The sequence below is a fragment of the Streptococcus sp. SM5 genome (genome assembly GCF_027497975.1).
The window spans coordinates 1-57,671 of the sequence record NZ_JAJNSC010000005.1; the positions used below are offsets into that span (position 1 = coordinate 1).

The 57,671-nt window shown below is 38.0% G+C and carries 45 protein-coding genes and 1 tRNA gene (1 of these 46 running past the window's edge); 14 read left to right on the plus strand and 32 right to left on the minus strand.

The window, feature by feature from the left end:
- From PAN07_RS04950 to PAN07_RS04990, 9 genes are all read right to left on the minus strand, one after another.
- On the minus strand, positions 1-3,365 hold a 3,365-nt coding region (locus tag PAN07_RS04950; RefSeq protein ID WP_269797327.1), incomplete at its 3' end, for an FctA domain-containing protein.
- 312 nt (positions 3,366-3,677) lie between these two features.
- Entirely contained in the window at positions 3,678-4,385 is a 708-nt protein-coding gene (locus PAN07_RS04955) for a glucosamine-6-phosphate deaminase (protein ID WP_269797328.1), read from the minus strand.
- 195 nt (positions 4,386-4,580) lie between these two features.
- A complete protein-coding gene (locus PAN07_RS04960) occupies positions 4,581-12,428 on the minus strand; it encodes an SspB-related isopeptide-forming adhesin (protein ID WP_269797329.1) in 7,848 nt (2,615 codons plus the stop codon).
- A 399-nt stretch (positions 12,429-12,827) separates the two neighbouring features.
- On the minus strand, positions 12,828-16,004 hold the full coding sequence (gene carB, locus PAN07_RS04965; protein ID WP_269797330.1) for a carbamoyl-phosphate synthase large subunit: 3,177 nt from the start codon (positions 16,002-16,004) through the stop codon (positions 12,828-12,830).
- Positions 16,005-16,315: 311 nt separating this feature from the next.
- Positions 16,316-17,395: a carbamoyl phosphate synthase small subunit gene (locus PAN07_RS04970; protein WP_269797331.1), complete on the minus strand. Its 1,080-nt coding sequence runs from the start codon at positions 17,393-17,395 to the stop codon at positions 16,316-16,318.
- 46 nt (positions 17,396-17,441) lie between these two features.
- A complete protein-coding gene (locus PAN07_RS04975) occupies positions 17,442-18,365 on the minus strand; it encodes an aspartate carbamoyltransferase catalytic subunit (protein WP_269797332.1) in 924 nt (307 codons plus the stop codon).
- 18 nt (positions 18,366-18,383) lie between these two features.
- Positions 18,384-18,905: a bifunctional pyr operon transcriptional regulator/uracil phosphoribosyltransferase PyrR gene (pyrR, locus tag PAN07_RS04980; protein WP_142557742.1), complete on the minus strand. Its 522-nt coding sequence runs from the start codon at positions 18,903-18,905 to the stop codon at positions 18,384-18,386.
- Positions 18,906-19,114: 209 nt separating this feature from the next.
- Positions 19,115-19,744, minus strand: coding sequence for an endonuclease III (gene nth / locus PAN07_RS04985; RefSeq protein ID WP_269797333.1), 630 nt, complete (start codon positions 19,742-19,744; stop codon positions 19,115-19,117).
- Positions 19,745-20,287 (minus strand): DUF177 domain-containing protein, encoded by a 543-nt coding sequence (locus PAN07_RS04990; protein WP_269797334.1) that lies wholly within the window; start codon positions 20,285-20,287, stop codon positions 19,745-19,747. It lies immediately after the preceding gene.
- Positions 20,288-20,454: 167 nt separating this feature from the next.
- Here PAN07_RS04990 and PAN07_RS04995 point away from each other — a divergent pair, with 167 nt between their 5' ends.
- Both PAN07_RS04995 and PAN07_RS05000 read left to right on the plus strand, forming a co-directional pair.
- On the plus strand, positions 20,455-20,784 hold the full coding sequence (locus tag PAN07_RS04995; RefSeq protein WP_269797335.1) for a helicase BlpT: 330 nt from the start codon (positions 20,455-20,457) through the stop codon (positions 20,782-20,784).
- A gap of 243 nt (positions 20,785-21,027) precedes the next feature.
- Positions 21,028-22,587 carry an ATP-binding cassette domain-containing protein gene (locus tag PAN07_RS05000; protein WP_269797336.1) on the plus strand — a complete coding sequence of 520 codons (1,560 nt, stop codon included), beginning with the start codon at positions 21,028-21,030 and terminating at the stop codon, positions 22,585-22,587.
- Positions 22,588-22,630: 43 nt separating this feature from the next.
- On the opposite strand, the gene htpX is transcribed toward PAN07_RS05000, so the two are convergent.
- Both htpX and PAN07_RS05010 read right to left on the minus strand, forming a co-directional pair.
- A complete protein-coding gene (gene htpX / locus PAN07_RS05005; protein ID WP_269797337.1) occupies positions 22,631-23,530 on the minus strand; it encodes a zinc metalloprotease HtpX in 900 nt (299 codons plus the stop codon).
- Between the two features lies 1 nt (position 23,531).
- A complete protein-coding gene (locus PAN07_RS05010) occupies positions 23,532-24,092 on the minus strand; it encodes a LemA family protein (RefSeq protein ID WP_269797338.1) in 561 nt (186 codons plus the stop codon).
- Between the two features lie 94 nt (positions 24,093-24,186).
- Between PAN07_RS05010 and rsmG the strand changes: the two genes are divergently transcribed.
- Together rsmG and PAN07_RS05020 are read left to right on the plus strand one after the other, a co-directional pair.
- Entirely contained in the window at positions 24,187-24,900 is a 714-nt protein-coding gene (gene rsmG / locus PAN07_RS05015) for a 16S rRNA (guanine(527)-N(7))-methyltransferase RsmG (RefSeq protein ID WP_269797339.1), read from the plus strand.
- Positions 24,901-25,161: 261 nt separating this feature from the next.
- Positions 25,162-26,445, plus strand: a complete 1,284-nt coding sequence (locus PAN07_RS05020; RefSeq protein WP_269797340.1) for a solute carrier family 23 protein — start codon at positions 25,162-25,164, stop codon at positions 26,443-26,445.
- A 77-nt stretch (positions 26,446-26,522) separates the two neighbouring features.
- Here the strand turns inward: PAN07_RS05020 and PAN07_RS05025 are convergent, their stop codons facing one another.
- The 5 genes from PAN07_RS05025 to PAN07_RS05045 all read right to left on the minus strand — a co-directional run bounded on the left by PAN07_RS05025 (position 26,523) and on the right by PAN07_RS05045 (position 32,305).
- Entirely contained in the window at positions 26,523-27,434 is a 912-nt protein-coding gene (locus tag PAN07_RS05025) for a DMT family transporter (protein ID WP_269797341.1), read from the minus strand.
- 9 nt (positions 27,435-27,443) lie between these two features.
- Complete coding sequence (locus PAN07_RS05030) at positions 27,444-28,376, minus strand: serine hydrolase domain-containing protein (protein WP_269797342.1); 933 nt, start codon at positions 28,374-28,376, stop codon at positions 27,444-27,446.
- Complete coding sequence (locus tag PAN07_RS05035; protein WP_269797343.1) at positions 28,373-29,098, minus strand: CppA N-terminal domain-containing protein; 726 nt, start codon at positions 29,096-29,098, stop codon at positions 28,373-28,375. The genes PAN07_RS05030 and PAN07_RS05035 overlap by 4 nt, the downstream gene beginning before the upstream one ends.
- A gap of 149 nt (positions 29,099-29,247) precedes the next feature.
- On the minus strand, positions 29,248-30,066 hold the full coding sequence (locus tag PAN07_RS05040; RefSeq protein WP_269797344.1) for an endonuclease/exonuclease/phosphatase family protein: 819 nt from the start codon (positions 30,064-30,066) through the stop codon (positions 29,248-29,250).
- A gap of 52 nt (positions 30,067-30,118) precedes the next feature.
- Positions 30,119-32,305, minus strand: coding sequence for a PTS transporter subunit IIBC (locus PAN07_RS05045; protein WP_269797345.1), 2,187 nt, complete (start codon positions 32,303-32,305; stop codon positions 30,119-30,121).
- A gap of 194 nt (positions 32,306-32,499) precedes the next feature.
- On the opposite strand from PAN07_RS05045, the gene PAN07_RS05050 reads away from it, so the two are divergent.
- The 8 genes from PAN07_RS05050 to PAN07_RS05085 all read left to right on the plus strand — a co-directional run bounded on the left by PAN07_RS05050 (position 32,500) and on the right by PAN07_RS05085 (position 40,438).
- On the plus strand, positions 32,500-33,456 hold the full coding sequence (locus PAN07_RS05050; protein WP_269797478.1) for a TIGR01212 family radical SAM protein: 957 nt from the start codon (positions 32,500-32,502) through the stop codon (positions 33,454-33,456).
- Positions 33,440-33,997 (plus strand): class I SAM-dependent methyltransferase, encoded by a 558-nt coding sequence (locus tag PAN07_RS05055; protein ID WP_269797346.1) that lies wholly within the window; start codon positions 33,440-33,442, stop codon positions 33,995-33,997. Before PAN07_RS05050 ends, PAN07_RS05055 begins: the two co-directional genes overlap by 17 nt.
- A complete protein-coding gene (locus PAN07_RS05060) occupies positions 33,990-34,244 on the plus strand; it encodes a hypothetical protein (RefSeq protein ID WP_269797347.1) in 255 nt (84 codons plus the stop codon). The genes PAN07_RS05055 and PAN07_RS05060 overlap by 8 nt, the downstream gene beginning before the upstream one ends.
- A gap of 11 nt (positions 34,245-34,255) precedes the next feature.
- Positions 34,256-36,310, plus strand: a complete 2,055-nt coding sequence (locus PAN07_RS05065) for a sodium:proton antiporter (RefSeq protein ID WP_269797348.1) — start codon at positions 34,256-34,258, stop codon at positions 36,308-36,310.
- A gap of 39 nt (positions 36,311-36,349) precedes the next feature.
- On the plus strand, positions 36,350-37,210 hold the full coding sequence (locus tag PAN07_RS05070; RefSeq protein WP_269797349.1) for a YihY/virulence factor BrkB family protein: 861 nt from the start codon (positions 36,350-36,352) through the stop codon (positions 37,208-37,210).
- Positions 37,211-37,324: 114 nt separating this feature from the next.
- Positions 37,325-37,678, plus strand: coding sequence for a DUF3397 domain-containing protein (locus PAN07_RS05075; protein ID WP_269797350.1), 354 nt, complete (start codon positions 37,325-37,327; stop codon positions 37,676-37,678).
- Between the two features lie 122 nt (positions 37,679-37,800).
- Positions 37,801-39,615, plus strand: a complete 1,815-nt coding sequence (locus tag PAN07_RS05080; protein ID WP_269797351.1) for an N-acetylmuramoyl-L-alanine amidase — start codon at positions 37,801-37,803, stop codon at positions 39,613-39,615.
- A 184-nt stretch (positions 39,616-39,799) separates the two neighbouring features.
- On the plus strand, positions 39,800-40,438 hold the full coding sequence (locus PAN07_RS05085) for a hypothetical protein (RefSeq protein ID WP_269797352.1): 639 nt from the start codon (positions 39,800-39,802) through the stop codon (positions 40,436-40,438).
- 135 nt (positions 40,439-40,573) lie between these two features.
- Here PAN07_RS05085 and PAN07_RS05090 read toward each other — a convergent pair whose 3' ends face one another.
- The 16 genes from PAN07_RS05090 to PAN07_RS05165 all read right to left on the minus strand — a co-directional run bounded on the left by PAN07_RS05090 (position 40,574) and on the right by PAN07_RS05165 (position 55,870).
- Positions 40,574-40,888 carry a hypothetical protein gene (locus tag PAN07_RS05090; protein WP_269797353.1) on the minus strand — a complete coding sequence of 105 codons (315 nt, stop codon included), beginning with the start codon at positions 40,886-40,888 and terminating at the stop codon, positions 40,574-40,576.
- A 177-nt stretch (positions 40,889-41,065) separates the two neighbouring features.
- The gene (locus PAN07_RS05095) at positions 41,066-41,851 is read right to left on the minus strand and encodes an ABC transporter permease (RefSeq protein WP_269797354.1); all 786 of its coding nucleotides are present in this window, start codon (positions 41,849-41,851) and stop codon (positions 41,066-41,068) included.
- A 1-nt stretch (position 41,852) separates the two neighbouring features.
- On the minus strand, positions 41,853-42,671 hold the full coding sequence (locus tag PAN07_RS05100) for an ABC-2 family transporter protein (RefSeq protein WP_269797355.1): 819 nt from the start codon (positions 42,669-42,671) through the stop codon (positions 41,853-41,855).
- 1 nt (position 42,672) lies between these two features.
- Positions 42,673-43,665, minus strand: coding sequence for an ATP-binding cassette domain-containing protein (locus tag PAN07_RS05105; RefSeq protein WP_269797356.1), 993 nt, complete (start codon positions 43,663-43,665; stop codon positions 42,673-42,675).
- A gap of 315 nt (positions 43,666-43,980) precedes the next feature.
- Entirely contained in the window at positions 43,981-44,913 is a 933-nt protein-coding gene (locus PAN07_RS05110) for an alpha/beta hydrolase (protein ID WP_269797357.1), read from the minus strand.
- A gap of 129 nt (positions 44,914-45,042) precedes the next feature.
- The gene (locus PAN07_RS05115; RefSeq protein WP_075566991.1) at positions 45,043-45,924 is read right to left on the minus strand and encodes a class II fructose-bisphosphate aldolase; all 882 of its coding nucleotides are present in this window, start codon (positions 45,922-45,924) and stop codon (positions 45,043-45,045) included.
- 141 nt (positions 45,925-46,065) lie between these two features.
- The gene (gene vncS / locus PAN07_RS05120) at positions 46,066-47,388 is read right to left on the minus strand and encodes a sensor histidine kinase VncS (RefSeq protein WP_269797358.1); all 1,323 of its coding nucleotides are present in this window, start codon (positions 47,386-47,388) and stop codon (positions 46,066-46,068) included.
- A complete protein-coding gene (locus tag PAN07_RS05125) occupies positions 47,385-48,041 on the minus strand; it encodes a response regulator transcription factor (protein ID WP_269797359.1) in 657 nt (218 codons plus the stop codon). The genes vncS and PAN07_RS05125 overlap by 4 nt, the downstream gene beginning before the upstream one ends.
- A gap of 71 nt (positions 48,042-48,112) precedes the next feature.
- A complete protein-coding gene (gene vex3 / locus PAN07_RS05130) occupies positions 48,113-49,492 on the minus strand; it encodes an ABC transporter permease subunit Vex3 (RefSeq protein ID WP_269797360.1) in 1,380 nt (459 codons plus the stop codon).
- 47 nt (positions 49,493-49,539) lie between these two features.
- Entirely contained in the window at positions 49,540-50,187 is a 648-nt protein-coding gene (gene vex2, locus PAN07_RS05135; protein ID WP_004252438.1) for an ABC transporter ATP-binding subunit Vex2, read from the minus strand.
- A gap of 13 nt (positions 50,188-50,200) precedes the next feature.
- Entirely contained in the window at positions 50,201-51,478 is a 1,278-nt protein-coding gene (locus tag PAN07_RS05140) for an ABC transporter permease (RefSeq protein WP_269797361.1), read from the minus strand.
- A 125-nt stretch (positions 51,479-51,603) separates the two neighbouring features.
- Positions 51,604-52,215, minus strand: coding sequence for a CPBP family intramembrane glutamic endopeptidase (locus tag PAN07_RS05145; protein WP_269797362.1), 612 nt, complete (start codon positions 52,213-52,215; stop codon positions 51,604-51,606).
- Between the two features lie 282 nt (positions 52,216-52,497).
- A tRNA-Leu gene (locus PAN07_RS05150) sits at positions 52,498-52,583 on the minus strand.
- A 77-nt stretch (positions 52,584-52,660) separates the two neighbouring features.
- Positions 52,661-53,236: an isochorismatase family cysteine hydrolase gene (locus PAN07_RS05155; protein WP_269797363.1), complete on the minus strand. Its 576-nt coding sequence runs from the start codon at positions 53,234-53,236 to the stop codon at positions 52,661-52,663.
- Positions 53,236-54,024, minus strand: coding sequence for a GTP-sensing pleiotropic transcriptional regulator CodY (gene codY / locus PAN07_RS05160; protein WP_269797364.1), 789 nt, complete (start codon positions 54,022-54,024; stop codon positions 53,236-53,238). The genes PAN07_RS05155 and codY overlap by 1 nt, the downstream gene beginning before the upstream one ends.
- A gap of 271 nt (positions 54,025-54,295) precedes the next feature.
- The gene (locus PAN07_RS05165) at positions 54,296-55,870 is read right to left on the minus strand and encodes a DEAD/DEAH box helicase (RefSeq protein WP_269797365.1); all 1,575 of its coding nucleotides are present in this window, start codon (positions 55,868-55,870) and stop codon (positions 54,296-54,298) included.
- 365 nt (positions 55,871-56,235) lie between these two features.
- On the opposite strand from PAN07_RS05165, the gene PAN07_RS05170 reads away from it, so the two are divergent.
- Positions 56,236-57,552: an FAD-containing oxidoreductase gene (locus PAN07_RS05170; RefSeq protein ID WP_269797366.1), complete on the plus strand. Its 1,317-nt coding sequence runs from the start codon at positions 56,236-56,238 to the stop codon at positions 57,550-57,552.
- Positions 57,553-57,640: 88 nt separating this feature from the next.
- Positions 57,641-57,671, plus strand: partial view of a lipid II isoglutaminyl synthase subunit MurT gene (gene murT, locus PAN07_RS05175; protein ID WP_269797367.1) — the beginning only. The gene runs 1,313 nt beyond the window's last position; the window shows 31 of its 1,344 coding nt (coding positions 1-31); the start codon lies at positions 57,641-57,643; its stop codon lies beyond the right edge, outside the window.

Here is a 57,671-nt window from a genome sequence, read left to right on the forward strand (position 1 = left end):
TCAGTTGTTGGAGCTTCAGTTGTTGGAGCTTCAGTTGTTGGAGCCTCAGTTGTTGGAGCTTCAGTTGTTGGAGCTTCAGTTGTTGGAGCTTCAGTTGTTGGAGCTTCAGTTGTTGGAGCTTCAGTTGTTGGAGCCTCAGTTGTTGGAGCTTCAGTTGTTGGAGCTTCAGTTGTTGGAGTGTAAGTATTTGTAAACTTACGAGCTTCATCTGCTTCTGTAACAGTAGCTACGAGTTTACCTTCACCGTTATCTACAACTTTAACATGAACTGTATAGCTTTCTTTAGAGTATGTAACTCCTTCTGCTGTACCAGCTTTTTCTGTAATTGTATATTCGTGGTCTCCAGCTTCAGTGTATGAAAGTTTGAAGGCTACTTCGTTTGTTGCAACTTCAACACCCTCAACTTCTTTACCGTTTGATGATGTTGCGATGACGTTTCCGCCTTCGCTCAATTCAAACTCAAATTGTTCTTTAGCAAGTTCTTTACCAACTAATTCTTTAGTTGCTTTGATGACTGCTTCAGCTGGTGTTGCTTTATATTTGTTTGTAAACTTACGAGTTGAATCTTCTTCTTTAACAGTAGCAACTAGTTTGCCTTCGCCATTATCTACTACTGAGACATGGATTGTGTGGCTTTCAGTTGAGTACTCAACTCCTGCTACTGATCCAGCTTTTTCTGTCAACACGTATTCGTGCTCGCCTGCTTCAGTGTATGAAAGTTTGAAGGCTACTTCGTTTGTTGCAACTTCAACACCCTCAATTTCTTTACCATTTGATGATGTTGCGATGACGTTTCCGCCTTCACTCAATTCAAACTCAAATTGTTCTTTAGCAAGTTCTTTACCAACTAATTCTTTAGTTGCTTTGATAACTGCTTCTGTTGGTGATACTTTATAAGTATTTGTGAATTTACGAGTTGAATCTGCTTCTTTAACAGTTGCAACTAGTTTGCCTTCGCCGTTATCTGTTACTGAGACGTGGATTGTGTAGCTTTCTTTAGAGTACTCAACTCCTGCTGCTGAACCAGCTTTTTCTGTCAATACGTATTCGTGATCGCCTGCTTCAGTGTATGAAAGTTTGAAGGCTACTTCGTTTGTTGCAACTTCAACACCTTCAACTTCTTTACCGTTTGATGATGTAGCGATTACATTTCCGCCTTCGCTCAATTCAAACTCAAATTGTTCTTTAGTAAGTTCTTTACCTACTAATTCTTTAGTTGCTTTGATAATAGCTTCTGCTGGAGTTGCTTTATAGGTGTTTGTAAACTTACGAGCTTCATCTGCTTCTGTAACAGTAGCTACGAGTTTACCTTCACCGTTATCTACAACTTTAACATGAACTGTGTAGCTTTCTTTAGAGTATGTAACTCCTTCTGCTGTACCAGCTTTTTCTGTAATTGTATATTCGTGGTCTCCAGCTTCAGTGTAGAGAACTGAGAAGACCACTTCATCTGTTGCTGCTTCAACACCATTAACTGTCTTACCGTTTGATGATGTTGCAATAACTTTTCCACCTTCGCTCAATTCAAATTCAAATTGTTCGTTAGCAAGTTCTTTACCAACTAATTCTTTAGTTGCTTTGAATGTAGCACGAGCTGGTGATGGCTCATATGTGTTTGTTAAAGTTGGTGCTTGAGTTGTAACCTCAGCTTTAAGTGTTCCACCTTCAGCTTTAACAACGACTGTTACTTCGTATGAGTTTTCATCAAATGTGATACCAGGAACTTTTGTTTCAGTATTTTCTTTGATAACATAGTTGTAGGTACCAGGACCTTTAGCTTTCAAACCTTCAAATGTGATGCTTCCATCTGCTTTGTTTGTTGTTGAAGCAATTGGAGTAGTCAAGTTGTTTGCATTGTACAAATCAAACTTGAACTCACCTTCTTTCAAGGCTACTGGACGATTTCCAGCAATTACTTTCTTAGCAGTGATTGAGAAATCTGCTGCGATTGGTTCGTCTTGAAGGTTAATCTTAGAACCTTCAGCTCCAAGAACTACCTTATATTCATTTTCATCAAGAGTATATCCAGCAGGTGCTGTTTTTTCTTTGATGATGAATGTCTTACCGACATATTTTTGATCAAACTCATCAGAGATTGCCACACCTTTTTCATTTGTAGTCAATTCTGTAGAGATAGTTCCATCTTCTGACTTAACTGTATAAACAGCGCCTGCAACTGGAACCAATGTGAAAGCATTTGTCTTGTTAATTTTAATCTTGAAGGCTGTAGAAGCTTCGATTTGTCCTTTTACAAGAGATCTACGTTCAGCTTTAAAATCTAAGTTTGTACGATTGCTACGTTGAGTAAGTGGAGTTCCATCTGCTTTAGTCAACTGGATAACGTTTTGAACATTTCGTCCATCACCAGGCGTAGTTGTATGGTACTCAACCCAGTATGCTTTAGATCCATCTGCAAAGATAAGATTGAACTGAGTATAGTTCTCATTCCAAGCTACAGTATAGTCAGTACCTTCTACCATCTTCTTAGCATCAGACGGAACTTGAGAAGTACCGTCGTTCATTGTAGCAGAAGAATAAACTACCAATGACTCTGGGATATACTGGATAGGAGCAAACTCAGCTGTGTTTGGAAGGAAGTCATTCAACACTAGGTTTTTACCATAGTCCTGTTTTCCTGTATTGACACGGATTCTCCATGGAGAGTATACATCACCTTTACCTACTGAACCGATAGCTGCTAACTTTGCTGAAGTCCATTCTTTACTTACTACATCGTTACCAACCTTAGCATAGTTTTCGAAACCTTCTTGCTTGCTGTCAACTGTCTTAGATGTAAAGGTATGTGTGATTGTTTTACCAACACCCTTGTTTTCAAAAGTAAGCGGCGTTGCTGTTTGGTCACTCTTGAACAAGAAAGTAATTGCATAATTTCCTTTCACGCCTTTAACGGTATCCCCGCCTGTTTTAGCTTGGAACTCATCAAGGTTCTTCAAAGTAACACGTGCCTTACCACCTTGGTTATCACCATTAGCAGTAACAACTACTGTACCGATATTTACTTTTGTTTCCTTATCGAACAATTCAGTCGTGCCGTTATACACGGTTACTGGTGTAGGAATATCTACATCAAAGTAATCGCCATTGGCCAATTTACCATCATATTGCTTGAGGTCAAATTGAACAAAGAACTGATTTGAACGATTGGTAATAATCTGATACGTACCATCTGCATTCGGTTCCAATTTGGAATCCGACATGTTGAGGACATTTATATCAGTTACTACACCCGTTAATTCTTTCCCATCCGCATAAGCGACATTGGTCGATAAGAACAATGCACTCAGGAAGGTCAGAACTGATACAAAAAATATTAAAAACGGCTTTTTCTTTAACTTTTTCACCATTAAATATTTCCTTCTTTCCCTATTTTTTTAAATATATTGAATTATTAAATAATCCAAGATAATAGTACTATATTTCAATTTAAAAGTCAATGAAATCGAAAACAAAAAGCCGATAATTTAATATATTTTTGCTATAATTTTATATCTTTTAAGTTTTTAGAATTTTTCCTTTTATAGCGTACATTTTTTATAAAAATATGATATATGAAAAACTTTGATAAATCAAATTTATGATATTCTGAATTTAAAAAGCTATTCAAAAAATTTTGAATAGCTTCCTATTATATAGTCAATAATTATAGTCAATAATTTTTACTTCTTCAATAAACTAAGCGCTTCAGCGTCTGCAATAATAATAACATCATTATGATTCTGAAGGCTACTTGCCGGAAGGCTTTCAGTCACAGGACCTTCAACAGTTCCAGTGATAGCTTCTGCTTTTGACTTACCGTAGGCAAAAAGAATAATAGACTTGGCATCCAAGATGTTTTTGATTCCCATTGAAATAGCTTGGGTAGGTACATCTTCGATTTTATCAAAGAAACGAGCATTAGCCTCAATTGTAGACTGATCTAAATCAACCAAGTGCGTTTGGCTGTCAAATGGTGTACCAGGTTCATTAAATCCAATATGCCCATTACGACCAATTCCCAATATCTGCAAATCTACAGGATGGTCTGCAAGAATTTGATTGTAACGTTCTACCTCTTCTTCTGCGTGGTCTTTATCACCACGAGGTAAGAAGCTTTCTTTAAATGGTTTTTTGTTGAAAAGATTTTCTTGCATGAAATAACGGTAAGACTGAGGATTATCTCCATCAAGTCCTACATATTCATCTAAGTTCACACTTGTTAGGCTTGAAAAATCAAGATCACTTTCAACGATTTGTTGATAAAACTCAAGAGGGCTGCTTCCTGTCGCAAGACCCAGTGTTTTAGCACCGTTTTCTAATTTTTCTTTCAAAATATCAAAGGCAACTTTCCCACCTTCGATTGGATTATCCACTTGAATAACTTTCATAATCAATTCCTCCGTTTTTCTTTCATTATATGGTATAGACCAATTTTTGTCAAGTGAAAACGGTTTATTTTTTTCACAAAACAATTCTTATTTACTTTTATTCATAATGAAGATGAAAAAAAGAGAGAGCAATTAAGCCCTCTCCATTTTCATGAATAAGAATTAGAAACTTATCCAATCTTAGAAGATATTTATTTAAACTTCATCTTCTTTACGCTTGGTAACCAATCCAAGACCAAATAATCCAAGTACTGCACTAATAGCCGCTACAACTGTAGTTGATTCTTCACCTGTATTTGGTAATTCACCTTCCTTAGGTGTTTCTGGTGTTTCTGGTGTTGGTGGTGTTACCGGCGGGGTCGGTGGTGTCACCGGTGGAGTTGGTGGTGTCACCGGTGGAGTTGGTGGTGTCACCGGTGGGGTCGGTGGTGTTACCGGCGGGGTCGGTGGTGTTACCGGCGGGGTCGGTGGTGTTACCGGCGGGGTCGGTGGTGTTACTGGTGGGGTCGGTGGTGTTACCGGCGGGGTCGGTGGTGTTACTGGTGGGGTCGGTGGTGTTACCGGCGGGGTCGGTGGTGTTACTGGTGGGGTCGGTGGTGTTACCTTGTTATTGAACTCGGTATCTTCTGGCATTTGTGTTGTTAGGGTCAACACTTTTCCATCCTTGGTTACCGTAACATTTACAGTAGCAACCATACCATCGTATTCCATACCAGTCTCAGTACCTTTTACTTCTTCTACGTGATAGAGGTGTGTACCTTCTTCACCACGTTTGAATTCAAGGGAGGAGAACTTGATTTTACCTTCAGCATCATTGCTTACAGTTTCAATCACTTTTCCATCCTTATCTTTCAGTACAAAAGTAAATTCACCAGCCTTCAATTCACGGCCTTCTAATTTCTTAGTGAAACTGAACTCAACTTTAACTGGAATATTAACAACACGTTTTTCAGTTGGTTTTTCTGGTTTTTCAACTGATTTCTTAGTTGGATCGTATTGATGAACGATTTGTGAAGCTGTATTTTCAATATCTACACCTTCTTTAGCCGTTTCCTTGATACGAGCAGGAATATCAAACTTGTAATAACGTCCAAATGCTAGCTTAGCAGTGTCAATCACTTGAGTAGCTTCTTCATCACCAAGTGATTTCGTTAAATCAGCTTTAGATGTCGCAGTAATAACACCATTTACGATTGCAATATCAAATTTAGTTGTTACGTCTTCACCTGTTACTGAATCGTATGCTTTAATATCGGCTACATTAACATCCAAGTTTTCGCTGTCATATTTATCTGTAATTCCTACAGATTGAATATTGTGACCTTCTGTGAATTTAGTTGTATCCAACCATACTTGGTAAACAACCTTATCACCTTTATGGAGTGTTTGAGTATTGATATTTTGCTTTTCATTATTATCAACATTGTCCACATATGGATCTTTGTTGGTATCAACTACTTTATCAGTCAACTCTTTATCATCATCAAGGAGTTTATTACCAGTGATATCGAATTTCTCTTCATTAAGAATATATTTCTCTGGATTGAACTCAGGAGTTTCTGGAGGAGTTACACGATTGTTAAATTCTTTATCCGCAATGTCGCCTACAGTCGCGATCAGAATTTTAGCTGTTCCATCGTGTTTCACTGTGACTGTTACATTCGCTTTCATTGTGTCGTATGTAACGGTTGCGTCGCTTCCTTTAACCTCTTCTACTGTGTAGTTGTGTACACCTTCTTGGTCTTTCTTGAACTCAAGTTTAGAGAACTTAACATTACCTGATGCATCGTTGCTTACAGTTTCAAGAGTCTTACCTTCTGAATCTTTAAGAACGAAGCTGAATTCGTTAGCTTTAAGCTCACGGCCTTCCAAACGTTTCGTGAAGTTGAATTCTACTTCAACTGGAACGTTGTTGACACGTTTTTCAGTTGGTTTTTCTGGTTTCACAACTTTCTTAGTAGTTGGGTTGTAGTAGTTGACTACTTGAGCCGCAGTATTTTCGATATCTACACCACCAGGTACATTAGCTTTCACTGTTGTTGGGATGTCGAACTTGTAGTAACGTCCAAATTCGAATTTAGTTGTGTCAATCACTTGTGTGTTTTCTGCATCGCCAAGTGACTTCGTGAAGCCATCTTTAAGGGTTGCAGTAATCACACCGTTGTTCACAGTAATATCGAATTTATCTGTTACTTCTGCGCCTGTTACTGAATCGTAAGCTTTAATCTTAGTAGCGTCAAGATTCAACTTAGTTTCATCGTAGTCATCTGAGATTCCTACTGATTGGATGTTGTCCTTGTTGTTTGCGTCAAATTTAGTTGTATCCAACCATACTTGGTAAATCAACTTGTCGCCACGTTTCACAGTCTTGGTGTTCAAGTTTTGAGCTTCGTTGTTTGATGCATCATCCGCATATGGGTTCGCATTGGTATCTGCGTACTTGTCTGCCAACTCTTTATCATCATCAACGAGCTTGTCGCCTGTGATATCGTATTTCTCTTCAGAAACAACATATTTCTCTGGTTGGAACTTAGGTTCAGTTGGTGGAGTTACGGTATTGTTGAATTCTTTATCAACAGCATCTGTTATATTCGCTACGATTGCTTTAGCTGTACCATCATGAGATACAACAACTTTCACAGTAGCAACCATTGTGTCGTATTTGACAGATGCATCTGTACCAGGAGTTTCTTCAACTGTGTAGTTGTATGTCTTACCAAGATCATCTCGACCGAACTCAAGAGCCTTGAAGACAATCTTACCAGTAGCATCATTCTTCACGCGCTCAACTTCAACGCCGTTTTTCTTCAAGACGAATTCGAATTCATTTGCTTGAAGTTCACGACCTTCCAAACGTTTAGTGAAGTTCATTTCCACTGGAACTGGAACACTATTGACACGTTTTTGAGTTGGTTTTTCTGGTTTCTCAACTTTCTTAGTAGTAGGATTATAGTAGTTCACTACTTGGGCTGCAGTATTTTCGATATCTGCACCTGCAGCTACATCATCCTTAACTGTTGTTGGAATGTCAAATTTGTAGTAACGCCCAAATTCGAATTTAGTTGTGTCAATAATTTGAGTATTTTCTGCATCCCCCAATGACTTAGTGTTACCAGCTTTGAGAGTTGCTGTAATAACTCCATTATTAACCGCAATATCAAATTTATCTGTTACTTCAGCTCCTGTTACAGAATCGTAGGCCTTAATATCAGCTTCATTCAGAGTTAATTTAGCTTCATCGTAGTTATCAGAAATTCCTACTGATTGAATATTATCTCTGTTATTAGCATCAAATTGAGTTGTATCTAACCATACTTGGTAAACCAATTTAGAACCACGTTTAACAGTCTTAGTATTTAAGTTTTCTGCTTCATTGTTGCTATCTTTATCAACATATGGATCAGTATTTGTTTCTGTATACTTGTTTGTTAACTCTTTATCATCATCAAGTAGTTTGTCACCAGTAATATCGTATTTCTCAGTATTTACAACATATTTTTCTGGTTGGAACTTAGGTTCTTCTGGTGGTGTTACAGTGTTGTTGAACTCTTTATCAGCTGGATTAGTCACAGTTGCAATGAGAGCTTTAGCAGTACCATCATGTGATACTGTTACAGTCACTTCTGCTTTCATAGTATCATATGTTACAGTCGCATCTGTTCCTACAACTTCCTCAACAGTGTAGTTGTATACACCTTCTTCACCCTTCTTGTATTCTAAGGCTGAGAATTTAACATTTCCTGTTGCATCATTCTTAACTGTTTCAACTTCATTACCTTTTGAATCTTTCAGAACAAAGCTAAATTCGTTAGCTTTCAGTTCACGACCTTCAAGTTTCTTAGTGAAGTTAAATTCTACTGAAATTGGTACACTGTTCACACGTTTTTCAGTTGGTTTTTCTGGTTTTTCAACTTTCTTAGTAACTGGATTGTAGTAGTTAACTACTTGTGTCGCAGTATTTTCAATATCTACTCCACCATCAACATCATTTTTAACAACTGCTGGGATATCGAACTTGTAGTAACGTCCAAATTCAAATTTAGTTGTATCGATAATTTGAGTATTTTCTGCATCACCAAGTGACTTAGTATTGCCAGCTTTAAGTGTCGCTGTCATTACTCCATTTTCAACTGTAATATCAAATTTATTTGTTACATCATCACCTGATACTGAATCGTAGGCTTTGATCTTAGTACCATCGACATCAACCTTAGTTTCATCGAAATCATCCGTAATTCCAACTGATTGTACCTTTTCCTTGTTATCAATTGTGAATTTAGTAGTATCTAACCAAACTTGATAAACTAATTTATCTCCACGTTTAACAGTCTTAGTATTGATATTTTCAGATTCGTTGTTATTCGTTTGATCAGCATATGGGTTAGTATTAGTATCTTTGTACTTGTCTTCCAACTCTTTATCGTCATCCAACAATTTGTTGTCTGTAATAGAGTATTTCTCTGTATTCAAGACGTACTTCTCTGGTTGGAACTTAGGTTCAGTTGGTGGTGTAACTGTATTATTGAATTCTTTATCAGCTGGTTCAGTTACATTTGCGATTAAAGCTTTTGCAGTACCATCATGTGAAACAGTAACTTTAACTTCAGCCTTCATCGTATCATAAGTAATAGTTGCGTCAGTTCCAGCTACTTCTTCAACAGTGTATTTATGTTCACCAACTTGACTCTTTTCAAATTTAAGAGCTTTGAATTTTACTTTACCATCCGCATCGTTCTTGACAGTTTCAACTTCTTTTCCTTTTGAATCTTTCAGAACAAAGTTAAATTCGTTGGCTTTCAGTTCACGACCTTCTAGTTTCTTAGTGAAGTTAAATTCTACTTCGATAGGAACACTGTTCACACGTTTTTGAGTAGGTTTTTCTGGTTTTTCAACTGTTTTACTTACTGGATTATAAACGTGGACGATTTGGTTGGCTTTGTTTTCGATGTCTACTCCACCTGGAACTGAATCTTTAACTGTTGCTGGAATATCAAATTTATAGTAGCGACCAAATGCAAATTTAGTTGTATCGATAACTTGTGTATTATCTACATCACCTAATGATTTGTTTACAGAAGTCTTAGATGTTGCTGTAATAACACCATTTTCAACCTTAATATCAAACTTATCAGTGACTTCATTACCAGTTTCACTATCGTAAGCCTTGATTTCACTAGAGTTAACCGTTAATTTATCAGCATCATAAGTATCAGAGATTCCAACCGATTGGATATTGTTTCTATCAGTGAAGTTCTTAGTATCTAACCATACTTGGTAAACTAATTTTTCACCGCGTTCAACAACCTTCGTATTGATGTTTTCTGCTTCGTTGTTAGTAGTTTTGTCAGCATAAGGGTTTGAATTTGTATCTGCGTACTCGTCTGTCAACTCATCATCATCGTCAACGAGTTTTGTACCAGTGATGTCAAATTTTTCTTTGTTAAGAACAAATTTTTCTGGTTGGAACTCAGGAGTCTCTGGAGGAGTAATCTTGTTGTTGAACTCTTTATCTTCAGTTCCATCTGTAGATTCTCCATTCTCATTTACTCCACCTGCTGAGCTTACATTTGTTACAGTTGTTAAGGCATGTCCATTTTTAGCAACTTCCACAGTAAGCGTTGCTTTCATAGTGTCATAAGTCATCCCTAGCTCTTTAGTAGCTGGAATAACCTCTTCTACTGTATAAGTATGTCTACCAACTTTTGTATTATCAAATGACAGTTCAGAGAAGGTAACAGTACCGTCTTCTTTATTTTTAACAGTTTCAACTTCTTCACCTGCTGCATTCTTCAGGACAAAGCTAAATTCACCTTCCTTAAGTTGGCGGCCCGCGAGTTTCTTCGTGAAATCAAACTTAGTAACTACTGGTGAAACTACATAGTTATTAAAGATTTTGTCATTAGCGTCTGCACTAAATCCACCTTCAGAACTATACTTAACTGTTGCTTCGAGATCACCCACTGCATTTTTTTCAGTTACAGTAACTGTCATTGTAACTGTCATTGCATCGTAATCAACGTTCGTATCAGAACCTTTTAACTCTGTAATCTTGTATTTATAGGTACCAGGATTACTAAATGATAATTCACTAAATGTTGCCTTACCATTTTTGTTTGTGACTGTTTCTTCATGTTTATCAGGAGTACTCTTTTCCTCTGTTAACTTGAAGCTAAATTCCCCATCTGTTAATACACGTCCATCAAGTTCCTTTTCAAATTCAGGCGTAACTTTAGCTGGTTCGCGTTTTACATAGTAATAGATCGGTTGTTTATAAGGCGTTAAAGAGTTTAATAAGTCAACATTTGTACCAATACCATAATTTCCTCTTTCCAACTGTGCATTTGGAGAAAGGTGTCCAATATTGTCCCCTAAGAATGGTACAAATACCGTTTTCTTAGGTATATAGCCAGCTGCATTTTGGAAGTCAAATGGAATTTCCTTACCATTTGGGTAGTCTGTAACTTGTTGTGTTCTTGGATCGGTTACTTTATGTGGAATAGTCGTAAGAGGTGTCTTTTTAACAGCTAGTTCTTGTTTGTTATAATCACCTGGTTTGATTGGTTTAGTTTCTGCGAGTAGCATGTAACCATCTGTTTCCAAAGTACCATCAGAACGTTTGTCCTGTTGTTTTGGATCTAATAAGTAAACACGAACAACTACTGAACCATCTTCTCCAACAATTTCTTTAATACGTTTAATTCCTGCGCGTTCAGCATCCATAAACTTTGTCCCAACTTTATAAGGACGACTTACAAAGCCAGTTGTAGTATCTGGATCTGCTGCTTGATAGAGTTTATAACCGTCAAATTCGCGCTCACCTGAAGCAGTAAAATGTTGTCCTTCCATAGCTTTAGTTGTGTATTTAGCTAAATCTACTTCGTTTCCATTATCTTTATAATCTTGGACAGTTTTATCTGTTTTGTTAGCATTGAATGTTGGGTTACTTCTATCAACGACTTTATAGTAAGTTGTTTTTTCAACAAATCTAGGGATTTTACTATTTGTATCTGTAATCCTACGGCCATTATAAGCTGGTTCTACAACGTTAATAATATCTGTTGAAGTACGAGCCTTATAAACTGCATCGAACAGTTTTTGTTCCTCTGTAGTCAGTTGATGCCCACTTGCCACAAGATTTTTGATATTATCTCCAACTTCAAAACCATATTGAAGGAAGGGTTGAGGTGCTTCAGCCTTACTAGCAGCTACCCCTTTATTATAATCAACCTGATAAGTCAGTTCTCCATTAGAAGCTGTCTTAGTAGTTGTAAAGCTTTGAATACCACTTGATGCAGAAATAGTTCTTGTTTCAACTACATTTCCAGTATTCTTATCAATTAATTCGACAGTTGTTTCAGTAGAATCATCAAATCTCTTGTATGAACGAGAGTAGTAGTTTGTATTGTAACGTTTATTAAACTCAGTTAGTTCTACAATACTATAAGTATAAACATCACCTTCTTTCCTTTCATAACCAGCTGACACTGCTTGGGAATTAACAGTTGCACCATTTGGGTTTGACATTTCTGGTGTAGCTTTTTCACCGTCTTTTAGATAGGTTTCTGTCGCAATCGGTGTAACATTATGGTCATCAGCTGCACGACGACTACGTACTTTTGGTTTATTTTCTTCAGAAACAGCTGGTTTTACTTCTTCCTTTGTTTCAGAAGGTTTGAAAGCTTCTGTAGCTTCAGCTTCAGATTTTGCTTCAGTAGTTTCTGGTTTTGCTTCCTCTTTAACTTCAGAAGCAGGTTGAAGTTCTACAATACTATTTGCATCAGTCGCTTCAGGTTTAGCGACATCTTCTTTTATTTCAGGAACTACTTCTGTAGAAACCTCTTCCTTTTTAGATGACTCTCCAAAAGGATCATCATGACTTACCATCTCAGTTTTTTCCTCAGAACTTGGTTGTGCAGGAAGCTCGGAAGCTAATACAGTACCACTATTAGCCATCATAAAGCTAAGAGTTGTTCCTAAAAAGACTGATGCAACACCAACCTTATATTTACGCAAAGAGAAGCGTTGTTGTTCTTTTCTTATCATATTGATAAGTTCTCCTTTTTAATATTTTTACTATTAGTCAGAAACAATTTGATGTTTTAATATTTTTGGTTTTTAAATACATAATTCTTCTAACTTCTTTAGTATCTTCATCTTATCATAAGAATTTAAATAGTTCAAAGAATTATGCGCTCCTGAAAACGTTTACTTTTTTTATTTGTTTTTTAAAATAAATAATCAAAAATTATACTGTATTTTTAAATGTTGGTTCAAGAGAAAACTGATTTAAAAGGATTTTTAAAATAGAAAACTAACAATTTCTATTATATTTAAATTTCTATTTTATATTTGCAGCTCCTTTATTTTACTTGTGAATGTGATTTTCATAACTAAATTTATATTATTGTAAAAAAAAGATTCTCAAATGAGAATCTTCTTTTATTAAATCGCTTCTGTGACAAAACTTCTGCTTTCTAATACTTTTAGCATGGCATCTGCTGTATCCAAAGCTGTAAAGAGAGGCACCCCATGTTCGATAGCTGAACGTCTGATTTGCTCTCCATCTTCATCGGCTGTCCGTTTGGTACCAACTGTGTTGATGATAGCTTGAATTTTTCCTTTGCGGACGTAGCTTGGGATATCATGTTCATCATCACCAATCTTACCAACGAGTTGGGCTTGCAATCCATGACTTGCAAAGAACTCTGCTGTTCCAGCAGTTGCAAGGATTCCGTAACCAATGTTTTGGAAACGACGCGCTAAATTCAAAGCTTCTTCTTTTGCATCGTCTGCTATGGTAAAGACAACATTACCAAAGGTTGGCAAGTGAAGGTATGAAGCTTCAAAAGCTTTATAAAGTGCTTTTTCAAGAGTGGTATCAGAACCCATGACTTCCCCTGTTGACTTCATTTCAGGTCCTAACAAGCTATCTACTTTCGCTAGCTTAGTAAAGGAGAAGACTGGCGCCTTGATATGAACGCGAGTGCTTTCTGGGTAAAGTCCATCTTGGTAACCAAGTTCTTCAAGACTTTGACCAAGAATCAACTTAGTCGCAACCTGAGCCATAGGGATGTTGGTTACTTTAGAAAGGAATGGTACGGTACGGCTAGCACGCGGATTTACTTCAATAACGAAGACTTTCTCATCCTTGATAACAAACTGGATGTTCATCATCCCAAGACAGTTGAGCCCGATTGCAAGACGCTTAGTGTAATCAGCAATCGTTTCTTGCACCTTTTGAGACAAGGTTTGTGGAGGGTAAACAGCCATGGAGTCACCTGAGTGGACACCAGCACGTTCGATATGTTCCATGATACCTGGAATGAGAACATTTTGTCCGTCTGAGATGGCATCAACTTCACATTCTTGTCCAACGATATAAGAGTCAACAAGAACTGGATGGTCTGGACTTGCCTTAACCGCAGTACGCATGTAAGAACGAAGATCATCTTCATTTTCAACGATTTCCATAGCGCGTCCACCCAAGACATAAGAAGGGCGAACGAGAACTGGGAAACCAATTTTACGTGCAGCAAGTACTGCTTCTTCTTCATTGGTTGCAGTCTGGCCTGGTGGCTGTGGAATATCCAAGTCTTTGAGGGCTTGCTCAAAGAGGTCACGGTCTTCGGCACGGTCCAAGTCCGCAACTTGAGTACCAAGGATAGTTACACCAGCTTTTGCCAATGGCTCAGCAAGGTTGATAGCTGTTTGACCACCAAATTGAACGATAACACCTTTTGGTTGCTCTAAGTCGATAACATTCATAACATCTTCGAATGTCAATGGTTCAAAGTAAAGTTTGTCTGATACAGAGAAGTCTGTTGAAACTGTCTCTGGGTTTGAGTTCATGATGATAGCTTCATAGCCAGCAGCTTGGATTGCCTTAACAGAGTGAACAGTTGCGTAGTCAAACTCCACACCTTGACCGATACGGATTGGACCAGAACCCAAGACTAGAACAGACTCCTTATCAGACTTAATAGATTCATTTTCCCAACCATAGGTTGAATAGAAGTACGGAGTTTCTGATTCAAACTCTGCTGCACAAGTATCAACCATCTTGTAAACTGGGACAATCTTGTTTTCCAAACGTAGTTGACGAACTTGGTCAGCTGTAGTATTCCAGAGTTCAGCAATCTTACGATCTGAGAAACCATTGAGTTTTGCTGTTTTTAAGACGTCTACATCTTGTGGATGAGAACCTAATTCTTGCTCAATCTCAAAGATATGCAAGAGTTTATCAAGATAGAAAATATCAATCTTAGTCAAATCTGCAATCTCTTCTGGTGTATAACCACGACGAATGGCTTCTGATACATAGAAAAGACGGTCATCTTGTGCTTTGACAACTTTTTCAATCAAGGCATCATCTGAAACATCTGCAAGTTCAGGCATTTCATTGTGATGCACCCCAATTTCAAGTGAACGACAAGCTTTAAGAAGTGACTCTTCGATGTTCCGACCGATGGCCATAACTTCTCCAGTCGCCTTCATCTGAGTACCGAGACGACGTTCACCCTTTTCAAATTTATCAAATGGGAAACGAGGAATCTTAGCAACAACATAGTCAAGCGCTGGTTCAAACATAGCATAGGTTGATCCTGTAACTGGGTTAATAACCTCATCCAAGGTCAATCCTACTGCAATCTTTGCAGCCAATTTAGCGATTGGATAACCAGTCGCCTTAGAAGCAAGGGCTGATGAACGAGATACACGAGGGTTTACTTCGATGACATAATACTTAAAGCTATGAGGATCAAGTGCCAACTGAACGTTACATCCACCTTCAATCTTGAGAGCGCGGATAATGCTCAAGCTCGCGTCACGAAGCATTTGGTTTTCATAGTCTGACATGGTTTGTGCTGGGGCAAATACGATGGAGTCTCCTGTGTGAATCCCAACTGGGTCAAAGTTTTCCATGTTACAAACAACAAGGGCATTGTCAGCTGAGTCACGCATAACCTCGTACTCAATTTCCTTGAAACCGGCAATGGAACGCTCAATCAAACACTGGGTAACAGGTGACAACTTCAAACCATTTTCAGCGATTTCACGCAGTTCTTCCTCGTTGGCACACATACCACCACCGGTTCCACCAAGAGTGAAGGCTGGACGGACAATGACTGGGTAGCCAATAGTTGCTGCAAAAGCAACAGCTTCTTCAACCGTATTTACAATTTCAGATTCTGGGATTGGTTGATTCAGCTCTTCCATCAATTGTTTAAAGAGATCACGGTCCTCAGCTTGGTCAATGGCAGACAATTTAGTACCGAGAAGTTCTACTCCAAGCTCATCTAAGATTCCGTTTTTAGACAATTCCATGGCCATATTAAGCCCTGTTTGCCCCCCTAGAGTTGGAAGCAAAGCATCTGGACGTTCCTTACGGAGAATACGAGTCACAAACTCAAGTGTGATTGGCTCGATGTAAACCTTGTCTGCAATTTCCTTATCAGTCATGATGGTTGCAGGGTTAGAGTTTACCAAGACAACCTCATAACCTTCTTCTTTCAAAGACAAGCAGGCCTGGGTTCCAGCATAGTCAAACTCAGCAGCCTGACCAATAATAATCGGACCAGAACCAATCACCATAATTTTTTGAATATCAGTACGTTTAGGCATAGTTTATGATACAAAGCCCGTCAAGAAAAAAGTGAAAATAGGAAACTCGGTGCAGACGCATTCAGCATCAAAACTATGTTTATCTTTTTCACACAGTTCTTAGGGCGTGTTCACTTCCGCGAACAATGTATCTTCTCCTTTCTATTCGGCAACTCTCTGATTGCCATTAAATAAGATACAAAGGACGAATAGAAAGCGATTGAATTTTAGGAAACCAAGGAAGGATTGACAATCCGAGTTGGTTTCTCTAAATTCCAAGCTTTCCGTCCGTGTTCAATTCCATAAATTCTCCGACGATTTCTCACTCGTCTTTAGTTTGATTGTTTAAAAGCTTCCATCATTTCGATAAACTCGTCAAATAGGTAGCTTGCGTCGTGTGGCCCAGGAGCAGCGTCTGGATGGTATTGGACTGAAAATCCTGGTTGATAACGATGGCGAACCCCTTCAACAGACTTGTCATTGATTTCTTCGTGGGTAATAATCAAATGGTCTGGCAAATCTTCGCGACTAACGGCATAACCATGGTTTTGACTAGTGAAGTCCACGCGCCCTGTTGCAATTTCGCGAACAGCATGGTTGAAACCGCGGTGACCAAACTTCATCTTATAAGTCTTAGCACCATTAGCCATAGCAAATAGTTGGTGGCCCATACAAATTCCAAAAATAGGAATTTTACCTTGAATTCCACGTATCATGTCAAGTGCCTGTGGAACATCTTCAGGATTACCTGGACCATTTGACAACATGACACCATCTGGATTCAAATGTAGAATTTCATCTGCTGTTGTTGTGTAAGGTACAACCGTTACGTTACAATCTCTCTTAGATAGCTCTCTTAAGATAGAATGCTTAAGACCAAAGTCAACAAGAACAACACTTAAGCCAACACCTGGTGCAGGATAAGCAGTCTTAGTCGAAACTTGCTTAATATTATCAATTGGTAAGACCGTTGCCTGAAGTTGATCTGAAATATGATCAATACTATCACCGACATGAGTAATAGTTGCTCTCATAGTTCCGTGCTTTCGAATAATTTTTGTAAGGGCACGTGTATCAATACCAGAAATACCAGGAATCTTTTTAGATTTCAAAAATTCGTCAAGGGTCATCTGGTTGCGCCAGTTACTAGCTCTACGAGCTTCTTCAAATACCACTACTCCTTTACAGGTTGGACTAATGGATTCATAATCATCACGGTTGATTCCATAATTTCCTACCAAAGGATAAGTGAAAGTTAAAATCTGTCCATTGTAGGACTGGTCAGTGATAGATTCTTGGTAACCTGTCATCCCTGTATTGAAGACAATTTCACCAGTCACATCGATATCTGCTCCAAAGCCTTTACCTTCAAAGATTGTCCCATCTTCTAATACTAGAAGTCTTTTTGTCATAATTCACCTCTCGTGAACGCTCTCAGGCGTCTTTTAACGTCTTGTGTTAGTTAATATTTCTACTTGCCAAAACGGATTCTAAAATAGCCATTCTTACAAATACACCGTTGGTCATCTGCTGAACAATACGTGATTTTGGTGCTTCAACCAAATGGTCAGCAATTTCTACATCACGATTAACAGGAGCAGGGTGCATAATAATAGCTTTTTCTTTCAATCGTTCATAACGGGCTTGATTTAAACCATGCTGAGAATGATAGCTCTCTTTTGAAAAAACTACTCCACTTTCATGGCGCTCGTGCTGGACACGTAACAGCATCATCACATCTACTTGATCAATAATTTCGTCAATGGTTACAAACTTACCATAATCAGCAAATTCTTGGCTTCGCCATTCTTCAGGGCCTGCAAAATATAGTTCTGCACCTAAACGTTTTAAAATTTGCATATTAGACTTAGCTACGCGCGAATGATCTAAATCCCCGGCAATGGCAATCTTAAGCCCTTGAAAATTACCAAATTCTTCATAAATCGTCATTAAGTCAAGTAAACTTTGACTAGGATGTTGACCCGAACCATCTCCTCCATTAATAATGGATGTTTTGATCGTTGGACTCGCTATTAATTCTCTATAGTAGTCTACCTCTGGATGACGGATGACACAAGCATCTACACCAAGAGCAGACAGAGTCAAAATCGTATCATAGAGTGTCTCACCCTTATTGACTGAGCTTGTTTTCACATCAAAATCCAAGAGATTTAGACCAAGTTTAATCTCTGCTACTTCAAAAGATTTGTGAGTCCTGGTTGAACTCTCGAAAAAGAGATTGGCAACTATAGGTTTATCTGTATAGGACTTACTGGCACCATTTTTAAACTCGATGCCTCTCTTAATGAGTTTCATGACTTGATCGACCGTCAAATCTTCCATCGATACTACATGTTGCAAGGCTTGTTGATTTTCCGACATAGCTACTCCTTCAGCTGTTTAAGCTTCTTCGGTAATCAGGACTCTGTCTTGACCATCAAGTTCTGTCATCTCAACGATGATTTCTTCAGAACGACTGGTTGGAATATTTTTCCCGACATAATCTGGACGGATTGGTAACTCACGGTGACCACGGTCAACCAGCACAGCTAAGCTTACACGAGCAGGGCGACCCTTACTGACAATATTATCAATAGCAGCACGAATGGTACGACCAGTGTAGAGAACATCATCAACCAAAACAACTTCTCGATCTGTCACATCTACAGAAATCAAGGAAGTATCTTCACCGCTTTTAACATCATCTCGGTAGGGCTTAGTATCTAATTCTACAACAGGAACTGATAGATTTTCTAATTGTTCCAAGCGTTCTTGAATACGGCGAGCAATAAACACACCTCTAGTTTTAATCCCTGCTAAAACGATTTTATTTAAATCTTTATTGCGTTCAATAATCTCGTAGGTAATACGAGTAATAGCACGCTTAACAGTTAATTCGTCAACTACTTCTTTTGTCTTCATGACAAACCTCCAAAAAGAAAAGTCTCCTTAGACAAGGAGACTTGAGAATGTATCATTAAGCGAGCCATACTGGAAACAGCATAGACTTACTCTTCTACTTTATCGAGCTCCTTGCCTGCCTCACGGGACAGGTTTAAAGGAATATTTTATTGTCCTTACTATATCACAAAGCCCAGTTCAAAGCAAGTAAAAACATTCAATGTTTGACCTTATAATGAACTAAAATCATACAATTGTGGATAGTGTTCGCATTCTGGATTTTTCGGATGACAAATGGCACGTCCAAAGTAAATCATGGCCTGATGGGCTGCTAACCATTCTTCTGGTGGCAAGACATCCATGACACGTTTTTCAACTTCAAGTGGCGTAGCTGATTTTTTAACAATATCATGGTGTTTGCAGATACGTTCTACGTGAGTATCAACTGCAAAAGCTGGAATTCCAAATCCCACACTCATGACTACATTGGCTGTTTTTCGGCCAACTCCTGCCAAACTCTCTAATTCTTCCCTGATCTGAGGAACTTGACCACCAAAATCATCCAGAAGTTGTTGGGCACATTTTTTGAGGAATTTTGCTTTGTTTCGATAAAGACCTAGGCGAGAAATATGTTTTGCAATTTCACTCTCACTGGCATCTGCCATGGCTTGAGGCGTAGGGAACGCTTCAAAAAGAGCTGGAGTTGCTTTATTTACCGCAGCATCTGTCGTTTGAGCAGATAGCATAACGGCAACCAAAAGCTCAAAATGATTGCGAAAATCTAGACTTGGTTTCGCATCGGGAAAAAGAGCTATGATTTCCTCAATGACATGACGGGCACGTTTCTTGGATAAAACCATCTACTCATCTCCATCAAACAGCCCTTGCAACTCTGCAAAAGGACTATTTTCTTCTTTCTTAACTGCTTGTTGAGCTTGATATTCTTCCTCAGACATGATTTGCCAGTCATTTCCAGAGACAAAACCCTGACCAGCTTCTTCTTCAGCCGTTAAGACTTTGATTGGAATATTTAGTAAGATATTATCAGATACGCTCTCAGAAAGGTCGATTTCTCCATTTTCGATAGGTAAAACCAAGTCATCATCTAGAACTTCTTGGTCCAATTGATTGGTAGCACCTTCCATAAAGACTTCTGTCACTGGGTAAGACTCTTTCAATTCTACCGGCTCCATACTGCGGCTAGAAGCTAGAACGATTGTATAAGATAACTGATAATCAAGGAAAAACATACGGTCTTCGTACTGAACTTTCCCTACTGCTTGGATATCTTTTACATCTAAAATTTCTTGATTACGGTCACGTAAGTCAGCTGACAAGTCTAGAGTTTGCTCAAAGTGCAATCCTTCAGGCAACTTACGAATTTCTTGAATATTTAATTTCATACTTCCTCCATAAAGATTTACTCACTTGATTATACCATGAAATCACTTAATTTAACCGCTCCAGACCTTGATTTAATTTTTATCATTTTTTGATATATTTATTATGACAATTTTATTTTTTGTGCTATACTATAGGCATCAATACATGAGCAAAGGAGGACGCTCATATGGAAGACAAAGCTCTTTTAGCTGAAGCCTATCAACTCGTTTCAGAATTAAATCAAACGATACAAAGCTGTAAACAAGGATTACCTGATGATCAGCGCTTACAACAAATTATTGACCAGCTTCTTAATCAACTTAAAAAGGCCAAAAAACTAGATAATTCTATCTTAATTGAACTGGAATCATTTTACCAACGGACTAGCCTTTTGATTGGACTTGGTTCACTGAAATTAAATGACCAAGCCCGCACTGCTTGGAGAAACTATGACAAGTTTCACTACGATCACGTTAAACATACGTTGACACTCTATGGACCTGTTTTTGGTTTTTAAAAATAGAGGGTTTTCTGGCTTAATCTTGACAAATTTTCTCAAAAAAAGTATGATGATTGCAACAATACTCGGAGGTAAGGGAGACATGAACAACTAAGTCTATCAAATAAAGAACCTTTATTTAGTAGATCTTGTTTCTGTCTCTTTTTTGTGTGCTCTTTTTCTGCTGGATTTTCAGCCCTTTTAAAAGAGTTTTTTTGACATAGACGATTAGCTCTACTAGGTAAAGTAGAGCTTTTTGTTATGCAATATGAACATTCTAGAAAGGGCAATCATATGATAAAAATCAATCATCTGACCATCACACAAAACAAAGATTTACGAGATCTTGTTTCTGATTTAAACATTACCATCCAAAACGGAGAAAAGGTCGCTATTATAGGCGAAGAAGGAAATGGAAAATCGACTTTACTACGAGCTTTAATGGGAGAAAAATTAGCTGATTTCTCTATCAGGGGAGAAATCCAATCTGATCTTCAATCACTGGCTTACATTCCTCAAAAACTAGCTGAGGACCTGAAAAAGAAAACTCTACATGACTACTTCTTTTTAGAGTCTACAGATTTGGACTACAGCATTCTCTATCGTTTGGCTGAGGAGTTGCACTTTGATAGCGACCGTTTTGCTAGCGACCAAGAAATTGGTAGTCTCTCGGGTGGTGAAGCATTGAAAATTCAGCTCATCCATGAATTTGCCAAACCCTTTGAGATTTTATTTTTAGATGAACCTTCAAATGACCTGGATATAGAGATGGTTTATTGGCTAAAAAAACATATTCAAAAGATGAGGCAAACCGTTATTTTCATTTCTCATGATGAAGATTTTCTCTCTCAAACGGCAGACACCATTATCCACTTGCGACTGGTCAAGCACCGGAAAGAAGCGGAAACGCTAATAGAGCATTTAGACTACGATAGCTATAGTGACCAGAGAAAGGCTAATTTTGTTAGACAAAGCCAGCAAGCTGCCAACGACCAGAGAGCCTATGACAAAACCATGGAAAAACATCGCCGAGTTAAGCAAAATGTAGAAACTGCACTTCGAGCTACCAAAGACAGTACTGCCGGTCGCCTATTGGCTAAAAAGATGAAAACTGTTCTCTCTCAAGAAAAACGCTTTGAAAAGGAAGCTCAGTCCATGATCCAAAAACCACTTGAAGAGGAACACATCCAACTTTTCTTTTCAGACATAGAGCCATTAGCGGCTTCAAAAGTCTTAGTTCGACTAGAAAATGAGACTTTATCCATTGGCCAACGAATTCTGTCTCAAGGGCTACAATTAACTATCCGTGGTCAAGATAAAATCGGCATTATCGGTCCCAATGGCGTTGGCAAATCCACTCTTTTAGCAAAGTTACATCAACTACTAAGCGGCAAAAGAGAGATTTCGCTTGGTTTTATGCCACAAGATTACCAAGAAACACTGCAATTGGATCTATCCCCAGTAGAATTTCTCAGCCAATCTGGACACAAAGAGGAAATACAGAAAATCCAATCTCGCTTAGCCAGTCTTAATTTCAGCTATCCAGAGATGCACCACCAAATCCACTCCTTATCTGGAGGTCAACAAGGTAAACTCCTTCTTTTGAATTTAGTTCTGCGAAAACCAAACTTTCTCCTTCTGGATGAACCCACACGAAATTTTTCTCCAACTTCTCAACCAGAAATCAGAAAACTCTTTGCCACTTATCCTGGTGGTCTCGTCACTGTTTCGCATGATCGACGTTTCTTAAAAGAAATTTGTACGAGTATCTATAGTCTGACAGAGCATGGTTTGGAAGTAGTCGATTTACAAGATCTTTAACTTTTGAAAATAAAACATCCAGAGGAAAACCTCTGGATATTTTTTACATATTTTTCAAACGCTCAATTCGTTCTGAAATAGGTGGATGCGTATAAAATAGTTTTTTTAAGAAACCTGGTTTTTGAGGATCATTGATATAAAGTGCACTACTAGCATCATCCACATGATGACTCATGGGTTGACTATTGTCTAATTTTTGTAAAGCATTGATCATCCCTTGCGGATTACGAGTTAATTCCACACTTGAAGCATCCGCTAAAAATTCTCGTTGGCGAGAAATAGCTAATTGCACTAAAGTTGCTGCAAGAGGTGCCAGAACTATGGCTAAGAGAGAAATAACTAACAGAATCACTTCAAGTCCTCCACCGTCACGGTCACTATTTCTTCTACTGCGTGATGCTCCACCCCACCACATCATACGACCAGCCATACTTGATAAAAGGGTAATGGCACTAGCTAGAGCAACAGCAATAGTTGAAATACGAATATCGTAGTTGCGAATATGGCTAACCTCATGGCCGATCACGGCTTCTAACTCCTCACGGTTCATGATATCTAACAGTCCTGATGTAGCTGCTACAGCAGCATTTTGAGGATTAGAACCTGTGGCAAACGCATTTAAGCTAGCATCATCGATAACATAAACACGTGGCATTGGAATTTGAGCTACCATAGCCATATCCTCCACAACATGATAGAGAACTGGTTCTTCATTCCTGTCAACTTCACGCGCCCCATTCATGCTCATAACAATCTCTGTAGATTGGAAAATCATGGATACTGCATAGACAAGTCCGATAAGAATAGCTAAAGTTACTCCCATCAAACCAGAGTTCATAAATAAATAGCCTACTGCATAACCTACTAAAGCCAATAGAAGGAAAAATACAGTTAAAAGAACTATTGTTTTACGTTTATTACTTGCAATTTGTTGATACAGCATTTTACTCACCTAGACTAGAAAAATCAACCTTAGGCAGCGCTTTTTCTTCTTCAGGTGTTTGAAGAAATTCAGACGCTTTAAACCCAAAAATCCGAGCAACCAAATTACTTGGGAAGGTTTCTAATTTAACATTGTAGTTGCTAACAACACTGTTATAAAGTTGACGAGAGTAGGATATTTTATTTTCTGTGTTAGTCAATTCTTCTTGTAATTTGGCAAAATTGGCACTAGCCTTTAAGTCAGGGTAATTCTCAGCCACCGCAAAGATGCCCGATACTTGACGAGTCAATGCATCACTAGCCTTCATAGTTTCTGCAGGCGTAGTTGCTGCCGCTACTTGTGTTCGAAGTTGAGTCACTTTTTCAAGTGTAGAACTTTCATATTTCGCATAACCTTTAACCGTTTCAATCAAGTTAGGCAAGAGATCATTTCGACGTTTCAACTGAACATCAATCTGACTCCATGCTTCCTTTGTTTGCATACGCACTCTGACTAGGCTGTTATAACTAACAATCACAAAGAGAACAATAAAAGTAGAAATTCCAAGAATAATCCAAGACATAGTAGGATTCCTTTCTCATTTAAGATTAGTACCAGTATATCAAATTTCCATATTTTTGTGGTAAAATAAGATGACATAAAAGAAGGATAGAACTATGAAACCAGAAACATTTTACACATTACTTGACCAACAAAATATTATTCTTACTGACCAGCAAAAAGCACAATTTGAGCGCTATTTTGAACTCTTAGTCGAGTGGAACGAAAAAATCAATCTAACTGCTATTACTGAAAAGGAAGAAGTCTACCTCAAACATTTTTATGATTCCATCGCTCCCATCCTAAAAGGGATGATTGCAAACCAAGAAATTAAGTTACTGGATATTGGAGCAGGGGCAGGATTTCCTAGTCTCCCTATGAAGATTCTCTACCCTCAACTAGATGTGACCATCATTGATTCTCTAAATAAGCGAATTAACTTCCTTCAACTTTTAGCTGAGGAGCTTAATCTAGAAGGTGTTCATTTCTACCATGGGCGCGCAGAAGATTTTGCTCAAGATAAGAATTTCCGTGCCCAATTCGACATTGTGACAGCTCGTGCAGTTGCCCGTATGCAGGTTCTCTCTGAGTTAACCATTCCCTACCTTAAAGTTGGTGGAAAACTTTTGGCACTTAAGGCAAGTAATGCACCTGAGGAATTGACAGAAGCCAAGAATGCCCTCAACCTTCTCTTCAGCAAGGTCGAAGACAACCTTAGCTATACACTTCCAAATGGAGACCCTCGCTACATCACCATTGTTGAAAAGAAAAAGGAAACTCCAAACAAATATCCACGTAAGGCTGGTATGCCCAATAAACGCCCTCTTTAAGATATTTTAAAAAGATACCTACAAAATTAGCCTCGCTCTCTTATTTCAGGGCTCGGGAAAAAATGATTTACAAAATCATTTTTTTCTGCTATACTATCACAAGCAAAGGTTTTTAATGTCATCCCGTGAGGTGACGAAGACGCAAAAATATATGAAATTCTTTAAGAATGAGATAATTCTCTTTTTAAAGAAGTCTTACTCTGAGAGCCTATTGCTGTAAAATAATGGGCTCTTTTTTGATGCCCAAAAAGTGAGGTATTTATGAAACAAGAATCAACTGTTGATTTGTTACTCGACGTTGACCAACGTCCTTCTTTTGGTAAGGGAATCCTACTCAGTTTCCAGCACGTGTTTGCCATGTTTGGTGCAACCATCTTGGTACCATTGATTTTGGGAATGCCTGTATCCGTTGCCCTCTTTGCTTCAGGGGTTGGTACCCTCATCTATATGATTGCAACAGGTTTTAGAGTTCCTGTTTATCTTGGTTCTTCTTTCGCCTTTATTACAGCCATGTCACTTGCCATGAAAGAAATGGGGGGTGATGTATCTGCTGCTCAGACAGGGGTTATCCTAACTGGTTTTGTTTATGTCCTTGTTGCTGCAAGTGTTCGCTTCGCAGGTACAAAATGGATTGATAAACTCTTGCCTCCAATCATTATTGGTCCTATGATTATCGTTATCGGTCTTGGGCTTGCTGGCTCTGCCGTAACCAATGCTGGTCTTGTAGCTGACAGCAACTGGAAAAACGCTCTTGTAGCCGTTGTTACTTTCTTGATTGCTGCTTTTATCAATACAAAAGGAAAAGGTTTCCTTCGTATCATTCCTTTCCTCTTTGCAATTATTGGTGGATATCTCTTCGCGCTAGCACTTGGCTTAGTTGACTTCACTCCTGTTCTTCAAGCTAACTGGTTTGAAATTCCTGGTTTCTACCTACCATTTAATACAGGTAGTGCCTTCAAACAATACGACCTTTACTTTGGTCCGGAAACAATCGCAATCTTACCAATCGCTATCGTAACTATTTCTGAACATATCGGAGACCACACCGTTCTAGGTCAAATCTGTGGACGCCAATTCTTGAAAGATCCAGGTCTTCATCGTACCCTTCTCGGTGATGGTATCGCAACTTCTGTTTCTGCCTTCCTTGGCGGACCAGCAAATACAACTTACGGTGAAAATACAGGCGTTATCGGTATGACTCGCATCGCTTCTGTATCTGTTATTCGTAACGCTGCTTTTATCGCTATCGCCCTTAGCTTCCTTGGTAAATTTACTGCCTTGATTTCTACAATTCCAAACGCTGTACTTGGTGGTATGTCAATCCTTCTATACGGGGTTATCGCAAGCAACGGTTTGAAAGTCTTGATCAAGGAACGTGTAGACTTTGGTCAAATGCGTAATCTTATCATCGCAAGTGCAATGCTCGTGCTTGGACTTGGTGGAGCAATCCTTAAACTTGGTCCAGTTACCCTTTCAGGTACTGCCCTTTCAGCCATGACAGGTATCATCCTAAACTTGATCTTGCCATACGAAAATATAGACTAATGTAAAAAAATAAAATCCACTCTTTTGAGTGGATTTTTTATATTCAATACTAACTTTTTGATAAGATAACATAACCTCTACGCTGATTGCTTTTTCTTTTCTAGCATTAAATCTTTCAATGAAATAATAGTTACCGCTAATAAAATCATTGCCATACCAAGAAAATCAACAGGATAAAAGATATTTCCCATAATCATGAAAGCAAAGAATACAGCAGATATTGGTTCAATAGAGGCCAAGAGACTAGATTTGACTGGCCCAATCATACTTGCCCCCTTTAGAAAGGCCGTGTAGGCAAAAACAGTCCCGATGAGAATAATTCCAGCAAATGCTAAGAAAATATCAAAAGACATAGGTAGACTAGCACCGATAATCCCAGTAAATGGCACTGCTACAAAACCTGAGATGGTCATACCGACACCAATAACCAGAATGCTCCCCCATTTTTGAATGAGTTTAATGGGTAAAATAATATAAAGAGCATAGGTTAAAGCAGAGAACAAGCCCCAAAAGAGACCTGCTGGTGTCATAGACAGCTGTTCCAACTGACCATGCGTTGCAATTAAAAAGGTTCCAACTATTGCTAAAATCATAGAAAGGTTTTCGGCTATAGTAGGTGCTACCTTATCCTTGATACAAGTGTAAGCCAAGATTCCAACAGGACAGACATACTGAAGCACCGTCGCTGTACCTGCATTTGTCTCCTGAATAGCCGATAAATAAGCCAATTGATTCAGAAAGAGGCCAAATAAAGAAAATAGTAAGAGAGAAAAGAGACTTGATTTATCTTTTAGAAAAGTCAAAAATTGTTCCTTAGACTTTATATAGGACAAGAGAACTAAGAGCAAACCTGCAACAATCAAACGGATATTGGTCAGAACTAGAGCTGAAATCCCATGAGCCATCAGGTACTGACCACTGGTTCCAGATAGTCCCCAAGCAATGCCTGCGATCACTGTAAAAAGAGTTCCTTTAAAGGCTTTTGACATACTTCCTCCCTAGTCTGCTTCACGAATTAGATCCATGACCTGATTACGGTCTATGATCCACTGGGCACGCTCGTCTTTTTCGTAGGTTCTATTGGACAAGAAAATAGCAGCTTCCTGCTTCTTACGATTCCACATGGCAAAGGTTCCAGTATAGCCTGTATGGTCTAGCCAATCGCCTTCAAGATTCCAAGCCAAGGAGCGCTCCTTATCACTCAAATCTGAAAAATTCTGGCTTAATTCGTCAGCAAAATCATCCTGCAAATAATGCTCAAGGAAAATTTTTAAATCCTTCACAGTTGAAAACAAGCCTGCACTTCCAGCATGTTTACCTAATAAACGAGCTTTGGGATCATGTACCACCCCTGCTTTCTGTCCCCGAACTGTAGGAACAGCACCGCTAATAGGCCCAAACTGAGTTTCCTTCATCTTCCATGGATCGAAAACTTGCTCTTGTAAAATCTGGTCTAAGTCTTTCTCAAAGTAGTTCTCTAAAAGAAAACCGAGTAAGAGAAAGTGCACATCAGAGTATAGAAAAGCCCTCTTCTCTCGTCGACTAAGATGAAACATGGCTTCTCTTAGCTGGTCTGCTGAGAGTTGATCTCTATTAGGTATATAAGGATCCAAATCAGTTGCATGTGTTAGCAATTGACGAATGGTGATATCTGGATAATCCGCCTCTGGAAGATAGGTCTTTATGGATTGATCGAGCTCAATCTTGCCTTGCTTCCACAAGAAGGTTAAGACAGTTCCAACTCCGACGACTTTGCTCACACTTGCTAAATCATAGACTAAACCTTGACAAGTCTGCTCTCCAATTTCTGGATTTGCTTCTCCGAGGTACCAATCAGACCATTCACCATCCCGATAATACGCAAAAGAGGCACCAGGATAAATCCCTGCCTCAATTTGTTGCTCTATTTTTTTAATGATTTCTTGTTTCATACTTCTTCAAACCACAATTCAATATTGTTGGCATCCTTGGTTAGGAAAAACTTCTCAGACTTGGGAACAAAGTATCCTACTGACTCAAATTTCTGACAAAGACTTGGAATATCGAATTTTTCTACTTGAAACTTCAGCATAGACAAATCCCAAGTAAGAGAATTTTCAACCAATAAATCCTCACCTTGACCTTGTTTAAATATCAATTTCTTATCAGCTTCTACATCTTCTAGTAAACTTTTAATTTGGTTTGGCAAGTGAATTTCTGTTGAAATTTCAAATTCTGACAAGTAAATCATACTATCATTTTTAGAAAAGTTCACTTCCTCTTCAAGCTTTTTTAATTCATTTACATCATCTTCTGCATGAAGAAGGATAAGGTGATCTTGAGGTGAATGAATTTCAAAGGCATAGCCTTTTTTTCCTTTAAAAAGTTTAGGTAAAGTTTCCATACGAGCGAGTAAAGCTTCAATCTCAGAAGGATTTTTTACTTTGACGATTAACTTAGCTAATTTCTTAGTCCCTTCGACCTTACGGGTTCTCATACTTGGCGATTCTTCTAAAACAAGTTTTTCAAGACCTGATTGGTCCCCTAACGATAGGAAAGCTGATTCTTCCAATAAAGGTTTCATCCCTAGAGTTTTTACATAAAACATTTCATTTATAGTTCGATTATTTACTTTTAGCGTTGGGATAATACGCACAGTTTGATTTACATTCATAAATTCCTCCAACACTTTTTATTTTAAAGGATTTTATCCTATTTTACAAGTTATACAACCAAAAACTTTACCTATATTAATAGCATTAACAAGCAAACTCCCCTCAAAAAAATGAGGGGAGTTAATCTATTTTTAGGATATTTTGGACTTTAATCTTTCCAAATAAGTTCTGTTTTTAGACCATAATGGTCACTGACTTGTGGACTATTTTGTCCATCAAAGATTACATGTAAGTATTTAACTTGTAAATCTTTTGTCGTAAACACATAGTCAATTCGAAGAGGTTCTGAATTCCCTTTCCAGCCATCGATTTCAGGTGGGACTGTATAGCTACCGCTTCTTTCTTGAGCAGCTTCATAGGCATCTTGTAGTGATAAGGGACTTGCAAGAATGGTCTGATAACCTTCTTGCCCAGCTGGATTATTAAAATCACCTGCTAGTAAAAGTGGTTTATTTAAATCAGTTAAGACTGATTCAAATCGAGCCCACTCCTCTTGGAAGCCTTTATCCCACCATGATAGGTGCACACTTGCAACTGCAAGATCTTTCCCATCTACCGTCGTTTCTACTAAGGCTACTCTGCGAGTATGATAGTCTGTAGGATCATCGACATCTGAAACTAAAATTTCTCGTGCTTGGATTTGGTTTTTAGAAAGTATTCCAACACCTTCATGATATCGATCATAGCCGATATGGTTGTAGGCCCAAGTCCAATAGTATTCTCTACCAGCCTTCTTCAACTCTTGGACCAAAAGATAGATATAATGATCTTGATGAATTGGCTCAGCTGATGGTAGGGGATGATAAAGTTCATCTGTTTCGGCAAGAATTGAACTTATTTCTTGGTTAATCTCTTGAAAACAAATCAGATCGTAGTCTTGTTCAAGAATGTCTTGAAGTAAAAGTCGGAATTTTTCTTGGGGATCTTTTTCCATCCAACTATGGGTATTTAGTGTTAAAAATTTCATACTTTTCTCCTATAAACAAGAGGTTGGAAAAACATTTCCAACCCCTGTCATATTACAATTCAACTTTGGCAACTACTGTTTTAGCTGCAAGTGAACCTGTTTGTTCTAGTTTAACTGACTTGATAGCATCTGCATTTGTAAATACAACGATTGTAGTTGTTTCACGACCAGCTTCACGAATCGCATTTAGATCTGCTTCAACCAAGAGGTCTCCAGCAGCAACTGTTTGACCTTCTGAAACTTTTACTTCAAATGGTTTACCTTCAAGGCTAACAGTATCAAGACCGATGTGAACAAGAACTTCAAGACCAGATTTAGTCGTAATACCAAGAGCGTGTTTAGTTGGGAAAACACTTGAAACAGTACCAGCTACTGGAGAAAGGATATGTCCATTAGATGGTTCAACTGCGAATCCGTCACCCATCATTTTTTGAGAGAAAACAGGATCCTTAACTTGTTCTAATTCAACTACTTGACCGTCAGCAACAGAGTATACTTCTTCTGTCACACCCTTGAATTCTACTTCAGCTTTTTGAACTTCAGTCATTTGGTGTGGAAGTGTTTCTGGAATAACTTGACCTGAATCAAGAATATCTTGGATATCTGATTTAAGAACGTCAGCTTTTGGTCCGTAGATAGCTTGAACTCCTTGTCCTTTCATGACAAGCCCCATAGCTCCTTCTGCTTTCCATTGTGCTTCAGAACCAACTTTTTCAGCATCTTTTACTGTAACACGTAGACGAGTCATACAAGCGTCAACATCGACGATATTAGCACGTCCACCAAGAAGATTGATAATATTTACAGCTTGAGAAGCTGCAGCAACTTGCCCTTCTCCGTTAGATCCTTCTTCAGTAGCACCTTCAGCTGTTTCGTAATTTCCATTACGTCCTGGAGTAGCATAGTTGAATTTTTGAATCATGAAGTTAGCAATGAAGAACATGATAACTGCAAAGAGGACAGTTACCCAAACAAAGTTAATGATATCCATTCCAAGACCTGCGTTAACAGCCAGTGGAGTACGAGTTAAGAATTCGATAGAACCGAATGAGTGCACACGTAGGTTTACTACGTCAGCCATAGCAAAGGCAGCACCTTGAACTAGTGAGTAGACAAGGTAAAGAGGTGTTGCAACGAACATGAACATATATTCAATCGGCTCAGTAACACCAGTCAAGAAAGTTGCAAGAGCTGTCGCAATCATCATTCCTTTGTATTGGTGTTTCTTGTCTGCTTCAACATTACGGTAAATCGCAGCAGCCACACCCATCAAAATACCAAACGAACCAATCATTTGTCCAACTTTGAAACGAGCTGGATGTACTGTATCTAACAAGTGTTGGTATTGACCTGCGTCAGTACCTTTAAGGTTTACAAGGTCAGTTACCCATGCAAGCCAAAGTGGATCTTGTCCAAATACTTGAGTGCCTTTTGCTGCACCCGTTAAGACATCATAAGTACCACCAAGAGCTGTATAGTTCATCGGGATAGTCAACATGTGGTGAAGTCCAAATGGCAAGAGTAAGCGTTCCAAAGTTCCATATAAAAATGGTGCTAGAACTGGAGCTGTTTCTTGAGAGTTAGCAATCCAAATACCAAAGTTGTTGATACCTGTTTGAACAACTGGCCAAGCAATTGAGAGAACAATCGCTGCAATCGCTGAACGAAGAATAACTACAAACGGTACAAAACGTTTTCCGTTAAAGAATGAAAGTGCATCAGGAAGTTTACGGAAGTTGTAGTATTTGTTATAAGCTGTAGCTCCTACGAAACCAGAGATAATCCCTACGAAGACACCCATGTTAAGTGCTGGAGCTTCCATAACACTAATAAAGTAATCAGAAACTTTGATTGATCCGCCCAATAGTGTTGAAACCATAGCATTTGGATCTTTCAACATGTCTCCTGATACACCAAAGATTGTACCAGTGATACGGTTGATTAAGATAAATGCTAGACCGGCAGCAAAAGCACCACCAGCACGTTCTTTAGCCCAGCTTCCTCCAATAGCGAGGGCAAACAAAATATGAAGGTTACCAATAACTCCCCAACCAATTTGCTCTAGTACGCCACCAGTAATAACTAGGGGAGCAAGGTTTGGGTCAATCAATGCAAGTGACTTACCGATTGAAATCATCAATCCAGCCGCTGGCATAACAGCGATAACCACCATTAAAGCCTTACCGAATTTTTGCCAAAATTCGAAAGACAAGACATTTTTGAATGTATCTTTCATCATCCAAATCTCCTTTTTTTTATTTACGCAAACGTTTTACGAAAACGTTTGCAGTATTTCTACTTTTAATTATATCACTTTAAAAATTTTTGTAAAGGTTTTTTTTAAAAAAATGATATTTTTTTTAAAAATAGAAAAAGGTTGCTAAAACTTATATATACTAGCTGTTTTTGAGTTTGTGGGTGTTTTCTGTTATAATATTAGCTATGAAATCCTATAATACCTTGAATGATTATTATCGAAACTTATTTGGAGAAAAAACCTTTAAAGTTCCTATTGATGCTGGCTTTGACTGTCCAAACCGTGATGGAACTGTTGCTCATGGTGGTTGTACATTTTGTACAGTCTCTGGATCTGGAGATGCTATCGTTGCTCCTGATGCTCCTATCCGTGAGCAGTTTTATAAGGAAATAGACTTTATGCACCGAAAATGGCCTGATGTAAAAAAGTACTTGGTCTATTTTCAAAACTTTACCAATACCCATGAAAAACTAGAAATCATTCGAGAACGCTATGAACAAGCTATTAATGAACCTGGGGTAGTTGGGATTAATATCGGAACACGCCCAGATTGTTTACCAGATGAAACAATCGAATATTTGGCAGAATTATCTGAACGGATGCATGTTACTGTTGAATTGGGGTTACAAACTACTTTCGAAGAAACTTCTGACTTAATCAATCGTGCTCATTCTTATAAATTATATGTAGAGACGGTCAAACGATTGAGAAAATTCCCTAAAATTGAAATTGTAGCCCATCTCATCAATGGCTTGCCTGGGGAAACCCATGAAATGATGGTAGAAAATGTCCGCCGTTGTGTCACTGATAATGATATTCAAGGGATTAAACTGCATCTTCTCCACTTAATGACCAACACTCGAATGCAGCGTGATTATCACGAGGGTAGATTGCAATTGATGAGTCAGGATGACTATGTTAAAGTGATTTGTGATCAGTTAGAAATTATTCCAAAACATATCGTCATTCACCGAATCACTGGGGATGCTCCTCGTCATATGCTGATTGGACCTATGTGGAGTCTTAATAAGTGGGAAGTTCTAAATAGCATTGAAACTGAAATGAGACGTCGAGGAAGTGTTCAAGGATGCAAAGCAATAAAGCAGGAGTTTAACAATGAAAAGACCGCTTGAAATGGCACATGATTTTCTAACTCAAGTAATCACCCAAGAGGATATTGTAGTTGATGCGACGATGGGAAATGGCCACGATACTCTTTTTCTAGCAAAATTAGCTAAACAAGTTTATGCCTTTGACATTCAAGAACAGGCATTAGAAAAAACAAATCAACGCTTGCAAGCAGATGGCTTGACCAATGTGCAGTTAATATTGCAGGGACATGAAACTGTTGATCAGTTTGTGTCAGAGCTCAAGGCAGCAATATTCAATCTAGGCTATCTTCCCTCTGCTGACAAATCTATTATCACACGACCTCAAACAACAATAGAGGCTATAGAGAAGCTTTGCAATAGGCTTGTCAAGGGCGGACGGATTGCCATCATGATTTATTATGGTCATGAAGGTGGTGATCTTGAAAAAGATGCTGTACTGAATTATGTTAGTCAGTTACCTCAACAAGAATATACCGCTACAATTTATCGAACTCTCAACCAAGTTAATAATCCACCGTTTTTAGTGATGATTGAAAAATTAGAAAGGTATAGACATGGATAAACAATACCTGCGAGACAAAATAGAGGCCATGCGCCATAACTTCGTTGAATCAACTGAGCATGAGCGAGCTGTTGGGATTTTGGATGAAGCTCGAATGACTAAGAAAATGCTTAAAATCAAGAAAAAACTCATTTCACTTGAAATGGAGCGTTGTCAAAAGAAAATCGAGCATAAGGACTACTCAAAGATTGATCAAAAAATCCAAGAACAAAAGGAACTTTTTGAAAATTGTCGTAAACAAAAATAGGGAGGTGGAAGATGAATTTACTTTTTTATCTCTTAGTATTTTTACTAGTTCTTATTGTTTCTAGTACAACCAATAAGCTTCTGCCCTTTTTACCCATGCCTCTGATTCAAATTTTGTTAGGGATTGGAATTGGACTTTGTTTACCCAACAACCAATATCATTTAGATACTGAGTTATTCCTAGCTTTAGTCATTGGCCCGCTACTATTCCGAGAGGCTCAAGAAGCAGACATTACTTCTATCCTAAAACACTGGCGGATTGTCCTCTTTTTGATTTTTCCAGTTATCTTTATCTCAGCCTTGAGCATGGGAGGAGTCGCCCATGTCCTTTGGGCTAGCCTACCATTAGCCGCCTGTGTAGCAGTTGGTGCCGCCTTAGGTCCTACTGACCTGGTCGCCTTCGCATCCCTTTCTCAACGCTTTTCCTTCCCAAAGCGGGTTTCTAATATCCTAAAAGGGGAAGGTCTTCTAAATGATGCATCTGGACTAGTAGCTTTTCGAATGGCTCTCATCGCTTGGACAACAGGAACATTCTCCCTTACCCAAGCCGGAACTTCATTAGCCATTTCCATCGTTGGAGGTTTTGCAGTCGGCTTTATAACAGCCCTAATCAATCGCTTCCTTCATACCTTTCTACTCAGCGTCCGTGCAACAGATATTGCAAGTGAGCTCTTATTGGAACTTAGTTTACCTCTCTTGACTTTTTTCATAGCCGAAGAAATTCATGTTTCAGGCATCATCGCCGTTGTTGTTGCTGGGATTCTGAAAGCCAGTCGTTTCAAGAAAATAAATCTCCTTGAAGCGCAAGTTGATACAGTTACTGAGACTGTTTGGCACACTGTAACCTTTATGCTCAATGGTTCAGTCTTTGTCATTCTTGGAATGGAACTGGAAATGATCGCGGAACCAATTCTTAAGAGTGCTTTCTACAACAAAGTACTTCTCCTACTCAGTGTTTTTCTCTTGACCTTCCTGCTTTTTGCTATCCGCTTTGTCATGATTTACGGTTTTTATGTATTCCGTATCAAAAAACTCCAAAAAAGTCTCCATAAGTATATGAAAGATATGCTACTGTTGACGTTTTCTGGTGTAAAGGGTACAGTTTCTATAGCAACAATCTTGCTTATTCCTACTGATTTAGAACAAGAATATCCTCTACTACTCTTTTTAGTCGCTGGTGTAACCTTGCTCAGTTTTTTAACAGGCTTAGTTGTACTTCCCCATTTATCTGAAGAACAGAAGACATCGACTGACCAACTCATGCATATCGCAATTTTAAATGCAGTTGCAGTCGAGTTAGAAAAAGATTTGGATAAAACCAAAAATAAGGTTCCACTCTATGCTGCTATTGATAACTACCATGGTCGCATAGAAAACCTGATTTTGAGTTTAGAAAACAAAGAAATTCAAGAAGACTGGGAAGCTCTCAAACTTCTCATTCTTAGTATTGAGAGTGATAGTTTGGAACAAGCTTATGAAGAAGGCAAGATAGGCGAGAGAGGCTACCGTGTCTATCAACGTTATTTAAAAAATATGGAAAAAGGAATCAATCGAAACATTGCTTCCAGACTTACATACTACTTCCTAGTATCATTGCGGATTATTCGTTTCATCATTCATGAGATATTAACATTTGGTAAAACCTTCCGTTCATGGAAAGATAAGGACAAGCATATACTTCAGGCCATTGATTATGATCAAATTGCTGATCTTTATCTAGCCAATACAGAAATCATTATTGAAAGTCTTGAAAATCTTAAGGGAATATATAAGAGTACCTTGATTAGTTTCATGCAAGAATCAAGGCTACGTGAAACTAGTAATATCACTAGTGGAGCTTTTGTTGAACGAGTTATCAATAAAATAAAGCCAAACAATATTGATGAAATGCTTAGAGGTTACTATCTTGAACGAAAATGTATCTTTGAGTTTGAGGAACAAAAACTCATCTCAGCACAATATGCAAAAAAATTAAGGCAAAATGTCAACAATCTTGAAAGCTATTCTCTTAAAGAATCTGCTAATACATTGCCTTATGATATGATGGAGTTGGTAAGAAGAAATTAGGATTTTTCTTAAAAAATAAAACACTTTGGAGAGTATAAAATGAAAAAGTTCTGGATACGACTAACTGAAAGACCCTTAATAAAAGCTTTTTTACATTTTTATAAAGAGTCGGATAGTGAGTTGACTAGTGTAGCTGTCGCTTACTACTGGTTAATATCGATTTTTCCACTAATCATGATAGTGGTCAACATCCTTCCCTATTTTCAAATCCCTATCTCCAATTTTTTAATTACCCTTAAGGAATTTTTACCCGATTCTATGTTTGAAGTGATTGAAAAAATTGTTCGTGAAGTTCTTACGCAACCATCGACGGGATTACTAAGTTTTGCAGTTTTATCAGCCCTCTGGACTTTTTCAAAATCAATGGATTTCCTTCAAAAGGCTTTCAATAAGGCATACGGTGTTGCCAAAAATCGAGGAATTATCAGTCATCAGCTTATATCCTTGCTTGTTAGTTTTGGATTACAAGTACTCTTTGCTTTAGCATTGTTCTTGAGTATGTTTGGCCAAATGCTTCTAAACTTGCTAAAGAACTATTGGCAATCTGATAGCATTTTGTTTGATTATTTACAGGATTTTACAGGTCCTATCATCTACATACTTCTGTTTGCTATCTTGGTCATGCTCTATTACTTCTTACCAAATGTAAAGGTAACTAGTATTCGTTACATTCTACCTGGTAGCATCATTGTACTAGTGACACTTATGCTATTTTTGAATATCTTCTCAACATCTATAAACACATATGTTAATCATCTTGTCGATGTCCGTTTTTTCAGTTCTATTATCGTGGTTGTAATTATGTTTTGGTTTATTTTAATTGCCAAAATTCTAATCCTCGGGGCTGTAATTAATGCCAGTGTGCTAAGTCTTAAGGATCCGAGATATAAGATTCATTAGTTTTGTAAGAACATAAATAACATTTTTAACTACTATTTAAAGACTGGATTTAAAAGGTTAATTAATCAAAGGACTAAGATTTCTTTTATCAAAACTTTATGATACAATAATGATATGATTTTAATAAAACTTGCTTCCGTTTTGCTTTTGGTTTTAACCATAGCTTTAGCTATTATTATTAGCAGATTTTTTAAACTAAAGAAAAAAGGGATTAATTTTGCTGATTTAGCCTTTCCATTTTTAATTTTTGAATATTATTTAATTACTGCAAAGGCATTTACCCACAATTACCTCCCTGTACTTGGGATAGTTTTGTCCTTACTAGCAATTATTTTAGTATTTTTCTTTCTTACCAAAAAACGTAGTTTTTACTATCCAAAGTTTATTAAATTCTTTTGGAGAGCCGGATTTTTGGTTACTTTTCTTATTTATATCATCATGATAGTTCAAATCTTTTTGATGCCATAAACCTTCATTTCATGTATTTCATTTTAAAAAATAGAAACAAAGCACTTACTTTACAAGTGCTTTTCTGATATACTTAGTATGTTAAAGATTATTATAAAAAAATTAAATAGGAGAATAATTTAGTGAAAAAAACAATTGTGGCAAGTGCCATCACACTTTCAGTTTTAGGATTGACTAGTCCTGTTTTTGCTGAAGATTCTAAAATAGTAGAAACTACTATCAGGGATAAGGCAACTGAAGTTAAAGAAAAAATAGAACTGCCATCGAGTGAGGAACAAACAACAACTACAAACACTCCTCCTGCCAGCAAACCTAAAGAAGAAGCTAGAGTATCTGAGACAAAAAAGGATGGTTGGATACAAGAAGATAATCAGTGGCGCTTCTATGAAAATAATAAACCCGTCACCAAATGGAAACATATCCAAGGTAAATGGTACTACTTCGACAAAGATGGTAACCGCCTTAGCAACACTACTTTTGATGGCTATGCATTTGACAATGATGGTGTGATGGCTAGTGGAGGTTGGATTAAGTTAACTGATAAATGGTACTACTCAAATTCTTCTGGTAAAATTTCTCAAGAAAAATGGGAAAAAATCGGAAATTCTTGGTACTACTTCGATAAAAATGGTCTCATGCTGACCAATCAAATCATTGATGGCTATGTCTTATCTAATAACGGGACAATGGTCAATCAAGGTTGGACAAAAATAGAAGATAAATGGTTCTATGTGAATTCTGCAGGAAAAATATCTCAAGCCAAGTGGGAGAAAATCAGTGGTTCTTGGTATTATTTTGATGCTGATGGAACTATGTTGAGTAATCGACTCTTCAACGGCTACCTCTTTTCAAATAGTGGAGCAATGGCTGAAAATTCTTGGGTTAAAATTAATGAACAATGGTATTATGCTCAAGCATCTGGAAAACCTACCCAACAAAAATGGGAGAACATTAGAAATACATGGTACTTCTTTAATGGTGATGGTGCTATGGCCAGCAACCAATGGAAAGGAAACTATTTCCTTAAAGCAAGTGGTGCTATGGCAAAGAAAGAATGGATTTTCGACAAAACTTACAATAGCTGGTTTTATATAAAAGCTGCAGGAACATATGCCTCACATGAATGGATTGGATCATACTATCTTAAATCTGGCGGTTATATGGCTAAAAATGAGTGGATTTATGATCCTTCCTATAAAGCATGGTACTACCTAAAAGATGATGGTATCTATGTCACTGGAAATCATCAAATCAATGGCAAGACCCACCAATTCCAAACTAACGGAAAATGGGTTGCGGAACTTTCAGAAACTCCAGCATTTGAAAAAGGTAAGTATACCAAAGTTATTTTCTTAGATCCAGGCCATGGTGGTCGAGACTCTGGTGCATTTTACTACAACATTGCTGAAAAAGATTTGAACATGCAAATATACAGAAAATTGCGTAAGGAACTGGAAGGACTGGGATATACTGTTCTAACTTCTCGAGATAGCGATGTTTATGTTGATTTTGTAACTGAGCGTTCGAAAATGGTAAATAAGACCAATTCGGACATGTTTATTAGTATTCACTTCAATGCTTCTTCAAATCCTAAGTCAAAATTAAGTGGTATAGAGACATATTTTTATGAACAAAACCCTGATTATCCTTCAAGAATTAATTCTAAATGGCATAATCATCCAGACCGTATCAGTGAAAGCAAGCGCTTAGCATCGTCAATACATTCCTCACTTTTAGCCCAAACAGGTGCAAAAAATGCTGGCCTAAAAGAAAGTAGTTTTGCAGTTCTCAGAGAAACAAATAAACCTGCTGTTTTACTAGAACTAGGTTATATGAGTAACTTCGATGAAAATCAACTCATCCGTAGCGATGCTTATCAAAATAAACTGGTTACAGGTATCGTCAAAGGTATCCAACAATACTATGCTGGTAAATAAAGCAAAAGGCCCCGAGATAACTCGAGGCTTTTTCATATCAAACACCTAACTTTATTAGATTTTTGAATAAAAAAGTTCGTTTTTAAAAATTATAAATACTTGACAATATATACATATATGATACAATTAAAATAATAAGGTTCGCCTTAGAAATAAAATGAAAAATTAAAGAGGAGATAAAACAATGAAAAAAGTTTTATTAACAAGTGCATTAGCATTGTCAGCAATCGCTAGCGTTTCTTATGCAGCTACTGAAGTTCCTTCTATCCCAGGAGTAACCGCTTCAACTTCTGGAACAGTTACAAAGGCAAATGCTGTTAATAACCATAACAACCGTTTTGGTTTCGCAGTTTCTCCATTAAACAAGAAAACTTTCAGTTTTTCAGGTGCTAAGACTTATCCAGCTAAGCCGGTTGCAGGTACTGACGGTAAACCTTTGGATGATTCAACTCGTGCGTTTGGACACAACACTCGTTTTGGTGCAGGATTTAACGCTGCTAAATCAGCTACTCCAGCTCCAGCTACTCCAGCTCCAGCTAAGCCAGCTCCAGCTAAGCCAGCTACTCCAGCTACTCCAGATCCAAAAGCAATTCCAGGTGTAACACGTCCAGCTACTGAAATTGTTACAGAAGCAGGTGCTGCAAATAACCACAACAACCGTTTTGGTTATGCTGTTTCAAAACAATATGACAAAGCTTACAGTGTATCAGGTGCTGAAACTTATCCAGCTAAACCAGTTGCAGGTACTGACGGAAAACCTTTGGATGATGCAACTCGTGAGTTTGGTAACAACACTCGCTTTGGTGCAGGATTCAATAAATAATCTAAGTTATTTATAAATTTTTATTAACTTTTAATAAGTTAATAAAAAAGAGAAAACCGATTTGGTTTTCTCTTTTTTGTTTAGGAAAATTTATGTATATACTTTAGTGAAATTTTGTTTGAAATATTGGAAATCTTATTCTACTTTCACATCTTTATCTGGAAATAGAAATCCAATTCCCACGCAAGCTAGCACTCCTGCACCGATAACTAAACCACTTGAAAGTGGCAAGATGTCAAAAATAGCATTTGCAATGATAAAGGCAATAATCAAGCTCATGAGACTGGCCTTATAATCTTTTTTAACCAAATTCTCAAGAGCAAAGAATAAGAATAGACCTACTGGAAAAAGTGCCCAGATGTTAACATCCAAACTTGGCCATCCAACTAAACCAAAAAATAAGACTGCTACTGCAATGATTAAAAATCCGATACCTAATACTTTTTTCATGATATTACCTCATTTTCTTTTTTGTTAGGAAGCTTCATCTCCCTTTGACAATTACTACTATAACAGAAATAAAAATCGTAAACAATAGGTTTTGCCTATCTGGTAGATTTGGCAGATTATGTGGTCAGAATTTTATAAAAAAAAGAAGCCTGTCCTGAGACTAGGCTTTATTTATTTTTAAGAACCAGCACTTTCGTATGCGTCTAATCCCCTATCCCAGAGTTTCAGAGAGATGCAAAAGAAGACAAGGGAAATCAGAATCAAACCACCAATATTAAAGAGTCCATCCTTGCCCTGCAAGAAATAGCTGGCAGGATAGTAGGCCGTAAAGGCGAAAGGTACAATAAAGCTAATTAACCAACGAAGGAGCGAATTGTAAATGGAAATCGGGTACTTGGCAAAATCATTAAACATATAGAAAATGTAAATCATGGCACCTGACTGCTTGGTCCAAAAAGCGATACTGGCTGTTGCAATTTTCAAGGAAGTATAAATCAAGGTCGCAAAAGGAATACAAACTAGAAAAATTAGGAATTTTGGAAGAGTCCAAGCAATGCTAGTCGCCGTTGTCGCTAGTAAAATTCCACCGACCAAAAGTTCACCCAAGGCATCAATCTGAAAGGTCTCAACGAGGATGTGAAAGAGAGGATTGATCGGACGAGTCAGATACTTGTCAAACTCCCCTTTTCGAACTAGTCGTTGCCCTAAAGCCCAGAGATTGTCAAAAAAGAGATGATCTAATCCCTTTGGAATCAAGGAAAATCCATAGATAAAGGCAATTTCTTGAAAAGTCCAACCTTCTAGGGAGGGAATGTGTTGAAAGATGACATTGAGAAACAAGAGGTTCAGGCCTTGAGTCAGAAAGACTCCCAACACACCAACCACAAAATCTACCTTGTATTCCATGATTTGCTTGATGTATTGTCTGATAAAAATCAGATGCATGCGTTGATATTTTTTCATACTAACCTCCCTGAATGGTGATAAATGACTGGACTCGTTTCCAAATCAACTGAGACAAGCCCACCATCACTAAGAGCCAGAAAAACTGGAGCAAAAGCGCCTGAAGAATCTGACTGGCATCGTATTTCCCAACAATGATCATAACCGGAGTGTAAATCAAGGATGAAAATGGCAAGAAGGAGAGAATATCTGAAACCACCTTTGGAAAAAAAGCCAAAGGAATCAGACTTCCAGACATAAAGGATACTAGTGAAGCCTTAAATACTTGAGAACCCCATAAATTTTTAAACACAAATGCTGAAAAACCAAAACAGATATTAAAGAAAAAGTTAATCAGATAAGCCAGCGTTAAGCTAAAAAGATAAAGGGTAGTTAGTCCCAGCACTTCTACAATGCCTTGTCCAGATAAGATTTTCATCAAGACAATAACGCTTAAAAACGGCAGGCCAACAGAGATGAAAATCAACCACTTTGACCCAAGCTCAGTGAAAAGATAAGAAGCCGCAAAATGGACCGGTCTTAATAAGCGCATGATAATGGAACCATCCTTGACCTCATCACCGATCATAAAGGAGCTATCTGACTCAGTTAATAAATTAGTCACAAAACTCATGATGATATAGAGGGTGATATCCGCCATACTGAAGCCCTGAATCAAAGGCTCTTGCGAGGAATCAAAGACAGCCTTCCAGAGATAAAATTCCACAAAAGCCCCCATGACATCGCCAATCCGATAAAGAAGAAAGTTTACTCGATAGGTAATCAACTCCTGAATCCCTGCATTGATAAAGGGTTTATAACGTCTCCACAATTTGACCATCTTAGAGCTCCTTTCGATAGAAGCGACGGATAATATCTTCAATATCCGTATCTACCATCTTCAAATCACGGACTTCAAAATCAGATAAGGTTTGCTTGATAATATCAGCTGATTGGTAGCGGGAACTATCAAATTCAATAGTCAGGTTATTTCCTTGTCTATCAATGGATATATCAGGTAAGCCTTCATAATGAGAGACGAGATGACTTTGACCTGGCGTCAGATCGAAGGAGAGAGTCTTCATCTTGCCAAAGGTTTCCTTGAGCTGGCTCACCGTCCCATCAAAAATCTCCTGCCCCTTATCAATCATAAAAATCCGATCACAGAGTTGCTCAATATCACTCAAATCATGAGTAGTCAAGAGAATAGTTGTCTCTTCCTCCTGATTAATCTGGGTGATAGCACGTCGAATGTTATCCTTGACCGACACATCCAAACCAATAGTCGGCTCATCTAAAAAGAGAACTTTGGGATTGTGAAGTAAGGAAGCCGCAATATCCGCCCGCATCCGTTGACCCAATGAAAGAGTCCGCACAGGATCCTTGATAAATTCCTTCAAATCCAAAACTTCATTCAAAAAGTCCATACGCTTATGGAAAAGCGAGTCTGGCACATCGTAAATCTCCTTCAAAACCGTGTAGGTCTCTTGCAGTGCCAAATCCCACCATAGCTGGGTTCGTTGTCCAAAGACAACCCCGATATCCTTGACATATTCTTGACGATTGTCCTGGGGAATCTTGCCGTTAATCCGACAAAAACCAGATGTCGGTTTCAAAATCCCTGTTAGCATTTTGATGGTTGTCGATTTCCCAGCACCATTTGCCCCGATAAAGCCTAAAATTTGGCCTTTTGGAACTTCAAAGGTCAAATCCTTGACCGCTTCAAAGGTCTGCTTTTCAGGATGAACAAAGGAGCGCAAAGCTCCCTTCAAACCAGGTTCCTTCACTGTCTTCACAAAATTTTTCTGAAGATGTTCCACTTCTATCATTGCCATATATCTCTCCCTTTAGAAAAGAACCATTAATTCATACTACTTAATGGTCAAATTTCATTTCTTGAATCTTAAAACGGGCCCCTCTAAATAATTTATACACAAAGGTCTTAATTACATTCTATTATAGTGTAATCGATAAGGAGAAACAAGTGTTTTTCTAGTAAAAAGTAAATAGTTTTGATACTTGAAAAAAACAAAAAGCCTGTCTTAAAAGACAGACTGGATGTTTATAAAAGACATTATTTTATCATTATTCTGGTACTAAGCTTTCAGTATTTAATCATGTTCATCAATCTGAAATAGATTTCTAGCCCCTCAATTATTCTCTAAAAATTCTTCAATCCGAGTAACAACCTCCTGGCTTTGATAATGATAGAGGTCATGTGGTGCATCTATATAGATGACTTGAACATTAGACTGCTCACTGGCAAACCTCATAGCATAATGCTGCCATTCTGATTGGCTAAAGCTCGTCCCTTCACCATTAGAAACCATGAGTAAGGTAGGAATTTTAGGATTGATGCTAGAGGAAACTTTCTTGGCATTTTCCTTTGCCAAACGGGATTCATGAAGCATGGCTTGTGACATCAACTGCTTATATGCTAGTAATTTATATTGTTGTCGTTCAGCTTCAGTCAGAGTTGGATTTTTTATATAAAAGGACTCAGGAAAATAGCGTAATAAACCAATTTTGCTAGTCCAATAGGCCACAGTAAGCAAGACCTGATTATCCTTTAAATCCTCATAACTAGATGGCAGTGCCCAATCCAGACCAATCAAGCCTTTCACTTCATCAGGATATTTTTCCTGCCAAGCTATACTCTCAAGACTAGCCATGGAATGAGACAGAATAATAAAAGGCCCTGTGACATTAGCCTTAGAAAGAGCTTGACGAGTTTCAGATAAAACCTCCATCACATCTCTGGATTGATTACTATCCTCGCTATAACCATAGCCAGCCCGCTCCACGATGACTACCTTATATTTTTTTGATAAGGAATCTGAAACATTCTTAAAGTCCAATATTGGAGAGGCAATTCCAGCACCAGATAGAAACACTATTGTCTCGGGACCATCCCCCTCAACGTAAACATTGATTTTGTGCCCATTAACGAGAACAGTTTTACCCATAGGAGTTAAAGAGGCTAGTTCCTTTTCTAAGCTGATACGATGAAAGATAAATGTCCCTACTAAAAATAAGATAAGGAAACTAAGAAAGACAAGGGCTGATTTTTTCAGTATTTTCATAGCATTATTGTACAAAAATTAGACTCTTTTAGCAACTTAGTATATAGTAGTCTTAAGTATATTCTCTATAAAAGCAACACAAAAAACCCACCTTTACAGGCGGGTTTCATTTTGTATTGTTCAGCTAGATTAAGCTTTACCTTCTGAACCGAATACGTCGATACGTTCTTCAACTGATGCTTGGATAGCTTTTACACCGTCAGCCAAGAATTTACGTGGGTCGAAGAGTTTCTTCTTGTCGTATTCTGCTTCGTTTGCTTCGTAGTCACGAGCAAATTTACGAGTTGCGTTAGCGAATGCGATTTGGCATTCAGTGTTAACGTTAACTTTAGCAACACCAAGTTTGATAGCTGCTTGGATTTGGTCATCAGGAATACCTGATCCACCGTGCAATACGATTGGGAAGCCTGGAAGAGCTTCTGTCAATTTTTGCAAGTGGTCAAGGTCAAGACCTTCCCAGTTTGCAGGGTAAGGACCGTGGATGTTACCGATACCAGCTGCCAAGAAGTCGATACCAGTTGCAACCATTGCTTTAGCGTCTTCGATTGGAGCCAATTCACCTTTACCGATGATACCGTCTTCTTCACCACCGATAGTACCAACTTCAGCTTCTACTGAGATACCTTTAGCGTGTGCTTTTTCAACAACTTCTTTAGCCAATTTAAGGTTTTCTTCAACTGGAAGGTGTGAACCGTCAAACATGATTGAAGTGTAACCAACTTCGATACACTCAAGTGCATCTTCGTAGTGACCATGGTCAAGGTGGATAGCTACTGGTACAGTGATACCCATTGACTCAACAAGGTTAGCGATCAAGTTGCGAGCAACTTTATAACCACCCATGTATTTAGCAGCACCCATTGAAGTTTGGATCAAAACTGGAGCTTTTTTAGCTTCTGCTGCGCGCAAGATAGCTTGAGTCCACTCAAGGTTGTTTGTGTTAAATCCACCAACTGCATAACCGTTGTCACGAGCTGCTTGGACAAATTTTTCTGCTGAAACGATTGCCATTTGTCAGGCCTCCTATATATTTTTTGGGACATCCCATTACATTGTTCATTTTATCACTTTTTGATAAAAAAAGCTAGTTTTTCCCGTAGTTTCGTCTGAATTTCTTCTATTTTAAAATATGTAAACTCTTTCTAAAACCCTTTATTCCGGCTTTTGAAGAAGATTCATATAAAATACCAAGTGATCTTCATATCTTTCAAATCGATAATCAATTTCTTCATTTTCTAATAAACTTTTAACTACGAAGAGTCCCAAGCCTGCTCCCTTACTTTGTCGACTAGAGGATGTGAAGGATTGTTCAAATTTATCTTGCTCCTCAGGTGTACAGGTGTTCTCAATAAAGACCCAACCATCTTTTTCTCCAATTTTTAGGAAACCACCTCGGACAGAGTGTTTCACTGCATTACTGATAAGATTAGAGAGAATCAGTTTAAGGACCGAAGGGTTTAGATAAGTTTGTTGGTTAGTCAGTTGATTCACAACTGAGATTTCCCTCTCTTTAGCTAATAAATCATAATCCTTTAAAAGAAAATCTGTCATTTCAAGAAGGTTGATTTGTTCTTTCTTATCTCGCAATTCCTGCACTGAAGAAAGGGATAGGATTTGCAGAACGTGGTGACTCAAATCATCTACAATACCCAAAGAAACTCCCAGATAGTAGTCACGGTCCTTGTAGCGACCGATATTTGCTTGCATATTTTCCAGAAGAATCTTTAGACTAGCTAGAGGTGTTTTCAGTTCATGGGAAGCACCTCGCAAAAACTCAACCTTCATCTTTTCCAGCTGGAGGATGGCCTCGTTCTTTTCATGCAAGTCTGCAATGACCGTCAAGAGATGCTGATAAAGGCTATTGATTTGTTCTTTGAGATCGCCAATTTCATCCTTAGAATCCACGCGCAACCTCACTTCTGCATCCAAATCCATCATCCGTCGAGTCACTCGTTTTATTTCCAAAATAGGAGCAACAATGGTTCTAGCATAGATAAAGGCTATGAGGAGCGAAATGATGAAAGACGCTAATAAAGTATAAGGCAGAAATTGAAGACTCATATCTTCTGCTTCTTTCTGCAAATCCATAGATGCTAAAAACTGCAAGGTCATCGTCTGACCGTCCTTAGTTTGAACTTCTCTTTCTTCAATAACCAATGAGGCTGTCTGACGCTGCCTATCTAGTGGAAGATTGTCATTGACCTCCAACTTATCCTGGGTCATCTCACCCTTAATAGCTCCCTTGATATCACTGCTTTGAGAATAAAGTTCAAGGACTTCCTGAATAGCTTGACTATCCTTTCCTTGAAGGGACTGGGCAATTTCTGTAGCCTTTTGCCCGATGCTTTCCTGACGGTGACTGAGATAGGTTGATGGAAAGAGGAAATAGATGGCCAGATGCAAACAAATGACTAAGGTAGAAAATACCGAGAAGGTATAAATAAAAATCTTTTTAAATAAACCAGAACGTCTCATTTTCTCTCCAATTTATAACCAACATTGCGCACGGTAAAAATACAATCTAAATCCAATTTTTTCCGTAATTCCTTGATATAGACATCGATTACTCTATCAAAAGGGACTTCATCTGTCATCTTCCAAACAGCATCGATAATCTGAGCTCTAGTCAAAGCACGACCTTCATTTTTAACTAGATAGTCTAAGATTTCCAGTTCTTTTGCATTCACTGCAACTTCTTGACCAGCCACTTTGGCGCTATAACTGTCAAAATCTACCTTAGTTTCCTTATAGGTAAAGGTACGACCTGTATCATAATAACGTTTAAAAATAGCATCTACTCGTACCTTTAACAAAGATAGGGAAAAAGGCTTTTCCAGATAGCCATCTGCTAGAGCAGAAAAGGCGCTCATCTTATACTCCTCATCCTGAAAGGCTGTCAACATCAAGACTGGTACTTGACTACTTTTACGAATTTCTGACAAAACCTCTAAACCATTGAGTTTCGGCATTTGAATATCTAAGAGAACCAGGGCAATTTGGTGACGAGAAAATTGTTCTAAGGCCTCAAGACCATCTGCTGCCTGAAGGGTTTCATAACCACAATCCGTCAAGTAATCACTAATTCCCTCACGGATCATGTCTTCATCTTCTACAATTAGAATTTTCATATAAATCCTTTTCTATCAAAAATGCTACCTATATTATATCTCATTTGAGTGAGAATAGGTAGCAGGTTTTTTTATTCACTATCCAACAAGAGTTCTTTTGGTTGTTTAAAGAGGAGATTGCTGGAAGCAAGTGCCATAACTAGTACTACTAGAACCAAGCCAAGTACAAAGATGATAGCAAAGTCAGAAGGTTGAATGGATATATCTAAACTTGAAAGAGTCTTGCTAAAGCCGTCAACTTCTGCACCGCCACCAAGATTAGAGGCTTGGGCTGCCTTACTAGCTTGCTTAGCCACATCTGATGTGACATTTGCAAGAACTGTATTTCCAATAGCACGAGCAGTATAGTTGGCTAGGAAGTAAGCTGAAATTAGTGCTGGAATTGCAATCATAACTGCTTCTGTGATAAATTGTCCTAGAATACTTGCTTGTTTAAGACCAATTGAAAGGAGAATTCCGACCTCTTTACGACGGGCGTTAATCCAAAGCGTGAGTAATAGACCAAGTAGGAGAACTGAGAAGCCTAAGCTACCCCAGAAAAGCAGATTTGCCATCTTGTACATGCCTGAGATTGATTGTTCAAGGGCAGGGTAGTTAGACGAACTCTTAATCAAGGTATACATCTTCCAGTTGATACCGTTGATAGACCCTAATTCTTGCATGACAGTATCTAGATTCTTATCTCCAGCTACAAAGAAGGTCGCATCTCCATAAATAGCTGTATCTTCTGTATAACCATAGAGCTGGGCAGCTGTGTGAATATCTGTGATAGCTGTATTCTCATAAAGTTCTTGTGAGTAGGTCACAGCAGATTTGTTATGTCCATCAAAAAGTCCTTTGATCGTTACTTCTACTGTTTCCTTGGCTCCTTTTTCATTATCTGCATCGTAGATATTGGAGTTCAGTTTGACCTTGTCGCCAACTTTCCAGCCATGTTTAGCAGCCAAGTCTTTGTGCATGAGAATTTGGTATTTGTCATCGTTTGTTAAATGCTCACCTTCGACCAATTTGTAAGAGCCTGACACAAACTTGTCTTCTTTAGAAGAGTCATTGACTCCTGTTATCATCAAGCTACTTCCAAAACGTTGAGCTCGATCTGCAGTTAGATTTTTCTTGGTTTCAGGCGTTTCAATCAGTTCATAGCCTGTCAAATCACCAATAGCATTGATCCGTTTGATGTAGGATTCAATAGCCTTATTCTCGGTAATTTTTTTGATATCTTCACCCTTGATATTCCCAGCACCACGTGGAGTTCCTTGGTTGACCCTACGGTTAATTTGCATGGAGAAACTATTGGTGATATTCTTAAAGGTTTCTTGAGAAGCCTTGGCTGTTGCTCCTTTGATAGATAAGCCGACCAAACTCAAACTAGCCATCAAGAGAATGATAAGAAAGATCACAATCGACTTGAAAAATTTTCTTGTGACATAGGCAAATGCGTTGTGTAACATAAGATTCCTTTCTAGATTTACTTCCATTTTTAATATGTTTAAAAGTTTTAGTTACTATTTTTTCTTGTTTCAGTCAGTTTCTTATCCTTCAATTCAAGTGTAATATCTGACGCCTGTGCTACTTCCTTACTGTGGGTCACAACGATCACACACTTGCCTGTTTTCTCAGCAAGAGATTTGAGCAGGTCAATAATATCTCCAGCTGTCTTAGGATCTAGGTTTCCTGTTGGTTCATCTGCTAAAATCACTGGTGCTTCAGATACGAGGCTACGAGCAATGGCAACCCGTTGTTGCTGCCCTCCTGATAACTGGAGAACATTCCGCTTGATTTGACTTTCATCTAAACCAAGTTCAAGAAGGGTATCCTTGCTAGCTTTTTTATTAACCAAGCGGATATTTTCCAATGGAGAAAGATAATCAATCAAGTTATAGTTTTGGAAAACCAAAGAGATATGGTGCATGCGATGATAAGAATAACCTTGTTCACGAATATCCTTGCCTTCGAATAATATAGCTCCTTCGACTGGGCTATCAAGTCCTGCTAATAGAGATAAGAGTGTTGACTTCCCAGCTCCTGATTCTCCGATAATACTATAAAACTTGCCTGGTTCAAAATCGTAATTGATTTTATATAATACTGCTTCTGCAGTGTTCTTGTAACGATAAGTAAGATCTTGTAATTGTAGTAAAGTCATGATTTCTCCTTTATTAACTGATGGATGATAAAATTTCTTTCGGTGATTTTCTAAATAAAAATAGGAAACAAAGTGCAACTGACAAGCAGCTGATTATAAGTAGGAAGATATAAGATTCTCCAAATGATAGAAGACTTGTTGAAAGATTCGTTGCTTTTGCTAGCGTATCTTGTAGGGCAGCTTGGTCGCCACTTGCTAATACAGTCTTCAAGAGATAGGAAGTAATGGCATTTCCAGCTACAAATGCTGGTAAAATTGCTGCCAATGAAACCAGGATAACTTCCAGGCAGAATTGGCTAAAGATTGCTATTTTTCCTTTTCCTAGCGCCAATAAAATACCAACCTCGTAGACTCGCTCTCGTAACCAAAGTGACAAGACCAAGACCAGAGCTCCTACACCAGCAATCATAATACCATAGAGGAAAATTTGTAGGAAGGTTTGGAAGGTCGAAACTGAATCCTTGATTTGTTCAAACGCCTTATTTTCCTTCTCGACTTGGTAACCTTTAGTTTCCAGGGATAACTTTTCAACTTCTTGAATGATACTATCCATATCTTTTGGATTTTCTAAATAAAAACGAGCGGCGCTAACTTGAGCTTCCTTATTTCCAAGAAGAGTTTGGCTACTTTCGAAGTCTGTATAGACCGTGTTTTCACTAAAATCTGAGCTAAGACCAGTGAATTTTTCTTGCTTCTTACCTGAGAAAATACCTACGATTTCATAGTCTAGCCTTTGTCCACTATTTCCTTCAACTTGACCAGGATTTAAGCTAATCTTATCTCCTACTTTTAGATTGTTTTTATTTGCTAAATCTTCATGGATTAAGATTTTTTTGCTATCTCCTTTTTCTAAATGCCTTCCTTCTTTAAGGGTAAAGGCAGAGCTAGTAAAGGAGACATCCTTAGAGGAATCTTCTAAAGCTATCAAACTGATGAGATTTTTTTCAGCCTCTGTCAAATCATCCCTTTGGATACTTTGTTCTCCAGTAACGACTTCTTTGTCAGTTAACTTGGCTATTGTTTCTAGCTCAGGTGAAATCTTCTCAAGACCCTTTATCTTTTTAAGGTCATCTAGTTGAGACAGTTGAAAAGTCTGATCTGCTTCGATTCTTTTAATCGAAAAAGATGTATTCAGTGAGCGATAGAGATTGTTTTCTACTGTTTTGTTGGACTTCATAAGCGTCAAACAAGCCGATATTCCAGCCAATAAGACAAATAGAATCAAGAATAATATGAGACTTCTCAGTCGTTTTCTGCTGACGTAAGCCCAAGCTCTTTGAGTGGGATTCATATAGCACCTCCATATTTGTAAAACCATTATAATATTCAAATATGAAATGTTTATGAAATAAGAAAAATTTCTGAAATAAAATAAGCCAGTATTTCTACTGACTTTATATTTATAAATCACCCAGATTAAAACAGAGAAAATGCAGCAACTATCCCAGAGAAAATGTTAGCTAATGCATGTATGATCCAACTTGTTAAAATAGACCCTCCAGCTTTTTTCTCATTGACAAAACCAAGATAAGCAGCGATTACTCCTGTAAACAAGGTAATAAAAAGAGTAATTCTTATAGATACAAGTGAGGCAAATAATATTCCATGAAGCAAACCAAAAGTAATAGCTTGTATCGTATTCGCAAAGAAAAATGGCATATGATTAACTAATCGTTTTAATAAAAACCCTCTGAATAAAAGTTCCTCAGGCAAAGAAGTCTGAAAAAAACTATAAATTAGTATACTTGGCAAAGCTTTAAGACCCATATCGGAAAATGCCGAAGTAGCCGTTTCTATACTACGTGTTAGAGGAAAGATAAACATAGAAAAAATTGTAAACAGGAGAAAGCCACCAATTATCCATGCGATAAGATAAGAATCTTCAACCCTTTTAATAGCTTTTAAACCAATCCATTCCCCAAAAGATACTTTACCTCTCACTATTAAAAACCACCAGATATAAGGTAGTATAATAACAAAAAGAAATTGAATTAAGGCACTTATGATTCGTTGTAGTTCATTAGCCATAACAATTCTCCTTTACATATTTGAAAAACTAATTTTAAATCAGGAAATACAAGACTTAAACTATAAAAGCTTTCCCGATAATAACCGTTATATACTAGGATAGATTAAACTTTTCTAGACTACTACCTCTCTAATTTTTCAATACTGAACTTTTTGCCATCTTTCCTATCTATATTATAGCACTTTTTAAAATAAAAAAACATACCAAAAAACTAGCTTGTATGTTTTTCACTATACATCTTTCAAAAAAATAAAAAGCTAGCCAAAGCTAGCTCACTATTATGCGGAGAGAGGGACTTGAACCCTCACGACCTAAAGCGGTCACAGGATCCTTAGTCCTGCGCGTCTGCCAATTCCGCCATCCCCGCGTCGATTACTTTACTAGTATATCAACTTTGAAAAAAATTGTCAAGACTTTTTTCAGATTTTTTCATCTTGAAATGTATTATTCTGTAATTTCAAGCAAATTTTCATCAACCAATTTCGCACCAAGTGTATTCTTGAAATGTCCAAGTGCAAAGGCATGATTTTCAGGCCAAATGGATGCAACTGCTGGTTTCACAACTTCTATCTGATAACCAAGATTATAAGCATCAATGGCTGTATGCAAGACACAGATATCTGTAAGAACTCCTGTCAAAATGACTGTATCAACTCTACGCTCTCTGAGACGGATATCCAAATCTGTTCCAGAAAAAGCTGAATAGTGACGTTTATCCATCCAGAAAACACGACTATCATCTGCATGTTCCTGATAAAAATCAGCTAACTTGCCATACAAATTTCGTCCACTCGTTCCAATAATATTATGTGGCGGGAAGAGTTTACTTTCAGGATGAAAGACATCATTTTCCTCATGAGCATCGATGGTGAAAAAGATGTAATCACCACGATCAAAAGCCTTTTGGGTCACCCCATATATATCATCAGATATTGCTTGAGCTGGAGCACCCGCAGTCAGTTTCCCATGATCCGCTACAAAATCTTCTGTATAGTCAATAGAAATTAAAGCCTTAGCCATTAATAGTCCCTCTTTTTCACTTCTTCAAAAATATCTGGAATTAAAACTTTTAGATAAGTTCCTTTCATACCAAGAGAACGACTTTCAATAATCCCTGCAGATTCAAGTTTACGAAGGGCATTAACAATTACTGAGCGTGTGATTCCGATACGATCTGCAATGACTGAAGCAGTTAATTGGCCTTCATTACCATCTAGTTCTGCTAGAATAGCCGATACAGCTCTAAGTTCAGAGTAAGAGAGTGTATTAACCGCCATAGTTACAGCCGTACGACGACGAATATTTTTCTCATCTTCTTCACGTTGGAAGTTCAAGAGTTGAATTCCTACTACTGTGCTGGCAATCTCAACAAGTATCAAATCCTCATCTTCAAACTTTTTATCATTACGCCAAATGATCAAGGAACCTAAGCGAATTCCTGAGACATGAATGGGAGCAATCGTTGTCAAACCATCTGGGAAATCAGAGCGACTCTCAGTTGGGAAGATTGTCAAATCATGCTCTACAGGAAGATTGGCCTCCGTATCGTAGATCATGTTTGCACCCTGTACATAATCTTCTGGAAAAGTCTTTGATTGGAAGAAGTGCTCTACTCGGTCATTATTAGTTTTGTAGCGCATAAAGTAGCCCAACAAACGACCCTTGCTATTAACAATACAAGCGTTACAGTCAATAATATCTGCTAATTGACGTGTAATGGCATTATAAGGAAGCTCATCTTGTAATTGCTCTTCCGAACGCTTTAAGATTGATGTGATTTTTCTTGTTTTTTCTAATAAATGTGCCATTTTTTACCTCGCATATAATCGCTTCCATTATAACATAGAAAAGTCTTTATTTCAATAATTATCTGAAAATTGCTTATTGCATCACAATTCTTTTATATTCGCAATTTTTTGATGTTTTTTTAATATTTATGATTGACATCCATTTATTTTTTTGATAATATAATATTACAAGATAACAAATATATAAATACAACTTCAAGTATAACTTTTTCTACTTTAATTTAGGTCTCCTTATATATAAAAAGCGATTCACAAAGTGAACCGCTTTTTATTATTTATCACCCTTGTTACGAATAACAAAACCTGTTTTCTTTTCGCTGGATGTATTACGTGGTTTTTTATTATCCTTCCGGTAACGCTTCTCTTTATCAAATCGATCCTTTGAGCGTCCACCTTTTCGATAGTCATCATGACGGCCATTGCCACGGCGTTCACGGTCTCTACGGTCGTCTCCACGACGGGCTCCTCGATCTGACTTGCCTTTTCCGCCAAATCCACCACCAGATGGTTTAAATGGTAATGGTTTTTCACGCGCAATCTCAACTTCTGGAAGACTGTCTGGATCTTGGACAGTCAGACTCAAGATATACATGGCCAATTCTTCAGGACTAAATTCAGCTGCTAATTTACGGGCATCTTTAGCAAATTTATCAAAGTTGCTACGAATGGCTTCATCAGCAAAGTCACGCTCGATTTTCTTAAGAGCAACCTGCTTCTTAGCTTGGAAGGCTTCTTCTGCACTTGCAGGTTTGAGACCTTTCATGCGTTTCTTAGTCAAGTTCTCGATGATTTGAAGGTAGCCCATTTCATTTGGAGCCACGAAGGTAATAGACTGACCTGACTTACCTGCACGACCTGTACGGCCGATACGGTGAACATAGCTCTCAGGATCTTGAGGAATGTCATAGTTGTAGACATGAGTCACACCTGAGATATCTAAACCACGAGCTGCAACGTCTGTTGCAACAAGGACATCAAGATTTCCATTTTTAAAATCACGAAGGACACGAAGACGTTTGTTTTGGTCCAAATCTCCATGAATCCCTTCTGCACGGAAGCCACGGATCTTCAGACCACGAGTCAATTCATCTACACGACGTTTAGTACGACCAAATACGATCGCCAGTTCTGGTTGTTCCACGTCCATGAGACGAGTCATAGTATCAAATTTTTCTTGTTCTTTAACTCGGATATAGTACTGGTCAACCAATTCTGTTGTCAACTCTTTAGCCGCAATCTTCACATGCTCAGGTTCTTTCATAAACTGGACCCCGATACGTTTGATAGCTTCTGGCATGGTTGCTGAAAAGAGTAAGGTTTGACGATTTTCTGGGACACGAGAGATAATGGCTTCAATATCCTCAAGGAAGCCCATATTAAGCATCTCATCTGCTTCGTCAAGGATAAGAGTTTCAATATCCTGTAATTTCAAGGCCTTGCGTTTAATCAAGTCCAAAAGACGTCCTGGTGTTCCTACTACGATATGAGCACCTGATTTAAGAGCCTTGATTTGTTTTTCAATGCTTGAACCACCATAGACTGAACGAACTTTTACACCCTTGCTTCTACCAAAGCGGAAAAGCTCTTCTTGGCTTTGAACTGCAAGTTCACGAGTTGGCGCAATCACCAAAGCTTGGATAGTTGCTTCTTCTGTACGAATTTTTTCAAGGGTTGGCAAGCCAAAGGCTGCTGTTTTCCCTGTACCAGTCTGTGCTTGACCGATAACATCTTTTCCCTCAAGAGCCAAAGGAATGGTTTGCTCTTGGATAGGACTTGCTTCTACAAATCCTGCTTTATCAACTTCTGCTAAAAGGTCAGCAGACAAGTTAAATTCATTAAATTTCACGTTTTTCTTCTTTCTAAAGGTGGTGCGAAGCCACCCTATAGCGCTTAGTTTATACTTTTCTTTTCATGACGTATTTTCATATCTTTATATGAAAGATCGTGTTGCTTCTTTTCCACTAAAGAAAAGTACTGCTTTCTTTGCAACTTATCTAGTATAACACAAGAAGGAGGCAAAAGATAGTCAAACCCTCTGATTAAATCATGTAAACGATTTTTTAACCATACTCTTCTTCTCTTCACTAAATAGTTCTTTAAAAATCATCGTCGATTGTTTTAAAAAAATGTAATCCCTTTATTTTAGCGTAGCAGAATTGTGAAAAAATTTTCTTCTTGTGCTAGAATGAAATCAAACAGGAGGATTTAAAAATGTTAACATACGATTTAATTGTCATTGGATTTGGTAAGGCAGGTAAAACTCTTGCTGCCAAACTAGCTTCAGCTGGTAAAAAAGTTGCCCTTATCGAACGCAATAAGGCAATGTACGGTGGAACTTGTATCAACATCGGTTGTATTCCAACTAAAACCTTGTTAGTTGCTGCAGAAAAGAACTTGTCATTTGACGAGGTTATGGCAACAAAAAATACAATTACGAGCCGCCTCAATGGTAAAAACTATGCTACTATCGCTGGTACTGGAGTTGATATCATTGATGCTGAAGCCCACTTTGTTTCTAATAAAGTCATCGAAATTCAAGCTGGTGATGAAAAACAAGAACTAACTGCTGAAACAATCGTCATCAACACTGGTGCTGTTTCAAACGTTTTGCCTATTCCAGGACTATCTACTAGCAAGAATGTCTTTGATTCAACTGGCATCCAAAACTTGGAACAATTACCAGAGAAACTTGGAATCCTTGGTGGTGGAAATATTGGTCTTGAGTTTGCTGGTCTCTACAATAAACTCGGAAGCAAGGTAACAGTCTTAGATGCTTTAGATACTTTCCTACCTCGCGCAGAACCTTCCATTGCTGCTCTTGCTAAACAATACATGGAAGAAGATGGTATTGAATTGCTTCAAAACATCCATACTACTGAAATCAAAAACGATGGTGACCAAGTTCTTGTTGTGACTGAAAATGAAACCTATCGTTTCGATGCCCTTCTCTACGCAACAGGACGTAAACCAAATGTAGAACCACTTCAACTTGAAAATACAGATATTGAACTAACTGAACGTGGTTCTATCAAGGTGGACAAACATTGTCAAACAAACGTTCCTGGTGTCTTTGCAGTTGGAGATGTCAACGGTGGACTTCAATTTACCTATATTTCACTAGATGACTTTCGTGTTGTTTACAGCTACCTTGCTGGTGATGGCAGTTACACACTTGAAGACCGTCTTAATGTTCCAAACACCATGTTCATCACACCAGCACTTTCACAAGTTGGTTTGACCGAAAGCCAAGCAGCTGATTTGAAACTTCCATACGCTGTTAAGGAAATCCCTGTTGCTGCTATGCCTCGTGGTCATGTAAATGGTGACCTTCGTGGAGCCTTCAAAGCTGTTGTCAACACTGAAACTAAAGAAATTCTCGGAGCAACTATCTTCTCTGAAGGTTCACAAGAAATCATCAATATCATTACTGTTGCTATGGACAACAAAATTCCTTACACTTACTTCACAAAACAAATCTTCACTCACCCAACCTTGGCTGAAAACTTGAATGACTTATTTGCGATTTAATAATAGAAAGCAGTCCGATAAAGGGCTGTTTTTTTCTTATCTAAAATCTCAATTCTATCTTTTCCATCTTTTATGATATAATAGAAACATGAAACTTGAAACTACTTTTGGGCTCCTAG

What these genes read in the sequence shown, in the direction of transcription:
- PAN07_RS04955 (WP_269797328.1), bottom strand. Translation starts at nt 4,385, where the DNA reads ATGAAAGTTATTCAAGTGGATAATCCAATCGAAGGTGGGAAAGTTGCC.
- PAN07_RS04960 (WP_269797329.1), bottom strand. Translation starts at nt 12,428, where the DNA reads ATGATAAGAAAAGAACAACAACGCTTCTCTTTGCGTAAATATAAGGTT.
- carB (WP_269797330.1), bottom strand. Translation starts at nt 16,004, where the DNA reads ATGCCTAAACGTACTGATATTCAAAAAATTATGGTGATTGGTTCTGGT.
- PAN07_RS04970 (WP_269797331.1), bottom strand. Translation starts at nt 17,395, where the DNA reads ATGACAAAAAGACTTCTAGTATTAGAAGATGGGACAATCTTTGAAGGT.
- PAN07_RS04975 (WP_269797332.1), bottom strand. Translation starts at nt 18,365, where the DNA reads ATGTCGGAAAATCAACAAGCCTTGCAACATGTAGTATCGATGGAAGAT.
- pyrR (WP_142557742.1), bottom strand. Translation starts at nt 18,905, where the DNA reads ATGAAGACAAAAGAAGTAGTTGACGAATTAACTGTTAAGCGTGCTATT.
- nth (WP_269797333.1), bottom strand. Translation starts at nt 19,744, where the DNA reads ATGGTTTTATCCAAGAAACGTGCCCGTCATGTCATTGAGGAAATCATA.
- PAN07_RS04990 (WP_269797334.1), bottom strand. Translation starts at nt 20,287, where the DNA reads ATGAAATTAAATATTCAAGAAATTCGTAAGTTGCCTGAAGGATTGCAC.
- PAN07_RS04995 (WP_269797335.1), top strand. Translation starts at nt 20,455, where the DNA reads ATGGAAGACAAAGCTCTTTTAGCTGAAGCCTATCAACTCGTTTCAGAA.
- PAN07_RS05000 (WP_269797336.1), top strand. Translation starts at nt 21,028, where the DNA reads ATGCAATATGAACATTCTAGAAAGGGCAATCATATGATAAAAATCAAT.
- htpX (WP_269797337.1), bottom strand. Translation starts at nt 23,530, where the DNA reads ATGCTGTATCAACAAATTGCAAGTAATAAACGTAAAACAATAGTTCTT.
- PAN07_RS05010 (WP_269797338.1), bottom strand. Translation starts at nt 24,092, where the DNA reads ATGTCTTGGATTATTCTTGGAATTTCTACTTTTATTGTTCTCTTTGTG.
- rsmG (WP_269797339.1), top strand. Translation starts at nt 24,187, where the DNA reads ATGAAACCAGAAACATTTTACACATTACTTGACCAACAAAATATTATT.
- PAN07_RS05020 (WP_269797340.1), top strand. Translation starts at nt 25,162, where the DNA reads ATGAAACAAGAATCAACTGTTGATTTGTTACTCGACGTTGACCAACGT.
- PAN07_RS05025 (WP_269797341.1), bottom strand. Translation starts at nt 27,434, where the DNA reads ATGTCAAAAGCCTTTAAAGGAACTCTTTTTACAGTGATCGCAGGCATT.
- PAN07_RS05030 (WP_269797342.1), bottom strand. Translation starts at nt 28,376, where the DNA reads ATGAAACAAGAAATCATTAAAAAAATAGAGCAACAAATTGAGGCAGGG.
- PAN07_RS05035 (WP_269797343.1), bottom strand. Translation starts at nt 29,098, where the DNA reads ATGAATGTAAATCAAACTGTGCGTATTATCCCAACGCTAAAAGTAAAT.
- PAN07_RS05040 (WP_269797344.1), bottom strand. Translation starts at nt 30,066, where the DNA reads ATGAAATTTTTAACACTAAATACCCATAGTTGGATGGAAAAAGATCCC.
- PAN07_RS05045 (WP_269797345.1), bottom strand. Translation starts at nt 32,305, where the DNA reads ATGATGAAAGATACATTCAAAAATGTCTTGTCTTTCGAATTTTGGCAA.
- PAN07_RS05055 (WP_269797346.1), top strand. Translation starts at nt 33,440, where the DNA reads ATGAAAAGACCGCTTGAAATGGCACATGATTTTCTAACTCAAGTAATC.
- PAN07_RS05060 (WP_269797347.1), top strand. Translation starts at nt 33,990, where the DNA reads ATGGATAAACAATACCTGCGAGACAAAATAGAGGCCATGCGCCATAAC.
- PAN07_RS05065 (WP_269797348.1), top strand. Translation starts at nt 34,256, where the DNA reads ATGAATTTACTTTTTTATCTCTTAGTATTTTTACTAGTTCTTATTGTT.
- PAN07_RS05070 (WP_269797349.1), top strand. Translation starts at nt 36,350, where the DNA reads ATGAAAAAGTTCTGGATACGACTAACTGAAAGACCCTTAATAAAAGCT.
- PAN07_RS05075 (WP_269797350.1), top strand. Translation starts at nt 37,325, where the DNA reads ATGATTTTAATAAAACTTGCTTCCGTTTTGCTTTTGGTTTTAACCATA.
- PAN07_RS05085 (WP_269797352.1), top strand. Translation starts at nt 39,800, where the DNA reads ATGAAAAAAGTTTTATTAACAAGTGCATTAGCATTGTCAGCAATCGCT.
- PAN07_RS05090 (WP_269797353.1), bottom strand. Translation starts at nt 40,888, where the DNA reads ATGAAAAAAGTATTAGGTATCGGATTTTTAATCATTGCAGTAGCAGTC.
- PAN07_RS05095 (WP_269797354.1), bottom strand. Translation starts at nt 41,851, where the DNA reads ATGAAAAAATATCAACGCATGCATCTGATTTTTATCAGACAATACATC.
- PAN07_RS05100 (WP_269797355.1), bottom strand. Translation starts at nt 42,671, where the DNA reads ATGGTCAAATTGTGGAGACGTTATAAACCCTTTATCAATGCAGGGATT.
- PAN07_RS05105 (WP_269797356.1), bottom strand. Translation starts at nt 43,665, where the DNA reads ATGGCAATGATAGAAGTGGAACATCTTCAGAAAAATTTTGTGAAGACA.
- PAN07_RS05110 (WP_269797357.1), bottom strand. Translation starts at nt 44,913, where the DNA reads ATGAAAATACTGAAAAAATCAGCCCTTGTCTTTCTTAGTTTCCTTATC.
- PAN07_RS05115 (WP_075566991.1), bottom strand. Translation starts at nt 45,924, where the DNA reads ATGGCAATCGTTTCAGCAGAAAAATTTGTCCAAGCAGCTCGTGACAAC.
- vncS (WP_269797358.1), bottom strand. Translation starts at nt 47,388, where the DNA reads ATGAGACGTTCTGGTTTATTTAAAAAGATTTTTATTTATACCTTCTCG.
- PAN07_RS05125 (WP_269797359.1), bottom strand. Translation starts at nt 48,041, where the DNA reads ATGAAAATTCTAATTGTAGAAGATGAAGACATGATCCGTGAGGGAATT.
- vex3 (WP_269797360.1), bottom strand. Translation starts at nt 49,492, where the DNA reads ATGTTACACAACGCATTTGCCTATGTCACAAGAAAATTTTTCAAGTCG.
- vex2 (WP_004252438.1), bottom strand. Translation starts at nt 50,187, where the DNA reads ATGACTTTACTACAATTACAAGATCTTACTTATCGTTACAAGAACACT.
- PAN07_RS05140 (WP_269797361.1), bottom strand. Translation starts at nt 51,478, where the DNA reads ATGAATCCCACTCAAAGAGCTTGGGCTTACGTCAGCAGAAAACGACTG.
- PAN07_RS05145 (WP_269797362.1), bottom strand. Translation starts at nt 52,215, where the DNA reads ATGGCTAATGAACTACAACGAATCATAAGTGCCTTAATTCAATTTCTT.
- PAN07_RS05155 (WP_269797363.1), bottom strand. Translation starts at nt 53,236, where the DNA reads ATGGCTAAGGCTTTAATTTCTATTGACTATACAGAAGATTTTGTAGCG.
- codY (WP_269797364.1), bottom strand. Translation starts at nt 54,024, where the DNA reads ATGGCACATTTATTAGAAAAAACAAGAAAAATCACATCAATCTTAAAG.
- PAN07_RS05170 (WP_269797366.1), top strand. Translation starts at nt 56,236, where the DNA reads ATGTTAACATACGATTTAATTGTCATTGGATTTGGTAAGGCAGGTAAA.